The organism is Amycolatopsis sp. SB7-3 (assembly GCF_041021335.1).
Taxonomy (GTDB): domain Bacteria; phylum Actinomycetota; class Actinomycetes; order Mycobacteriales; family Pseudonocardiaceae; genus Amycolatopsis; species Amycolatopsis japonica.
In genome coordinates this window covers 1-52,896 of the sequence record NZ_JBFPJQ010000003.1, presented here as the reverse complement: position 1 = coordinate 52,896, position 52,896 = coordinate 1, and the positions used below count along the sequence as shown (strand labels likewise).

Genomic DNA, 52,896 nt, shown 5'->3' with positions numbered 1-52,896 from the left:
ACCAAGGCACCCTGGGCGGATCCGCCCGAAACCGCCGACCTGGGCGAACTGCGTTCGGCGGCGTCCGGCTGCCGCGGCTGCGACCTGTACCGCGACGCCACCCAGACCGTTTTCGGCGAAGGCCCCCGCGCGGCGGAGATCATGGTGGTCGGCGAACAACCCGGTGACCAGGAGGATCGGCAGGGTGCCCCGTTCGTGGGGCCCGCTGGGCGGTTGCTCGACCGGGCGCTCGACGAAGCGGGTTTCGACCGCCGGAAGATCTACGTCACCAACGCGGTCAAGCACTTCAAGTTCAAACGCGACGAACGCGGCAAGCGGCGGATCCACAAGACGCCGTCGAAGACCGAGATCGTCGCCTGCCGTCCGTGGCTGCACGCCGAACTGGCGGCGGTCCGCCCGGATCTGCTGATCTTCCTCGGCGCGACGGCGGCGAAGGCGCTGCTGGGCGACGACTTCCGCATCACGCGCAGCCGCGGCGAGCGGATCGACCTCGCCGAATTCGCCACCACCGCGGTCGCCACGGTGCATCCGTCCGCAGTCCTGCGCGCGCCGGATCGCGACGAGGCCTATCAGGCCTTCGTCGCGGATCTCGTGGCGGCGCGCGGCGCCCGCTGAATCAAGCGACTTCGGAGCTGCTGCCGCGGTCGTGCAGGCCGAGCATGTCCAGCAGGGTCGCGCAGTCTTCGGGGCTCTTGGCCCGCGAAGCCACGGCCAGGGCCGCCCTACGGCGGATGGCCTCCTGCTCCGGTGTGTCCTGGCCTTCCGGCAGCAGGTCCGGCACCGGATGAAGCCCGAGTTCGTTGTGCATCGGTTTCCCCCTTGGCTGAAGGATGACGTGACTGCTTGGTACCCGCGTTCGCGGGTTTGAACACAGGTGTCCCCGTTCGGGTGCGCAGAGACACAGAGCGACTGCTCCGTCCGTGTGAATCAGCTCCGCAGCGCCGGGAGCAGCGTCTCCTCGGCGAACCGCAGGAAGCCTTCCTGCTGGTCGCCACCGATCTGGATCAACGCCACATCGGTGAATCCGGCGGCCTCGAATTCGCCCACCCGCTTCACGATCGCGTCCACGTCGGGACCGCACGGGATCGCCGCGGCGACGTCGTCCGGCGTGACGAATTGCGTGGCACCGGCGAATCCCGCGGGCCCCGGCAGTTCGGCGTTGACCTTCCACCCACCGCCGAACCAGCGGAACTGCTCGTGCGCCCGCTGGATCGCGGCGTCGCGATCCTCGCCCCAGGACACCGGCAGCTGCGCGATCTTCCTGGTGGGCGGGCCGAGTTTGGTGGCGTCCCACTCGCGGCTCAGTGATTCGTCCGGTTCCACCGCGATCATCGCGTCGGCGATCGGCGCGAACCGGGTCACCGACTGCGACCCGGACACCGCGACCGCGATCGGCACGCGCTGCTCCGGCAGGTCCCAGAGTTTCGCCGAGTCCACCCGGAAGTGGTCACCCTTGTAGTTGAAGTAGCCGCCGTCGAAGAGCCCGCCGATGATCTGGACCGCTTCGGCCAGCATCTCGTGGCGGACGTTCGCCGGCGGCCAGCCGCGGCCGACGACGTGCTCGTTGAGGTTCTCCCCCGCGCCGAGCCCGAGGGTGAACCGGCCGTCCGACAACGCCTGGACGGTCGCCGCCTTCTGCGCCACCACCGCCGGGTGATAGCGCATGGTCGGGCACGTCACGAAGGTCATCAGTTCGACCCGTTCGGTGCTCTGGGTGACCGCTCCCAGCACGCTCCACGCGTACGGCGAATGCCCCTGCTCGTCGAGCCACGGCGAATAGTGGTCGCTCATCACCTCGAAGTCGAACCCCGCCTTCTCGCCTCCGGCGGCGTATCCCACCAGGTCCTTCGGTCCGGCCTGTTCGGTCATGAGTGTGTAGCCGATGCGCATCGAAACCTCCTTCGCGTCGACCTCCGCGTACCCGCCCGTCCCCTGGATCAACCGGACGTTTATCCGGCGAATCGAACGGGGTACCTGATCCGCAGAAGGAGAGGAGCCGCGATGCCGCAGCAGGCTTGGAGCGACAAACGAGAACGTCAGTACGAGCACATCAAGGAATCGGCGAAGGACCGGGGCGCGAGCACCGACCGGGCCGAGGAGATCGCCGCGCGGACGGTCAACAAGAACCGCGCGCAGGCGGGCGAGGCACGCGAGGCCAGCCGGACGTCCCTGGAGGACATGTCACCGCAGCGGCGTGGTGGTAAGCGGTCCGGCAACCGGCTGGGCCCGAACGGACCGACGAAGGACCAGCTCTACAACGAGGCGAAGCAGCGCAACGTCGAGGGTAGGTCGAAGATGTCCAAAAAGGAGCTTCAACGAGCTCTGGGTCGTTGAGCACGCGTCACGCGGCGGATCCCCGTCGCGGTCATACCACGGCCATGGACGGATGGATTCAGTAATGGACGCATACGGGCGGGGCGGCCTGACCCCGCAGACCAGGGCCCAGTCGGACGGTCTGTCCGACCGGGTCGAACTCCGTCTCCCCGCCGAGGCGGAGCAGATCCCTCTCGTCCGCACGCTCACCCACGGTGTGGTGGCGCGCGCGGACTTCGGCTTGGACGCCATTTCAGACGCGAAGATGGCCGTCGACGAAGCCTGTTCCCAACTTGTCCAGCCCGCGGAACTGGGAGCCGTTCTTTGTTGTGTCTTCCACGAGATACCGGAGGGGATCGCCGTCTCGATCTCGACGCGGACGAGCAAGCCCTATCTGCCGAGCGAGACGACCTTCGGCTGGCACGTCTTGACGACCTTGACCGGGTCGGTGACCGCCCGATGCGAACCGATCCCCGGCGAACTGGGGGGCACGACGACGATCGAGCTCGTCCTGGCCCCGGGAACGAGCGACGGGTGAGTGGCGAGCGCAAGACACTCACCCGGCAGGCGGACGACTACGCCCACTGCGAGCCCCTCTTCGAGGAGTTGTCGTCGCTGCCGGAGGACTCTCCGCGCCGCCAAGAGCTGCGTGCCCGGCTCGTCACCGAGCTCCTGCCGCTCGCCGAACACATCGCCACCAGGTTCTCCGGCCGGGGCGAACCCCGCGAGGACCTGGTGCAGGTGGCGCGGATCGGTCTGATCAACGCGGTCGACCGGTTCGACCCCGGCCGTGGGCACGACTTCCTCTCGTTCGCCGTGCCCACGGTGATGGGCGAGGTCCGGCGTCACTTCCGGGACACCGGCTGGTCGGTCCGGGTACCGCGGCGGCTCAAGGAACTCCACGTCTCGCTCAGCCAGGGCACGGCGGCGCTGTCGCAGCGGCTCGGCCGCGCGCCGACGCCGACCGAACTCGCCGAATACCTGGGGCTCGAAGTCAACGACGTCCGCGAAGGGCTGCTGGCCGGCCAGGCGTACCAGACGTTGTCGGTCGACAAACCGGTCCACGACAACGCCACCGAGGCCCTCTCGCTCGCCGACACGATCGGCGAGGAGGACCACGACATGGCGTTGGTGGAGACCCACGAGGCGCTGCAACCGCTGCTGCGGGAACTCCCGAAGCGCGAACGCGCGATCCTCGTCATGCGGTTCTTCGGTGGCTACACCCAGACGCAGATCGCGGAACGCATCGGCATCTCGCAGATGCACGTTTCGCGGCTCCTGTCGCAGACGCTGGAACAGTTGCGCGGGAAGCTCTCGGAGTAGCACCGAACGGCGAACACGTGTGATTGGAGACCGAACTCGCGTGATTGGGGGCGGAACTCTCTGTTCCGCCCCCAATCACGTGTGATCCGGCTCTGATCACGCGTGTTCCGGCTCCAAGCACACGTGAAGGCCCCCTTCACTGCGTCCAGTGCAGTGAACCGGCAAAGTCGCATAAGTGCTGGTCAAGCGGCGACCAAGGGAAGCTCGTCACCCTGATCCCCCACACATCGCTCGACCGTCCACAGGGGACACCGCCAAGGTGACCATGCCCGGTTTGGGCGTTTTCAGGGGTGGTCGTGAGTGTTTTGGTCGTTCTAACGGCAATCGCCACTCACGACCCACTCAAAAACCGTGCAAATAAGAATCAAAAGGACATTTATCCGCCTGATGGCGTCCTTGTGGACGGAAACCGGGTGAACCTCCTGTCATCCGCCGTACGCCGAGAGTGGTACCGGCCAGCGCGTATGCGACTTTGAAGGCCCCCTTCACTGCGTCCAGCGCAGTGAAGGGGGCCTTCACGGTGAAAGACCTACGCGGGTTTCAGCGGGTCATGCCCCACCGACATCAGCTTGTGCCGCCAGTGCGCCTGGCCCGCGACCGGTTCCAGGTCGTCGCGCCGCTCGTCCGCCACCCGGCGGACGACCGAGCGCATCACCCGTTCGTCCTCGGCGGTGAGGTCGGTCCGGCGCTTGCCGAGGATGCCCAGCACATGCCGCCCGGTCGGCGTCCCCGCCTGGTCCGGCAGTGCTTCGTCCTCGTCGTCGGCCGACCGCGTGCGCAGCCAGTCGGCCAGTTCCCGCGAGGTCATGTTGACCACGCGATGGAATTCTTCCCACAGTTCGTCATCGATCTCGTGCACGGCGAAACCTCCTGCCAGCACTGGACTTCTACGGCGTCGTGTACGGCGCCTGGTGTTCGATCGACGGGCTCGCCGCCGGGTAACGGCCGTCCTGCCCGGGCACCGGCGTCACGGTCGTGCCCTGCTGTTCGGGATCGACACGCTGCCGGGGACGGTTGATGACCGCTTCGGCCTCCTGCTCACCACGGATCCGCGAGAGCACGCTGAGCGTGATCGCGTGGGCGATGGCCAGTACCAGCAGCAGGACACCGAGCCTGCCCACCACACCGGGCAGGTCGCTGCCCCCGATGTCGATGGTCGACAACAGCGCCAAGACGCCCAACGTCGCGAGGTGGAACAACACCGTCACAAGCCAGGTCATCGACGCGCCCGCGGCGGGATCCCCGTGGGAACCCCGCAGGTAGCGCTTACCGCTCTGGTAGATGATCAGACCGTCGAGCATGACCAGCGCCACCCCGATGACGAGGAAGGCCACGTATGCGTTGGTAGTCATGCCGGAACGCTCCCTTCGTAATGGACCTCACCCCTGAGATACCCGGGACCTCCCCCTGGAAAACGCCGTCTTCCAGGGGGAGGTCCCGGGTGATGGTCAGCTGCCGGGGCGGTCCACCTCACCGCGCCACGCGCCGGATTCGCGGCCGCGGCTCTCGATGAATTCCTTGAACCGCTTCATGTCGCCCTTGATCCGGCGGTCGAGCACGCCGAGTTTGTCGGCGACGTTCTCGGCGAAGCCTTCCGGGTCGATCTCCATCTGCGCCGTGACACGGGTCTTGTTGTCGTCCAGGCGATGGAAGGTGATGACGCCCGCGTGGTCGGGACCGGAGTCCGAGGTCCACGCGACACGTTCGTCGGGATGTTGCTCGGTGATCGTCGCGTCGAATTCCCGGCTCACCCCACCGAATTTGGTCACCCAGTGGGTATGGGTCGCGTCGATCTGACGGATCTCTTCGACACCTTCCATGAACTGCGGGAAGCTCTCGAACTGAGTCCACTGGTTGTACGCGGTCTTCACCGGGACTTCGACGTCCACCATTTCGGTGATCGTGCTCATGCATCCTCCTGTCCGTTGGGTGCTTTTCGAGCCGGCACTCCCCGGCTACCCGGCGCTCAGTGGAGCGAAACACGCTGTGATTGACCCGCCGGGCGGCCGGGTACCCGGCGGGCAGAACGCTCCGAGGAGGTGCCCCATGATCGAAGAGACCCACCGGAAGCCGCCCGAGGAAAGGTCGGTCGGCGAACTGGTTTCCGATCTCGGTGACGAGGTCAAACACCTGGTCCGCGACGAGATGCGGCTCGCCGTGTTCGAGTTGCAGGGCAAGGGCAAGAAGATGGGCGTGGGCGCCGGATTGTTCGGCGCGGCGGGCATTTTCGCGCTCTTCGGCCTGGCGACGCTGATCACCGCCGTGGTGCTGGCCCTCGCCCTGGTCATGCCCGCGTGGCTGGCGGCCGTGGTGACGGGCGCAGCGCTCCTTCTGATCGGTGGTCTCTCCGCGCTCGTCGGCAAGAAGGAGGTCACGAGCGCGAGCCCGCCGGTTCCGGAAGAAGCCATCGAGGGTGTCCGCGACGATGTCGACACCGTCAAGCAAGGAGTCCGCTCATGAGCGATTTCCCCAAGAACGCCGAAGAAGCCCGCGCCGATCGTGACGTGACGCGCGAAGAACTCACCGAGACCCTCGACGCGCTGGGCAAGAAGTTGGACGTCAAGGCGAGGGTGAACGACAACCTCGACGCGAAGGTCGATCAAGCCAGCGCGAAGATCTCCGACAAGGTTTCCGAGCCCGCGGCCGACAAGTTCCGCCAGGGCACCGAAATCGTCCGTGCCAATCCCCTGCCGATCTTCGCCGGCGTGCTCGCGTTGCTCGTCACGATCCGGCTGATCCTGCGAAAGAGGTCTTCGTCGTGAACAAGGTTCTCTACAAACCGCTGAACATGGTCGTGAGCGCCGCGGGCGGTGTCCTCGCCGGGATCGCGTTCAAGCAGATCTGGAAACGCGTGAGCGGCGAGGAGGACGCGCCGAACGCCACCGACCGGGATTTCACCTGGACCCAGGTGATCGTCGCGGCCGCCGCGCAGGGCGCGATCTTCGGTGCGGTGAAGGCCGCCACGGAACGGGCGGGCGCGGTCGGCTACCGCAAGGCGACCGGCGACTGGCCCACGGAGGACTGACGATGCGCGTCGTGATCATCGGAGGCGGCTTCGCCGGGTACAACGCGGCGAAGACCCTGCTCAAATCGGTCGGCGACGACACCGAGATCGTGGTGCTGAACCCGACCGACTACTTCCTCTATCTCCCCCTGCTCCCCGAAGTCGCCGCCGGGATCCTGGAACCGCGGCGGATCTCGGTGTCCATTCCGGGCACGCTGCGCGGGGTGCGCCTCGTGCTCGGCACGGCGACCTCCGTCGACTTCGACGGCCGCACCGTGGCCTACACCGATCCTGAAGACCGCGAACACCACCTCGGCTACGACCGCCTGGTGCTCGCCGCGGGCAGTGTCAACAAACTGCTGCCGATCCCCGGCGTGCCGGAATACGCCCACGGTTTCCGTGGCCTGCCCGAAGCCCTGTACCTGCGGGATCACGTCACCCGGCAGATAGAGCTCGCCGCTTCCGCGAAGGATCCGGCCGAACGCGACGCGCGCTGCACGTTCGTCGTGGTCGGCGCCGGGTACACCGGGACCGAGGTCGCCGCGCAGGGGCCGGCGTTCACCGCCGCGCTCGCCGCCCGGCACCCCGAACTGAAGGATCAGAAGATCCGGTGGCTGCTGCTGGATCTGGCCGACCGGGTCCTGCCGGAACTCGACCGGCGGCTCGGCACCACCGCGGACGAGGTGTTGCGCGCACGCGGTGTCGAGGTGCTGATGAAGACTTCGATCGAGGACGCAGGGCAGGACGGGGTCACCCTGACCTCCGGTGAATCCGTGCCGACCCACACCCTGGTGTGGTGCGTCGGCGTCCGGCCGGATCCGCTCATCGAGGATCTGGGGCTGAAGACCGCCAAGGGCAGGCTGGTGGTGACGGCGCAGCTGAACGTTCCCGGGCGGCGCGACGTCTACGCGTGCGGGGACGCGGCTGCCGTACCGGATCTGACCAGGCCCGGCGAGTACACGCCGATGACGGCCCAGCACGCCGAACGACAGGGCAAGCTCGCCGGCAAGAACGTGGCGGCGTCACTCGGACACGGGTCGCACGGCACGTACCGGCACCACGACCTCGGCTTCGTCGTCGACCTCGGCGCCCACCAGGCGGCCGCGAATCCCTTGCACATCCCGCTTTCCGGGTTCGCCGCGAAGGCGGTCACCCGCGGCTACCACCTGCTGGCCATGCCGGGCAACCGGCTGCGGACCGCCACCGACTGGGCCCTGGACGCGGTGACGAAACGGCAGACCGTCCAATTAGGACTCGTACGCTCGGGTTCGGTGCCGCTCGACACGGATTCCCCCGAACTGCCCCGCACGAACTGCTAGAGGAGACGCCCCATGACCGCCGAATCCGATCCCGTCCGCGCCGAAGGCCCCTCCGTGGTCACCGAAGGCGGCAACGAAGCGGCCAAGCTGCTGGTCCTCGACCCCGCGGGCGAGGGGAAGCACGGTGAACTCCCGGCCACGTGGCGGCCGCTCGCGGCCCAGCGTCAGGTCATCTGGTGCAGGCTGCCCGTCGACGGCGCGCTCAGCCAGGCCGAAGACGTCCTCGGCGACGCGGAACCCGGCGGCCCGCCGATCGACGTGGTGGCCGCCGGCGATTCGGCCGCGGAGGCGCTGCGGCTGGCCGAACGCCATCCCGGCGCCGCGTCCCATGTCCTGCTGGTCGACCCGGTACCGGACGAGTCCTCCGAACTGGCCGAACGGGTGCGCTCCGGCGGGACCGCGGTGGACGTGCTCCCGCACAGCACCGGCGAGCCGTACAACCGGATCCCGCCGCCGCTGCCGCTCGGGCATCCCGACGTCGTCGCGGGGGTCACCAAGATCCTCGAGGACGTTTAGCCGCCGGGGCGGGGCGGTATCCGGCGCCCATGAGCGAAACCGTTGCGGACCATGTTCTGACCAGGCTGCGCGAATGGGACGTGGAGCAGGTCTTCGCCTATCCCGGCGACGGCATCAACGGGCTGGTGACCGCGTTCGGCGCGGCGGAGAACAAGCCCCGGTTCGTGCAGACGCGCCACGAGGAGATGGCGGCGTTCGCGGCCGTCGGATACGCGAAGCTGAGCGGACGGCCCGGTGTCTGCATGGCGACGTCCGGCCCGGGGGCGATCCACCTGCTCAACGGTCTCTACGACGCCAAACTCGACCACGTGCCGGTGGTGGCGATCGTCGGGCAGACCGCGCGCAGCGCGATGGGCGGCAGCTACCAGCAGGAGGTGGACCTGCAGGCGCTGTTCAAGGACGTCGCGAGCGAATACCTCGTCGAGGTGAACGTCCCCGAACAGCTGCCGAACGCCCTCGACCGCGCCCTCCGCACGGCCATCGCCCAACGCGCGCCCACGGCGCTGATCATCCCGGCGGATCTGCAGGAGGAGACCTATCAGCCGCCGCAGCACGAGTTCAAGCACGTGCCGTCCTCCCCGCCCGATCACCCGCGGGCCAGCGTCATCCCGCCGTCGGACGAGGTCGCCCGCGCGGCTGAGGTGCTGAACGCGGGCGAGAAGGTCGCGATCCTGGTCGGGCAGGGCGCGCGCAACGCCGTCACCGAGGTGCGCGAGGTGGCCGAGCTGACCGGTGCCGGAGTGGCGAAAGCGTTGCTGGGCAAGGATGTCCTGACCGACGACCTGCCGTACGTGACCGGCTCCATCGGGCTGCTCGGCACGCGGCCGACGTACGAGATGATGCGGGACTGCGACACGCTCCTGATCGTCGGCTCGAACATGCCGTACGCGCAGTTCCTGCCGGAATTCGGCCAGGCGCGGGCGGTCCAGATCGACATCGATCCCCGGTTCCTCGGGCTGCGCTATCCGACCGAGGTCAATCTCCTCGGCGACGCGAAAGGGACCTTGCAGCAACTGATCCCGTTGCTGGAAGGGAAATCCGAGCGCGGCTGGCGCGAGCGGATCGAGAAGAACGTCGGCGAATGGCAGGAGACGCTGACCCGGCAGGCGATGCTGGAGGCGGAACCGGTCAACCCGATGCGGATCGTGCACGAGCTGTCCGAGCGGATCCCTGAGGACGCCATCGTCACCGCCGACTCCGGTTCGGCCACCAACTGGTACGCCAGGAACCTCCGGATGCGCGGCCGCATGCGGGGCACGCTTTCCGGCACCCTCGCGACGATGGGTTCCGGCGTCCCCTACGCGATCGGCGCGAAGTTCGCCCATCCCGACCGGCCGGTGATCGCGCTGGTCGGCGACGGCGCGATGCAGATGAACGGGATGGCGGAACTGCTGACCATCGCCCGGTACCGCGAACTGTGGACGGATCCGCGGTGCGTCATCTGCGTGTTCCACAACGGTGATCTGAACCAGGTCACCTGGGAACTGCGCGCCATGGGCGGCGCGCCGAAGTTCGAGCCGTCGCAGACCCTGCCGGAAGTGTCCTATTCGGACTTCGCGCTGGAGATCGGCCTGGGCGGGATCGCCGTCGACGATCCCGCCCGGCTCGGCGAGGCGTGGGACGTCGCGCTGTCGACCGACGTGCCGACCGTGCTCGACGTCCGCTGCGATCCCGAGGTGCCGCCCATTCCGCCGCACGCCACCTTCGAGCAGGTGAAGTCGATGACCGAAGCCGTCCTCAAGGGCGAACCCGACGCCTGGCACCTGCTGACTCAGGGCATCAAGACGAAGATGCAGGAACTGCTGCCCTCGCGCCGCTGAGGTTCACGCGCTGGCGCCGCCGTCGAGGACGATGTCGTGCCCCACGACGTACGCGGACTCGTCGGAAGCCAGCCAGAGGACCGCCGCGGCGATCTCCTCGACCGCGCCGATCCGGCCGAGCGGGATGACCGCGCCGAGCCGGGCGGCGCGGTCGGCCTCGGACTCACCGGGCCGGAACGACATGTCGGTGTCGGTGGCGCCGGGGCTGACCGCGTTGATCCGGATGCCCTCGGCGATGTGGTCGCGGGCGGCGGTCCGGGTCAGCACGTCCACGGCGGCCTTCGACGCGGCGTACGCGGCCATGCCCGGCAGGCGGTGGTGCGAGCCGACGTTGGACGACATGTTGACGATGGCTCCCCCGCCGCCCTTCCGCATCTGGGCGATCTCGTGCTTCATGGACAGCCAAGTGCCCGTGAGGTTCGTCCGCAGGACGGCGTCGAAGCCGTCTTCGTCGAGATCCGCCGTCGGTGCCGGGCTGCCGAGGACGCCGGCGTTGTTGAACGCGATGTCGAGTTTGCCGTGCCTCCGCACGGTCTCGGCGACGAGACGCTCGACTTCGGAGCCGACACTCACGTCCGCGGTCACCGCGTCGGCCGTTCCGCCGTCCGCCTCGATCTCCTTCACGGTCTGACGCAGCTTCTCGCCGTCTCGCCCGGAAACGACCACCTGAGCGCCTTCGCGCGCGAAGGCCGCCGCCGTGGCGCGCCCGATCCCGGATCCTCCACCGGTGACCAGGACGACCTTGCCGTTGAATCGCTTCCCCACAGTGAATACCACTTTCTGGTCCGATCGTTCCATTATCAGTGTTTGCGAGCGGCTTCGAGAACCGCGATGGCCTGCCTCGCCGCCGCCTTGACCCGCGCCGCGGGATCCGGCCCCTTGCTCAGCACCCTCATGCCCTGCAGGACGGTGAGCAGGAAGCCGGCCAGCTCTTCCGGGTCGGCGGCGGCGTCGAGTTCGCCCTGCGCCTTCGCGCGGCTCAACGCCATCCGCACCGCCAGTTCGAGCGCGTCCCAGCTGCGCTCGACCACCCGCACGACCTCGGGATCCTTCGGCATCATCTCCATGGCGGCGTTGACCACGAAGCAACCTTTGCGGCCCGATTCGCCCAGGATTTCGGCGAGATAGCGGTCGATGAGCCGTCGCACTCCCGCGACCGCCGGCCACGGACCGGCGAAATCCTCGACGAACCGCTCGTTGCCCCGGGCGATGTAGCGATTCAAGGCCGTCAGGTACAGCTCGTGCTTGGTGCCGAAGGTCGCGTACAGGCTCGCCTTGCCGATGCCGAGCTCGGCGACCAGGTCACTGACCGAGGTGGCCTCGTAGCCCTGCCGCCAGAACAGCTCCAGTGCGGCTTCGCAGGCCGCGTCGACGTCGAATTCCTTCACCCGGGACATGACAGGAGCTTAACCTCATCTGGACCGATCGGTCAAATAAGCGAGTCGCCACGAGTCGTCCGCCTGGACACGCGTGTCGTCCGCCTGATCACGCGTGTCGTCCCTGCGGTCACGCGAAACCGCCCGGAGACGCAGCGAAAGCCCCTCAACTACCGGCGTCGTAAGCCGACCGAGCCTCTTCCACCTTCGGCAGGTTCTCCGTCGACCAGTCCGCGAGGGTCGCGAACAGCGGCGCCAGGCTCCGCCCGAGGTCGCTGATCTCGTACTCGACCCGGGGCGGCACCTCGGCGTGATAGGTCCGGGTGATCAGACCGTCGCGTTCCAGTTGCCGCAGCCGTTGCGTCAGCACTTTCGGCGTGATCGTGCCGATGCGCCGCTCGAGTTCGACGAACCGCTGCCTGCCGAACTCGTTGAGCGCCCACAGGATCGGCGTGGTCCAGCGGCTGAAGACGAGGTCGACCACCGGGGCGATCGGGCAGGCCTGGTCGGGCGTGGTCGAGGCGTCGGCGCGCATGAGGCCAAGGTACGCGGGTTGCCGAGTTGTCATGATCCGGACACCCCATGACCCCACCTGTGCGCGTAACGTTCTGTTATGGACTTGACCACCGAAAGGCTCGTCGTCCGCGAGTGGTCCGAGGACGACGCCGAAGCCGCGCTGGCGATCTACGGCACCACCGACGTGACCCGTTGGCTCACCCCGGCGATGGACCGGGTGACCGACGCGGCGGCCATGCGTTCGGTTCTGCAGGCCTGGCAGCAGGCGCAGCCGAATCTCGTGCCGCCGCGCGGAAGATGGGCGGTGCAGCGCGAGGAAGACGGCATGGTCGTCGGCGGGCTCGGCATCCATCTGCTGCCGCCGTACGAAGAGGACCTGGAGATCAGCTGGCAGCTGCATCCGGACGCCTGGGGCGAGGGTTACGCCTCCGAGGCCGCGCGTGCGCTGATCGGCTGGGCGTTCACCCAGGACACGGACGAACTCTTCGCCGTCGCCCGCCCGAACAACACGCGCGCCATCGCGACCGCGAAACGGCTCGGCATGGTCTGGGTCGGGGAAACCGACAAGTACTACGGGCTTCGCCTGCAGGTGTACCGGATCCGCCACACCGACACGGTCTAGGCACTGTCCACACGGGACACTTCACCCGAGACGGCGTGCCCCGCGCCGCGGCCGTCCGCGATGGCGACGATCCTGCCCCGCTCGACCCGGATCGCGGCCTCGGTCTCGTCGCTGACCGCGAGCACCCCCGCCGCGGCCGCCAGTGTCCCGGTCGCGTCGCACACCACGCGCACGCCCGGCCACGCCGATTCCGGGAAGGCCTGCCGCAGGCCGCCGCACAGTTCCGCGACGATCAGCCGGGTCAGCGGCACCAGCTCGTCGGGATCACTCGTCACGGCGACGACGGTGACCTCGCCGCCCGAGGCGCGGACGGCTTCTTCCGCGGCGGCCAGCCGATGAGTACCCAGCACGACGACGACGCCGTCGCCGGGCACGAAGGATTCGGCGCGGACGAGGTCGACGGCCCCGGGCGGTGACCACGGCCGGTCCGCGGCCTGCGCCGTGGGCGCGATCACCGGCGGCGCCCACCAGTCGTTGAAGGCCAGCCCCGCCAGCCGTTCGCACGCGCTCACGACGTCGAAGGGCTCGACGAGCCCCGGCGCGGTGGCCGCCAGCTGGCCGGCGCCGTGCAGCGTGGTCAGCACGGTCTCCGCGAGCCGGACCCGGCGCGGGATCGGCGATCCCGCCGTCCGCTCCGGCGGGTCGAGCCGCTCCAGCGCGAGCCCGAGCAGCAGCCCGTTGAGCTTCACCAGCTGGGCGAACGGGCGCCGGACATGCTCGTCCGCGAGCACCTCGGGCATCAGGTCGCGGGCGAGGCCGGCCTGATCGTCGTCCAGGGGAAGCACCGCCACCCGAGCCCTGGCCAGCGCGCCCAGCGCACCTTCGAGCGTCTCGCCGGGCACGGAGTGCGGCGCTCCGGCGGATCGTTCGGCCAGCTCGGCGAGGACGGCGAAGTACAGCGCGCGTTTCCCCGGGAAGTTCGAGTAGACCGCCCCTCGGGTGAGTTCCGCCCGTTCGGCGATGACGTCGATCTTGGCGTCGCGGAAGCCCTGCTCCGCGAACTCGTCGCGCGCGGCGGCCAGCACCTTCGCGCGATTGCGCTCCTGCGTCTCCGCCCTGCTCAGCCGGACCATCGGCCTCCCGTCAGCCAGCACGATTGCTCTCGGACCCGGATCAAGATACCTTGACCATTCAGATGATGAGAACATCTGAGTTGAACATCCGAACTGGGAGAGCCGTCTTGTCCGAAGTTCCCGAAATCCTCCTCACCGACCCCGAGGTCCTGCGCGACCCGTTCACCGCCTACGCCCCCGTCCGCGAGCGCTCCCCGATCGCCAAACTCTCCGCGCCGGGGTTCTCGATGTGGGCGGTCCTGCGCCACGAAGAGGCGCGGAAGATGCTGAGCGACCCGCGTTTCGCCCTGAGCGCGAACAGCTATCAGCGCATGGACATCCCCGACCACTGCCGCCCGTACATGCGGACGATGCAGGAGGTCGAGGGCCCGGAACACCTCCGGCTCCGACGACTGGTCGCCCCCGCGTTCACCCCACGCAAGGCCGCCGCACTACGCGAGGGGATCGAGCGGCTGGTGGACACCCTCCTCGACGAACTCGCCGGAGAGGACCGGATCGACCTGGTCACCGCGTTCGCGCGCCCGCTGCCGGTGGACGTGATCTGCGCACTGGTCGGCATTCCCGAGGCCGACCGTCCGCGTTGGCGCGAATACGGCGCCCTCGTGTCGGCCGGCGACGGGGCAGGGCTCGCGAAAGCGGTCCCCGGGATCGTCGAGGGCGCACTCGCCGCCATCGCGAAGCGGAAGCTCGAACCGGCCGAGGACGTCCTCTCGCAACTGCTCAGGATCCAGGCCGAAGACGGCGACAGGCTGAGCGAAACCGAACTGGTCGCACTGGTCTGGCAACTCGTACTGGGCGGCCAGGTGCCCGGCAATCTCATCGCCAACGCGGTCGAAACCCTGCTTTCCCACCCGGAACAGCTGGCCGAACTCCGTGACGATCCGGCGCTCATGCCCGGCGCGGTCGAGGAGGTGATGCGCTGGCAGAGCCCGCAGTTGCTGACCCTCCCCCGGTTCGCCACCACGGACGTCCGGATCGGCGACGTCCTCATCCCCGAAGGAGAACCTGTTACCGTCGCGATCGCCGCGGCCAACCGGGACCCGAGGGCGTTCCCCGACCCGGACGTCTTCGACATCCGGCGCGCGGCGGGACCGGCGTGGCATCTCGCCTTCGCCCACGGGCCGCACTTCTGCCTCGGCGCTTCGCTGGCCAGGGTTCAGGTCGAGGTCGCACTCACCGCGCTGCTGCGCAGGTTCCCCGATCTCGCACTCGCCGACGGGCTCCTGCGCATCCCGGACCCGGGCACCTGGCGACTGAACGCCCTGCCGGTCACACTGCATGCCACAGTTGCAAACTGAAACACGTTCTAATAATGTGACCGCCTGTGAGACACGGGATCGTGCTGTTCACCAGTGACCGGGGCATCAGTCCGGCGGAGGCCGCGCGGGCGGCCGAAGCCGCCGGCTTCGACGCCTTCCACGTGCCCGAACACACGCATATCCCGGTCAAACGGGAGGCTCCGCATCCGCGTACCGGCGACTCGTCACTCCCCGACGACCGCTACCTGCGCACGCTGGACCCGTGGGTCGCCCTGGCCACGGCGGCCTCGGTGACCACGCGGATCCGGCTCGCCACGGCGGTGGCCCTCCCGGTCGAGAGCGATCCGATCACGCTGGCGAAGACCATCGCCAGCCTCGACCACCTCTCGGCCGGGCGGGTCACGCTCGGCGTCGGCTTCGGCTGGAACGTCGACGAACTGGCCGATCACGGCGTCCCCGGCGGCAAACGCCGGACGGTGCTGCGCGAGTACCTGGAAGCGATGCGCGCGCTCTGGACGCAGGACGAAGCCTCGTACGCGGGCGAGTTCGTCTCGTTCGGCGCCAGCTGGGCGTGGCCGAAACCGGCCCAAGCGCATATCCCCGTGATCGTCGGCGCCGGCGCGACGGAGAAGACGTTCCGCTGGATCGCGAAGTCCGCCGACGGGTGGCTCACCACGCCCGGCGACACGGACATCGAGGACAAAGCGCGGCGGCTGCGCGAAATCTGGCACGAAGAGGGCCGCGCCGGGGAGCCGGAGATCTCCGCGCTCGGTGTCCGCCCGGATCCGGACAAGCTGGCCGAACTGGAAGCGGCCGGGGTCACCGAGACGATCTTCGGTCTCCCGGACCGCTCCCCCGAGGAGGTCGAGGCCTGGCTTCAGCGCCTCGCCGGGAAACTCAACCTGCCCGCTGGGAATCGATGAGGTAGCGGCCGTCCTTCTGGACCAGGGTGAAGGTCTCCCGCCCCGTCGTGGTCCCGCCCGACGCCTTCACGTAAGTGAGCGTCGCCGTCACCGTGGTGCCGGATTCGGTCACGTTCGACACGGTCACCGAGCTGTACTGCCGCCAGTAGTTCGAGTACCGCTCGAAGCTCTGGTTCCTCGTCTGCTTGAAGTTGTCGCTGAGCGTCGCGAACCCCGCCTGGAGATTCCCCGGGATGAGGGAGTAGTAAGCCGCGAGCGCCTGCCCCGGCGTCTGTGCGGGCGGCGGCGCGGCCGAGGAGGACGAGGACGGGGGCGGCGTCGAAGGCGGCACTGAGGACGGCGAAGGCGGCGGCGCGACCGGCTCCGAAGTGGTCGGGGCCGCGGACTGCGACTGGGAAACCGGCGGCGGGGCCTGGCCCGTCGAGGCGTCGTCATCGCGGTTGAGCACCACGACCACGGCCGCGGCGGCGGCCGCCGCGAGCACGAGGAACACCGCGAGCACGCCGATCAGCATTCCCTTGCGCGCCTTCGGCGGCGGCTCCTCGGCGACGAGCGTCGTCGGCTCCCCCGCCGCGAGCGCGCGCAACTCCCGCTCGGTCTCGGACATCGTCGGCCTGCTGTCCGGCCGGACGTCGAGCAGCCGGTTCAGCAGCGGTGTCAGGATCCCGGACCTGGTCGGCGGGGTGATCTCACCGCTCGACGCGCGGTACAGCAAGGCGATCGGGTTCTCGGCCGTGCCGTACGGCGTGCCGCCTTCGAGCGCGGTGTACAGCGTCGCGCCGAGCGAGAAGACGTCGGAAGCGGACGTGGCGTCCTCGCCGCGCGCCACCTCGGGCGCCAGGAACGCGGGCGTCCCGGAGATCTCGCCGGTCGCGGTGAGCTGGACGTCACCCATCGCCCGCGAGATCCCGAAGTCGGTGATCTTGACGGTGTCGTCGTCACCCAGCAGGACGTTGCCGGGCTTGATGTCGCGGTGGACGATGCCCGCCCGGTGCGCGGCCGCCAGCGCCGAGCAGAGCTGGATGCCGAGACGGATGACGTCGTCGACCTCCATCGGCCCCTCGCGCAGCTTCTCCGCGAGGCTGGTGGAGGGCAGGTACTCCATGATGATCCACGGACGGTCCTGCTCGTCGATCACGCCGAAGACGGTGATGGCGTGCGGATGCACCAGCCGGGCGGCGATCCTGGCCTCGCGCAGCGCGCGGTTCTTGGCCTCGTCGGCCTTCTGCTCCCCCGCGCCGTGCGGCAGAAGGAGTTCCTTGACCGCGACCGTGCGCTCCAGGTTCTCGTCGCGCGCCCGCCACACGGTGCCCATGGAGCCACCGCCGACGGGCTCGATGAGATCGAACCGATCGGCGAGGCGGCGGATCTCCTCCATTATCGACGTCCCCCTGGAGCTGTGGTGTTCGCGCGAACCTTGCCAGCATGCCAGGAACGCGCCGGGACGCCGGACCCGGCAGGGTGGTTCGCGGCGCGGTGTCGGTCACGTCGGCGAATGGGCCGTTCAGCGGAACCCCGCCCCATCGGCTGCCCGGAAGTTCGTATCCCGGCAGGCCCGAGGCGCACTTTACTTCTCCGGTGTGGCCTGTTCACGGGAAAGGGCGGCGATGCGGGAGACCATTGGCGGACGCGGCGTGCTCGAAGGCGCGTTCACGTTGCTCGAAGCACTCGACGAGCACGGCGGGCAGGCCGGGCTGACCCAGCTCGTGCGGACCACCGGGCTCCCGAAGACCACCGTGCACCGGCTCCTGGAGCAGCTGGCCGACTTGGGCGCGGTCGAACGGGCGGGCCGCGGCTACCGGATCGGTTCGCGGGTGTTCCGGCTCGGGCGGCGCTGGCAGCCCGAACTCCGGGACCTGGCCAAGGAATGGCTGCCGGTGCTTTCGGCGCGGATGCGCGCGAGCCTGGTGCTCGTGGTACCGAGGGAAGGACGCGCGCTCGTCGCGGCCGGGGCGGTCCTCCCCGCCGACGACGTCCCCGTGTGGCCGGGCAGCCCGCTGCCGCCCGGGACCGCCGCCGGGCGGCTCCTCGCCGCCCACCACCCGGCACTCGCCGAACCGGACACCGACGCGCTGGAGATCCGCGCGAACGGGTTCGCGGCGGAGTCGGAGACGATCGCCGAGGGACTCGGCTGCGCCGCCGTCGCCGTCCGGACCCCGGACGGGCGGGTCGGCGCGGCACTCGCCGCGGTCCTGCCCGTCCGCCGCGACCCGGTTTCCGCGGTCACCGCGCTGGCGAGCAGCGCCCGTTCCTTCGGCGCCGCGCTCGCCGAAAGCTCCGGGCGAAACCGCGCCGGATGATCGGCGAAGCCCGAACAATCCCCGACCAACGCGGCGAGCGGGCGACCACCTGAATACGGGCGGAATATTTCCGACGAAATCCCGGAAATCGCCTCACCGTGTGTCCGCGACCGGTGCCGCCCCGTGCAGAAATCGAAGAAATCCGCCCGTCACAAGCCGTTTCCGTGACCGATCGCCTACCGGACGAGGCGTTCGCACGGCGATTAAATCACCATCCGCCGCTTTTTCCGGGCACTTCCGAAACGGAGCGGCGCACGTACTGTTCAGGAATTCTTTCGACCAAGGAGGGAATTCCTTGACAAGACATTCCTTGAAAAGACGTGGCGCGGCCGTGGCGGCGTTCCTCGTCATGGTGTCCGTGGCGTCCGCCACCACGGCCGTCCCGGCGTGGGCCGCGGAACGGTCCGGCCGTCCCGTCGTGGCCGGGATCGACCTGGAGCGGGCGACGATCCCCGACCTGCAGCGGGCGATGCGCTCCGGACGGCTGTCCTCGGTCGAGCTGACCGCCTTCTACCTGCAGCGGATCCGCAAACTGAACCCGACGCTGCACGCGGTGCTCTCCACGAATCCGGACGCGCTGCGGCTCGCCGCGGAGAGTGACGTGCGACGGCACCGGCACCGGTCGAAGGGCCCCATGGACGGCATCCCGGTGCTGCTCAAGGACAACATCGACACCGCGGACCGGCAGCCGACCACCGCGGGCTCGACGGCGCTGCTGGAGTCGCGCCCCTACCGTGACGCCGGCGTGGTCGAGAACCTGCGCGAGGCCGGGGCGGTCATCCTCGGCAAGGCCAATCTTTCGGAGTGGTCGAGTTACCGCTCCACCAGTTCGTCGAACGGCTGGAGCCCGCTCGCCGGCCAGACCGCGAACCCCTACGTCCTCGACCGCAACCCGTGCGGTTCGTCGTCCGGCCCGGGGGTCGCCGTCGCGGCGCACCTCGCGACCGTCGCCGTCGGAACCGAAACGGACGGTTCGATCAGCTGCCCGTCCGGCGCCAACGGCATCGTGGGGGTCAAGCCGAGCCTCGGGCTCGTCAGCCGCAGCGGAATCGTGCCGGTGTCGAAGCAGCAGGACACCGCGGGCCCGATGGCGCGCAACGTGGTGGACGCCGCGATCCTGCTCGCGGCCCTCAACGGCGCCGACCGCCGCGACCCGATCACCGTCGGCGCCGCCAGGCAGTCCCTCGACGACTACACGAAGTTCCTGCGCCCCAACGCTTTGCGCGGGAAGCGGATCGGCGTCTGGCGCGAGGTCTACACCCCGGACGAGACGACGAAGGCGGCGTTCGAGCAGGCGCTGACCAGGCTGCGGAAGCTCGGCGCGACCACGGTCGAGATCACCATCCCGTACCTGGACGTCATCGCGGCCAACGAGTTCCCCGCGATCAGGACCGAGTTCAAACACGACATCAACGCCTACCTCGCCTCCACCGGCGGCAAGCATCCCGCCGATCTGGCGGGGCTGATCCAGTACAACCTGGACCACGCGGCGGTCGAAATGCCGTACTGGACCCACAATCTCTGGGACCGCTCGCAGGCGACCACCGGCGATCTGAACGATCCGGCGTACCGCGCGATGCGGGAAGCCGCGACGAGCGCCGCCCGGCGGGGCCTCGACGAGACACTGCGTGGCGCGAAACTCGACGCGATCGTCGCGCCGACGAACAACGCCGCGTGGAAGACGCAACTCGGCGTCGGCGACGGCGCGCTGCTGATCGACTCGTCCGGCCCGGCGGCCGTTTCGGGCTACGCCAACATGACCGTTCCGATGGCGTACGCCGGGCCGTTGCCACTGGGCCTGTCGATCATGGGCGGGCGGTTCAGCGAACCGTCACTGCTGGCCATCGCGTACGCCTTCGAACAGGACACGAAGGTCCGGCGGTTGCCGACGTACATCCCGTCGATCGGCTGAGTGCGGGTTCGCGAGTGATCCGGGTCGTCGGAACGGCCCGGATCACTCACGATGTCGTCTAATGGACCAGGAGCCCGAGACTGCGCTCGGCCTCCGCCACGGCGGAATCGCGCTCGACGTGACCGTCGATCACGAGCGTGGCGAGCCCGTGGAGCAGGCACCAGAGCGTGACGGCGAAACCGCCCGGATCGTTCCGCTCCCCCACCCGATCGGCCAGCAGCGCACAGGTCGTCCGGTGCGCCTCGGCCAGTTCCGGATACGCGGCGCGGTCACCGATCCCGGCGCCCGCCATCAAGCGGTACAACGCGGGATTCTCCAGGGCGAAGCCGAGGTACGAGTGCCCGAGCGCGGTCACCGTCCCCGCCCCACTCCCCTGCAAACACGCCTGTAACTCGGTATGCCCTTCCAGCGCGACCGCCACCAGCAGCGCGTCCTTGTCGCGGAAATGCCGATACGGCGCCGCGGTGGACGCACCCACTTGCGCGACCGCGGCGCGCAGACTCACCCCCTCCGGACCTCGTTCGACGAGGAGCTCCCGCGCGGCGAGGACAAGCGCACGACGGAGATCCCCGTGGTGATAGGCACGTTTGTTGATCATGGCGGACCCCCCAGCCCTTGATGCCACGTGAACGCCTCACCTTAACGGGTGCGCGCGCCACAACCGGCGGGAACGCGAAGGATGCCTTCACGGACTGGGCACCCAGGCGCGGCGTGAGCGAAGGCGTGACTCACGTGATCAGGGACGTGACTCGCGTGACTGGAGACCGCACTCGCGTGTTGAGGGGTAAGTCAAAGGTGGCGCGTGGTGCCGCCCGAGGTATCGGTGTCCACAGTGGTCACTTTCCAGGCAGCATGCGCCCGCTTTATGCCTTTAAGTCCGGTTTCGCGTGGGGTCGTGAGCGGCAAAGAGGGTTAGAACGACCATTGCCACTCACGACCCTAGGGCGATACTGCGCAAAGTACTCAAATCGGACGCCCTGATCTCGAACAATGTCCTTTTTGGACAGCATGAGGGCGCACGGCGCTGGGTCTCGGCGACGAGCTCGCTCGACCACCTGCACCGACGCCCACCCGCGCTAACTCCGACACGTTGTCAGACTTACCCACGCCCGCTACCTTTGACACCATGTCAAAGTTCAGGTCGGATCTCGTCACCGGCGTCGCCCTCCTGTCGACGGGACTGCTCGCCGGGGCGTTCGGCTACGGCGCGGTCAACGTCGCCGCCACGTTCGACGTCGTCCCGCTCGACGTGCGGCTGACCTTCCACACGGCGCTGATGCAGCGGAACGGCGTCGTCATGCAGACCGCGATGGCGCTCGCGGCGATCAGCTCCCTCGCGCTCGCCCTGCTGAGCCGAGGGCGGCCGCGGTGGCTGGCCGGTGTGGCCGCGGCCCTGGTCGCGACGTCGTTCCTGGTCACCCGCTTCGGCAACGTCCCGATCAACGGCCGGATCAAGGTCTGGGCGGTCACCACGGCACCCGCCGACCACGCGGCGATCCTCGACCGCTGGGAGACCTACAACGTCATCCGCACCGTCGCGGCCCTCGCCGCTTTCGCACTCGTCATCGTCGTCTCACGGCTCAAGCTCCCGGACCGCGTGCGTCAGCTCGCAGCCTGATCGGCGAGGTCGTTCGCCGCGACGTACCCGAAGGTCATCGCCGGCCCGATCGTCGACCCCGCGCCCGCGTAACTGTTGCCCATCACCGCCGCGCTCGCGTTCCCGGCGGCGTACAGCCCGGGGATGACCGAACCGTCCGCCCGCAGCACCCGCGCCCGCGCGTCGGTGCGCATGCCGCCCTTGGTGCCGAGGTCGCCGGGCACGATCTTGAACGCGTAGAAGGGCGGTTCCCAGAGCGGGGCGAGGCACGAGTTCGGCAAGACGTACGGATCGGTGTAGTAGTGGTCGTAAGCGCTGTCACCCCGACGAAAGTCACTGTCCACACCGGACAGTGCCTGCCCGTTGAACCGGTTGACGGTGGCGCGCAGCGCCTGCGACGGCACACCGATCGCGGTGCCGAGCGACTCCACGGTCCACGCCTTCTTGACCGCGCCCGCCGAGTACCACTCGTCGGGAAGCGGCAGCAGCGGCGCGACGTCGCGGAAGAGATACCGGTTGCGGTAGTGCTGATCGACGATCAGCCACGCGGGAATGGTGGGCGACGTCGGGTTCCGGTCGTACATCGTGTGCACGACGTCGCTGTACGGCGCCGCTTCGTTGACGAACCGCTTGCCCGCCGCGTCCACCATCAGCCCGCCGGGCAGGGTCCGTTCGGCGAGACAGAAGTACGGTTCGCCGGGTAGCGGGATCGCCGGCCCCCACCAGGCGTCGTCCATCAGGTCCAGTGCCGCCCCGGCGCGCTTTCCGGCCAGGATCCCGTCGCCGGTGTTCGACCGCGCGCCGACAGTCCATTGTGTACCGATCGGCTGGCGCTGATACTCGGCCCGCATGGCGGCGTTGTGCTCGAACCCGCCGGAGCCGACGATGACACCTCGCCGCGCCTTCACCACGCCCGCCGCGACGGTCACGCCGGTGACCTTCCCGTTCTCGAGGACGAGATCGGTCAGCGGCGTGTTCAGCCAGACCGGGACACCGGCGCGCTGCAACCCGGCCCGCAGTCCCGCGGCCAGCGATTGCCCCATGGTGAGCGGTTTCTGCCCGGCGAGCGCGGCGGCCGTGCCGCGGGCGAGGCAGGCGGCCGCCACCGCGGCGCCCTTCGGGTTGACCGCGGCCAGCGCGAGCCATTTGTAGTCCGCGCTGAAGACGACCATCCCCGCGGGTGTGGCGAGATAGGGCGGGTTCAGGTTGGCCAGTTCGGCACCGAGGATGTTCCCGTCCAGCTGATCGGGTTCGATCGAGCGGCCGTCCGGCATCCCGCCGGGCAGTTCCGGGTAGTAGTCGCTGTAGCCCTCCATCCACCGGAACCGGAGCGGACTGTTGGCCATCACGAAGGACAGCATCGCCGGGCCGTTGGCGAGGAACGCTTCCTGCCGCGAGGCGGGGATCGACGGACCGACCACGGCGGACAGATACCGTGCGGCCTGCTCCGGGGTGTCGCGGACGCCGGCCTGTGCCAGTACCGGGTTGCACGGGATCCAGATCCCCGCTCCCGACCGGGCGGCCGAACCGCCGAATTTCGCCGCCTTCTCCAGCACCACGCAGCTGAGTCCCCGCTTGGCCGCCGTCAGCGCGGCGGTCATCCCCGCAGCGCCCGCGCCGACCACGACGACGTCGTACTCGCCGACCACCGCCGAGCCCGCCGATGCCGTCCCCGCCAACGGCAATCCCGAAGCGAGCGCGAGCCCGGTGCCACGCAGGACCTGACGGCGGGACAGGCGGAGATCGGGACCCATGAATCCTCCTCGCGTGGGGGATCGAGCGAGGTCATGTTCTCCAGCCGGCGGCAAAAGTGAAACAAGTTCTACCCGCTTGGAGCAGGCGGCGACCACCGCGCTCGGCCGGTCACCTCAACCGGCGCGGGCATTCAGCCCAGCGCCCGGACCAGGTCCAGCGCGCGCCCCAGGGTGGCGAGCCGGTCGGCGACCGTCTCGCCCGCCGGATACAGCCGGACCGTGTCGACGCCGGCGTCCCGCCAGACCCGCAGGCGTCGCGCCACCATCGGTTCGGTGCCGATCAGCGTCGTGCCGAGCACCATCTCGTCGGTCACCAGCGCGGCCGCGCCTTCCCGGTCACCCGCCTGCCAGCGCTCCCGCACCGCCGCGGCGGCCTCGGCCCACCCTTGCCTGCTGTAGGCGTTGTTGTAGAAGTTCGTCTTCGCCGAGCCCATGCCGCCGAGACTGAACGCGAGTTCGGCCTTGCGGCTCGCGACCATTCCGCGCAGCTCGTCCTCGTCCCTGGCGAACGCGACTTCGGCGCCTTGGCAGACTTCGATGTCCGCCCGCGTTCGGCCCGCTTTGGCGAGACCGGCGTCGAGATGCGAGAAGTAGGCCTGTGCCCCTTCCGGCACGAAACTGGTCCCCAGCCAGCCGTCCGCGATCTCCCCGGTCAGCTCCAGCAGCTTCGGCGAAAGCGTGGCCAGGTGGATCGGGATGTCCGGGTTCGGCGCCGTCGACAGCCGCATCGGCCTGCTCTCGCCCGGCAGCGGGATCTCGAACTCCTTGCCGGAGAACGCGATCTTCTCCCCGGCGAACGCCTGGCGGATGATCGCGACCGTTTCCCGCATCCGGGTCAGCGGCCGGGCGAACGGAACGCCGTGGAGCCCCTCGATCACCTGCGGCCCCGAAGCGCCGAGCCCGAGCACGAACCGGCCCGCGGAAAGCTCCGACAGCGTCAGCGCGGCCTGCGCGATCGCCACCGGGGTCCGGGTGCCGAGCTGGATGATGCCCGAGCCGAGCCGGATCCGCTCCGTCCGCGCCGCGAGGTAGCCGAGCACGGACGGCGCGTCCGATCCCCACGCCTCGGCGACCCAGCAGTCGTCGAGGCCGAGCATTTCCGCCTCCAGCACGAAATCCAGCGTCTCCCGCGGACCACGGGAAGCCTCGACCGTGGTCGCCGTCCGCATCACGCGCCGCCCGCCTCGGCCCGCTCCTTGATCGCGGCGAGGGTCCCGGTCATCGCCTTCTCGAACTCGCGCAGCCGGACGAAGACGATCTTCTCCTCTTTGTCCGGCATCTGGTCGATGGCCAGGGAGAGACCCGACCGGCCCGGCCCCAGCTGCATCCACTGCCGGAGTTTCGTCCCGCCGTTCTCGGGTTCCAGCGTGAAGCGCCACAGCGCCGTGGGGGTCTCGGCGTCGTGCACGGCCCAGGTGAACACGCGCGGCTCGTCGCATTCGACGACGTGCGACGTGGTCTCCCATTCCCCGAGCGCGTCGTGCTTGCTGCGGCCGACGAACCGCCTGCCGACCGCGGCCGCGCCTTCCGCGCCGTCACACCATTCGGCGGCCTGGAGCTCTTGGCTCATCTCCGGCATCAGGCGTACGTCGGAGACGATCGACCAGACCCGTTCCGGGACGGCGTCGACCCACGCTTCGACCTCGACCGTCGGCTTGTCGGCGTACTTGGCGCCCGTCCACTCCATCGTGGCCCGCCTCCCATGCTCGTGACCTCGATAGTTGCGTAGATGGACTTACGTTGTCAAACCTCCTGCGCGGCGAAGCGGCGCACCACGTCGGGTCGATCCGCGAGCTTCGGCGGGTACCCGGGTCCGATCCGGGCCCGGGTGTTCTCCCCGGTCAACGGCCCGGCGCAGTGCGCGCAGACGACCTCCGCGTGCGTGTCCTGCCCGCAGGTCTCGTGATGCAGGACGACGGGCGGCCCGGCCTCCCCGGAGAGCCAGCGGTCGCCCCAGCGCGACATCGCGGCGAGCACACCGTAGAAATCCGTGCCCTTCTCGGTCAGGACGTAGTCGTAACGGACCGGGTCGGCCTGGTAGGCGCGCTTTTCCAGCAATCCCTCCCCGACCAGGCGGCGCAGCCGGTCGGCCAGGGTGTTCCGCGCGATGCCGAGCTCCTGCTGGAACTCGTCGAACCTGCGGATCCCGTAGAACGCCTCGCGCAGGACCAGCGGCGTCCACCAGTCACCGAGCAGGTCCATGGTGCGCGCGATCGAACACGGCCATTGCGCGAACGAAGTCCGTTTCATACCCGCGAGCCTACGCCCGGTGAAATTGATCCGGTCATTCCTCCACCTATTCCCCGGCGCTCAGGCACTGGCTCGAAATGTTGCGATCCGGTCAAGAATATCTCGCGCATTAATATCGCCGACTCGCTTCCGCACGCTTTCCGACAGGGGCTTCAAACGATCTCGCGTCCGCGCGGAACGGATCCCGTCCGCGATCTCCATCGCGGCGAGACCGACCTCCGCGGCCCGGTCCATGTCACCCTCCAGCGCGTGGTCGACGGCGAGCCAGATCATCGTCAGCGACCGGCTGCGCATCATGTCCGGACCGTAGCCGTCGATGGCCTCGGTGAGCGCGGGAATCGCCTCCCGGCAATGACGGACGTCGACGAGCCTGGCGAGTTCGGTGCGCACCGTGCCGATCATCGCGGCCAGGTCGTTGGCCGTGAAGAAGGCCGACCACGAGGGCACGGCGTCGCCGACGGAGTCCGCGAATTGTTCCGGGGCAAGGGAAAGCTTGTCCAGCGCCTGGCGGACGTCACCGAGCAGCGCGTAGGCCCACGCCTCGTTCGCCGACAGGATCGCCTGCGACAGCGGCCGTCCCCCGCGGCGCGCCGCGACCTGCCCCTGCCGGAATTGCTCGAGCGCCTCCGCCGGCGTGCGGTGATGCAGATACATCCGGCCGAGCCGGTAACGGATGTTGGCGAGGAGATCGTCGGCGCCTGCCTCCGTCGCGAGTTCGAGCGCACGGCGGAAGTGCCACTCGGCGCGCACGGGGCGGCCGGAGTCGAATTCCGTCCAGCCCCTGAGGTTGTGCAGATCGGCGACCACGCCCGCCAGCCGCCTGGCCAGCGGCTCGGACATCATCCCGCGCCGCAGCGCGGCGCCGTATGGCTCCAGCACGCGCAGCAGTTCCCGGCAGGATCCGCCGCCTTCCCGGTAGTCGCGTGCCCGAAGTGCTCCGATGACACCTTCGAGCCGGTCGATGTCGGCCTGCCCGACCCGCATCGGGAGCCGCTCAATCACGGCGACGCTCCCGCACACGGGGCACCACCGGCGCGGTCGCCACACCCGGCGAAGGCGGCGCGGACGTCGGGATCACCCGGCAGCGCGGCCCGTGAACCGTGTTCCGCTGCCCGGCGTCCTGCCTGGGAATGGCGACGGTGATGCGTACGCCCATTACCGCTCCTTTCCCTATCCTCAACGACCGTGCTCGCCGGGGTCCAGGACGGAGCCACGTCGATCTCCTGGAATACGCGAACGACGCACAATGATGTTAACCACGGGGAATAGCGATTCACTCCGCCGAATGGTTGGCTATTCTCATTCACCGGAATATGCACGTGCGAAGTCTCTTTCTTTTGCACGGCTGATCGCCTTTCCGGCCGCTCACCGCACGTGCCCGCCGGGAACCGTCCGTGAGCACGTGAGACGCAGCTCTCAGCCGAACGTGTGAACCTTGTCAACTCGGGTCACGAAAAGGCTTCACATTGCGTTATCAATAGCTGAAGATCAACAGCAACCGAACGTAAGGGGCTGAAGCGTTGGACAAGGAAAGCGACCTCATCCGGGGGACGATCGTCTTCGGCCTGCGCACTTTCGGTGCGGACCCGCTCCCCGTCCAGGCCGATCTCGAATACGACCCCGAAGACCCCTACGCCGTCGTGGTGGCCTACCACTCGGGTGGCGGGACGGTCCGCTGGATGTTCGGCCGTGATCTCCTCGCGGACGGACTGCTCACTCCATCGGGTGAGGGCGACGTGATCATCAGCCCGGCCGACGACACCTCGATCGTGATTTTCGCGCTCAGCGCGCCCGACGGCTGCGCGGTGCTCGAAGCGCCGGCGCAGGAGCTGGCCGAATTCCTCGACCGCACCTACGACGTCGTCCCCGCAGGATCCGAACCGGAATGGTTCGACTTCGACCAGGAGATCGGCAAGCTCGTCACCGAGTCCTGACGGCCGGTGGCGGCACCGCTCGCACGGTGCCGCCCGCCAGACATCGGGTCAGGCGAGTTCGCGCAACCCCGGGACGACCTGCTCGGAGAACGACCGCAGGAACCGCTCCTGGTCGTGGCCGGGACCGTGGAAGACGAGGTGGTTGAAGCCCGCCTCGACGTACGGCTTGATCTGCTCGACGGCGTCGGCCGGGTCGGAGGTCACGATCCAGCGCCGGGCGACCTGCTCGATCGGCAACGCGTCCGCGGCCTTCTCCATTTCGGCCGGGTCCTCGATACCCGCCTTCTGCTCCGGCGTCAGCGAGAGCGGCGCCCAGAACCGGGTGTTCTCCAGCGCCTGCGCCGGATCCGGGTCGTAGGACAGCTTGATCTCGATCATCTTGTCGATGTCGCCGGTGCTGCGGCCCACCTGCTCCGCGCCTTCCGCGACCGCGGGCAGCAGCTTCTCGGTGTAGAGCTCCATCCCCTTGCCGCTGGTGCAGATGAAACCGTCACCCTGCTTGCCGACGTACTTCGCCATCACCGGGCCGCCGGCCGCGATGTAGATCGGTACCCCGCCCTCGGGCCGGTCGTACACGGTGGCGTCGGTGGTCTGGAAGTACTCGCCCTCGAACGTGACGCGCTCCTCGGACCACAGTTTGCGCATCAGGTCGATCGCCTCACGCAGCCGCGCGAATCGCTCCTTGAACGCGGGCCACTCGATACGGGCGACCGCGACCTCGTTGAGGGCCTCACCGCTGCCGACGCCGAGCAGCACACGGCCCGGGTACAGGCTGCCGAGCGTGCCGAACGCCTGCGCGACGACGGCCGGGTTGTAGCGGAAGGTCGCGGTCAGCACGCTGGTGCCGAGGACCACCCGTTCGGTGCGCTCGCCGACCGCCGCCATCCACGCGAAGGAGAACGGCGCGTGCCCGCCCTGATGCCGCCAGGGCTGGAAATGGTCGCTGACCATCACGCTGTCCAGCCCCACCTGCTCGGCGAGCACGGAGTACTCGACGAGGTCGCGCGGGCCGAACTGCTCGGCCGACGCCTTGTAACCGATCTTCAGTGCCATCCGGGGTCACCACCTGGACTCTTGGGTTGTTCCGCTCTTCACCTTGGCACAGAGTCGATCAGCCGCGCCCATGCCTCGGCTGGGTGAAGAGTGTCGGGAACACCACTGTGACACCGGGAATGCGTGGACAGACCCCGTACCCGCCCTCACCCTCCGGGACCGGCACGTGGTGATGAACTGTGCCGTTTGCGCCGTCACCTGTGCGCCGTGCTGGGCGGAGTTGTGATCGGGGGTCGCGGCGTTGGTCCGGTTGATCCGCTGGATCAGCGATTCCAGTTCGTCCAGCGCGGTTTCGGCTTCGACGAGCAGGGCGGAAGTATCGCCAAGATCGACGACCGCCGCACCCCGTTTTCAGCCTGCCAAGGAATGTCGCCGATAGGACGAGTCGGGCTCGGTGTATTCGAGGCCGTTCTCGTCGAGCGCGTTGAACACGGTGAACCGGCCGCGCGGGAAGACGAAGCCGACCGCGACCATGCCGTTCGCCATGTCCCGCGTCGCGCAGTCGAGCAGCTCGACGTCTTGGAGCACCTGACCCTCCAAAGCGGACAGTTCCGGGAAGACGTCCCGCCGCCACCGCAGCGGGCTGGGCTCGGCCGGATCGCCCCAGTCCCATGAGGACTTCCCGACCGGGTCGATCGTGTTCCAGGTCAGGGAAAGTTCGTCGAACTTCCAGTGCGTGATCTCCAGCCGTTCGTCGCCGAAGTCGACCACGACGGGCGCGTCGGAGAGCCACTCGGCGTACTCGACGAACCAGGTGAGGTGGACCTGCCGCAGTCGCTTGCCCACCAGCGCACGCAAACGATCCCCGTGTGCCCTCCGGATCGACTGGAGTCCGGAGAGCCACACGGGTTCGTAACCCTCGATGTCGAAGAACGCCACCGAGTGAGTATGCCGTCAGTCGTAGGAGAGGGCTTCCACCAGTTCACCACTGTCCGGGTTGGGCAGGGCCTTGGCCACGTCCGCCTGCGCCACGATGCCGACGAGCTTGTGCCCGTCGATCACCGGCAGGCGCCGGACCTTGTGGTTCGCCATGGTGCGCATGATCTCCTCGGCGTCGTCGTCGGCGCCGATCGTCACCGCCTCGCCCTGCGCCAGTTCCGAAGCGTGCAGCGCCCGCGGGTCCTTGCCTTCGGCCAGGACCTTCACCACGATGTCGCGGTCGGTCAGCATGCCCTTGAGCTTGCCGTCCTCGCCGCAGATCGGTACCGCGCCCACCGATTCGGCGGCCATCTTCTTGGCCGCGTCGAGGACGGTTTCGGAGGCGGACACACAGGTCGCGTTCGCGGTCATGATGTCTCGTGCCGTGGTCATCCCATCGCTCCTTCCTTCAGGATCATCCAGCGGATACCCGGGATCCCCGGGCCGACACCTCAAGCCGCCGACGGCTCCAGAAGGATCTTGACGGCGCCGTCCTGCTTCTTCTGGAAGATCTCGTAGGCGTGGGGCGCGTCCTTCAGCGGCATCTTGTGCGTCGCGAAGCCCTCGACGCCGAGCGGATCGGCGGAATCGGTGATCAGCGGCATGATGTCGTCGATCCAGCGCCGGACGTTGGCCTGTCCCATCCGCAGGGTGATCTGCTTGTCGAACAGGTCCATCATCGGCAGCGGGTCGACCATGCCGCCGTAGACGCCGCTCAGCGAGATCGTCCCGCCGCGGCGGACGCAGTCGATGGCCGCGTACAGCACGCTGAGCCGGTCGATCGCGGCCTTCTCGGTGATCTTCGCGCCGATCGGGTCGGGCAACAGGGCGACCAGGTTCTGCGCCATTCGCCCGATCGGGGCACCATGCGCCTCCATCCCGACCGCGTCGATCACCGAGTCCGCTCCCCTGCCGCCGGTCGTCTCGCGGATGAGGTCGCCGAGGTCCTTGTGTTCACGCGTGTCGTAGGTGACGACGCCGGCCGCGGCGGCCTTCGCGAGCCGTTCCGGCACCAGGTCGATGCCGATCACCTTCCCCGCACCCCGGTGTTTCGCGATCCGGCAGCAGAACTGCCCGATCGGGCCCAGCCCGAAGACCACGACCGTGCCGCCCTCGGGGATGTTCGCGTAGTCGACGGCCTGCCAAGCCGTGGGCACGACGTCGGAGAGGTACACGAAACGCTCGTCCGGCGGGCCGTCCGGCACCTTGATCGGGCCGTACTGGGCCTGCGGGACCCGCAGATATTCGGCCTGGCCGCCCGGGACCTGCCCGTAGAGCTTGGTGTAGCCGAGCAGCGCCGCGCCCTTGCCCCGATCGGTGACCTGCGTGGTCTCGCATTGCGACTGCAGGCCGCGGTCGCACATGAAGCAGTGGCCGCAGGAGATGTTGAACGGGACGACGACACGATCGCCGGGTTTCAGGTTCGTCACCCCGGAACCGACCTCTTCGACGACGCCCATGGGTTCGTGCCCGAGGATGTCGCCCTCGTCGATGAAAGCGCCGAGGACCTCGTAAAGGTGCAGGTCGGACCCGCAGATACCGGTCGAGGTGATCCGCACGACGGCGTCGGTCGGTTCGAGCAATTTCGGATCCGGGACGGTGTCGACCCGGACATCACGTTTGCCGTGCCAGGTGACGGCCTTCATGGTGCTCCCTTCGGCGAGTGGCTGTGCTCCCCGCCGGGTGCCCGCCCGCGCATCCGGCAAACCTCGCCGTTCCGTGCCACCGTTGATCCATGCGAACCCGGATGCTCGCCGTCGCCGTCGACTGCCGTGAGGCCGAAGCACTGGCCGCGTTCTGGAAGGAAGCACTCGGCTACCCCGAGACCGAGCGGTGGACCGACGGTCATGGCGTGACCTATGTCGAATTGAAGAGCCCCGACGTGCCGAGCCTGCTCTTCCAGCCGGTCCCCGAGGGGAAGTCGGGGAAGAACCGGCTGCACCTCGACCTCGCGCCCACCGAACTCGAGCAGCGTGAAGAGGTCGCCCGGCTCGTGTCACTCGGCGCCAGGATCATCGAAGACCCCGAGTCGGACGACTGGGTCGTCATGGCCGACCCGGAAGACAACGAATTCTGCGTGCTGCCGCGGCGCTGAACCTCTTAGCCGCTTAGGGATTCCGGGTGCGGTTCGGTTCCTTGGTCCGGTCCGTGAAGGCCTCCTTGAGGGACTCTGGGTCCCTCAAGGAGGCCTTCACGGACTTGCGAGGCGCTACGCGAGCCCCATGAACACCAGCAGTCACAGCGACCGCGCGTGAAGGCCCCCTTTCCTCGGCTCAGCCGTGGGAAGGAGTCCTTCACACCTTCCCAAGTACATGAAGGCCCCCTTCATTGCGTCTAGCGCAAGGAAGGGGGCCTTCACGTACTTGCGGTGCCTCAGGCGGCTTCAGGCTCGGTCGTCCGGACCGGCCTTTCCGAGTGCAGCCCCAGCATCTCCAGCAGCATCCGGCAGTCCGTCGCGTCGCGGGCGTTCGCGACCACCGCTTCGGTCGCCTTGCGCAACACCGCAGCCCGCACGGCCGTCGCCCCACCGTCGACCAATTCCTCCACCGGACGCAATTCCTCGAACGGGTTCCCCATGACCCACCTCCGTCGTCCCTTTCGTTGATACCGGATTCCGGCCGGGAAAGCCCCCGTTTTCTTGCGGTCCGGCGGCGCCCCGGCCGGTTTCTCCCTAGACTGGCGCCATTCGGACGAGCGGACGGAGCGGGAACTGACCACCGAGTTGCGCGGGGAGATCGTGACCCTGACCCCGGTCACCGAGGCCCACGTCCCGGACCTGCGGCGCATCCGCGGCACGGCCGAGGTCGGGGCGCGCTGGGGTTCGGTCGACGACTCCCCCACCTGGCCGTTCGACGACCCCACGACGGCCTGTTTCACGGTCCTGGAAGGGAGCGTCGTCCGAGGCTTCGTCCAGTACGGCGAAGAGGAAGACCCGATGTACCGGCACGCGTCGGTCGATCTCTTCCTGGATCCGGCGGCGCACGGGCGGGGCCTGGGAACGGACACCGTCCGCACGATGGCGCGGTATCTCCTGCACGATCGCGGGCACCATCGGCTGGTGATCGATCCCGCCGTGGACAACGACGCCGCGATCCGCTGTTACAAGGCCGTCGGCTTCCGCGAGGTCGGCGTGATGCGCGGCTACGAACGCGACACCGACGGCGAGGGCTGGCACGACGGGTTGCTGATGGACTTGCTCGCCGAAGACCTCACGTAGCGCGTCAGCGCGACTCCGAGCAACACCACGGCCATCCCGGCGAGCACCCGTGGGCCGAGGTCCTCGCCGAGCACGATCGCGCCCAGCGCGACCGAGACCACCGGCAGCAGGTAGCCGACGGTCGCCGCGGAGGTCGCGCCTTCGTCGGCGATGAGCCGGTAGTTGAGGTAGAAGGTGACGCCGGTGCCGAAGATCCCGAGTACGACGACGGCGAGCACCGCGGTCACGTTCAGCGGCCCGGCCGGTGCGGCGTCGAAGGGCAGCGCGAGCGCGCTGAGCCCGGTCGCGGTCAGCAACTGTGCGGCGGAGATCGCGATCGGACCGCCTTCGCCGACGAGTTTCCTTCCCATGTAAGCGAAAGCGACCGCGTAGCTGAGGCCGGCACCGAGCAGGGCCAGCGTTCCCCAGCCCAGCAGACCGCTCTTCTGCCAGGGCGCGAAGATCAGCAGGATGCCGGCGAAACCGAGGATCAGCCCGCCCACGCGGACCACCGTCAGCCGTCGTTCGGTGCCGATCCCGATACCGATCAGCAACGACCACAGCGGGGTCGTCGCGTTCATCACCCCCGCGACGCCGGAATCGACGGTCAGCTCACCGATGCTGAACAACGCGAACGGCAAGGCGTTGCAGAAGAAGGCGGCGACGAGGAGCCTGCCCCAGATCCGGCGGCCGCGCGGGAAGCGTTGCCCGGCCCAGCGGCTCAGCACGAGGAGGACGGCCGCGCCGAGGGCACAGCGGATGACGGTCACCTGAACGGGCGGCAGCCCGGTCAGCGCGAGCTTGATCCACAGGAATCCCGATCCCCACAACAGGGCGAGAACGCCCATCCAGACCAGGGTTCCCGGTGCGCCGATGCTCACTTCGTTCCTTTCGCCGGGCCGCTCGATACCTCTCCCAAGCTGCCTCGGGCGACTCGTCAGGACAAGTGAAAAGATCTACACCGACGTTAAGCGGTCCTACATGTTCCGAAAGGTCCCGGTCGTGGCCGCCGGAAGCGACGGCCACGACCGGTTTCCGAGGAGATCAGCACTCGCCCGGTGTTCGCAAGGCGGAACAGGGCCTGCTCACATTTCGCGGTCGCGCATGATCCACCTCCCTTTCGCCCGGCGCACCGGTGGGGAACGGGCGCGTTCTCGCACAGTTTGGGGGCAGACTTCGCACCCGCGCACACCCGGTGGCCGTGTTGTGACCCAGGCAATGGGAAGGTTGTGGCACGATCTGCCGCGGAGCGGGGAGAAAGGTGCTTCTGGTGACCGAGGATTCCGGTTCGGCCAGATCCGGGGAGACCGGGAAAGCACGCGCGGAACCGAGGCCGGTTTCGACGGCCGCGTCGACGTTCGGGCGCGCCTTGCGGCAACGCCGTCAGGCCCGCGGGCTGGCGTTGCGCGAGCTTCAGAAACTCGCCTATGTCGACAAAAGTCTGATCAGCCGGGTCGAACGCGGGCTCACCCCGCCGAGCGCGGAATTCGCCGAAGCCTGCGATCGCGCGCTGGGCGCGGGCGGGACCCTGATCGTGCTCGCCGAGGCCGCCCGCGCGGAACCGTATGTGCATCTTCCCCCGCCGCCTGATCATTTCGTCGGCCGCGAAGACCATTTGGCGCTGCTGGACGAAAAAGTGTTCACCGAAACGGCGAAAGTGGTCTTCGTCGCCGGTCCGCCCGGGGTCGGGAAGACCGCGCTCGTGCTGAATTGGGCGAACCGGCGCCAAGAAGAGTTCGATTGCGTGCTCTGGTCGGATCTGCGCGGCTACGCGGCGGGATCGCCCGCACAACCCGCCGACATCCTCGACGACCTCCTGCGCTGCGTGGGCGTCCGTCCCGACCGGGTCCCCGCCGAAGAGCACATGCGGCTCGCGCTCCTGCGCGGCCTGTTGCGCGGCCAGCGCACCCTCGTCGTTCTGGACAACGCCCTCGACTCGCCCCAGGTGCGGCCGGTGCTGCCCGGCACCCCGGACACCACCGTGCTGATCACCAGCAGGCGACGGCTGTCCGGGCTGGTCGTCGGCAACGGCGCGGTCCAGGTTTCCTTGGAGCCACTGCGAGAACTCGAAGCGACGCGGCTCATGGCCGACCTCATCGGCGACGAACGCGCGGCGGGTGATCCCGAAGGCGTCGGCAGGCTCGTCCGGCTGTGCGCGGCGCTGCCGCTCGCGGTGAACATCGCCGCCGAACGGGTCGCCACCCATCCCCATCAGAGCGTCGGCGACCTCGCGCGCGAACTCGTCGCCGAGGGACGGCGGCTGGAACTGCTCGCGGTCGACGACGACACCGTCGGGGTCCGGGCCGCCTTCAGCTGGTCGTATCGCGCGCTGGAGGCCGACACCGCCCGGATGTTCCGGCTGCTCGGCCTCCATCCCGGCCCGCGCTTCACCGCGGAGGCGGCGGCCGCGCTCGCCGGGCTGCCTGGGCACGACGCGCGACGCCTGCTCGACCGGCTCGTGCAGGCACATCTCGTCCAGCAGGTCGGCGCGCAGTACTACCGGTTCCACGACCTGATCCGCGTGTACGCCGCCGAAGAGGCCAACGCCGAGCGATGGCGGGACGAGCGGCAGGCGGCGGTCTCCCGGCTGACCCACTGGTATCTGTACGCGGCCAACGCCGCGAGCTGGACACTGACCCCGGCCCGCGACCACCACATCGATCTGGGTCCCGCGCCCGACGGGGTCGAACCGCTCCGGTTCGCCACGTTCGACGAGGCCTACATCTGGTGCGCGTCGGAGATGCCGAGTATCACCGGCGTCGCCCGGCTGGCACTGGACCACGGGCTGTACGAGGTCGGCTGGCGGCTGCCGGTGGAGTTGTTCGATTACCACCTGCTCGGCAGGCCGTGGCAGACCTGGATCTCCAGTCACGAGGTGGCGATCGCGTCCGCGAAGGCGGGCGGTGACCTCGGAGGGCTGGCCTGGTCGGCGATCAATCTCGCCGAGGCGCACCGGCGGCGCGGCGACCTCGGCCGCGCGCGCGATCTGTTCGGCCAGGCCGTCGAGATCTCCGAGGAGATCGGCGAGAACCCGAGCCTCGGCTGGGCACTGGTCGGGCTCGGCAACATCGCGCACGAACGCGAGGACTACGCCGAAGCCGTCCGGCTCGCCGAGCAGAGCGTGGAGGTGAACGCGCGGATCGGGTACCAGCTCGGCGAAGCGACCGCGCGCGTCCATCTCGGCCGCGCCTACCGCGACCTCGGCGAACGGGACCTGGCCCTCGATCACGGTCTGCGTGCCTTCGACACCTACGCGAAGGACGCCGACCAGCACGGGATGGGCTTCGCGCTGGTGCCGCTCGCCAGGACCTGCCGCCGGTTCGGCGATCTGGACCAGGCTCTCGGCTACTGCGAGCAGGCGCTGACCGCCTACCGCAACTGCGGCGACGTCTGGGGGCAGGCCGACGCGCTCGACGAACGCGGCTGCGCGCTGGCCGCCCAGGGGCACACCGACGAGGCCATGGCCGTCTGGCGTGACGCGCTCCAGCTCGTCATGGACCTCGACGACCGGAAGGCGAACGTGCTGCGGGGCCGCCTCGAAGGTGCCGTCTAGAGCTTCACCGGCAGGTTGTGCAGGCCGCGCGTGATCGCGCTCGGCCACCACACGAGCCGGTCCTCCGGCACGGTCAGCGTCATCGACGGCGCGCGGTCGAACAACGTCTCCAGTGCCGCGGACGCCTGCATCCGCGCGAGCGCGGCGCCGATGCAGATATGCGGTCCGACACCGAAGGCCACGTGCCGCACCGGCCGCTCGCCGGGGCGGAAGGCCAGCGGTTCGGGGTGCACCTCCGGATCGCGATTGGCCGCCAGCAACGACAACAGGATCGGATCGCCCGCCTCCATCCGCTGCCCGGCGAGTTCCATCGGTTCGGTGACGAACCGCCAGCTCGTGTTCTGCAGCGGGGTGTCGCGGCGCAGCACCTCTTCGATGACGAGCGTCAGATGTGAACCGTCGGCGCGGGCGCGGGCCGCCTCCTCCGGATGCGTGATGAGGGTCAGCGCGGTGGACGCGATGAGACTGATCGTCGTCTCGTGCCCGGCGATCAGCGACAGGAACGCCGTCGCGGCGACCTCGTCGCCGGTCAGCTTCCCGGCCGCCTCCTGGGTGAGCAGATCGCTGATCAGGTCCGCCCCCGGTTCGGCGCGTTTGCGGGCGACGACGTCGGCGAGCAGCGCGTCCAGATCGTCGGTCGCCTCGAGCATCGACGCCATGTCCGTGACGTCGCCCGCGGCGACCACCAGCGCGGGCGGGCGGACCTCGTTGAGCAGGCTCTCCGGGATGCCGATCAGCTCGCAGATCGACCGGATTCCCAGCGGGTACGCGAAATCCTCGACGAGGTCGCCTTCGCCGCGGTCCAGGATCGGGTCGAGCAGTTCGTTCGCGAGCTGATGCGTGCGGTCGCGCATATGCTGCAGCCGCCGCGGGCCGAACGCGCCGGCACAGGCCTTGCGCAACCGCGCGTGTTCCTCGCCTTCGACGTTGTTCATATGCCCGATGAGCGTCGGCCGGTGGTCGGCGGGCAGCCCGAGGTTGGCCTTGCGCCAGTGCTCCGCGGCGACGGACGGGCATTTGGACAGCCGGGGGTCTGCCATCGCGGAGACGACGTCCGCGTGCCGGGTCAGCAACCAGGTCCAGGTGTCGCCGGGGAGCGGGAGCCGGAACGCCGGCGCGTTGCTCCGAAGCCATTCGTAGGCGGGCGAGGGATCCCTGTCGAAGTCCGGACCGAACATCACGGGGACCGCGGCGGCATCGTATGCGGCGTCAGGCATACGAGCCACCATGCCAGCCGCCGGCCGAATCGCGTCCGGCGAACGCGGGTATCGGGCTGTCTCACGCGATCGTCAACGCGGTCCCCCTGTCACCCCCTTGTGGTGACCCAGCAAGATCGAAGCGGGTGCGGTGCGTAACGGGTTGGAGGTGACCCTCGTCAGCGAGTTCGGCAAGCACGACCGTGACGCGGTCTCGGCGCGGCCGCGCGGTTCGCTCCGGGGTTTCGCCGACACCGTCGGCCTCGCCTCCGCCCGCGTCTGGCGGCTGCGTGGCCGCGCCTGGAACACCCTGCGGCATCCGGCGGGGTGGGAGCTGTGGCGCCTGCCGCCCGCGGCGGTCTTCTGGATGCTCGGCACCGAGATCGCGGTCGCGTTCTGGGCCTTGAAATCGCAAGTCGGTGCTTCCCTCACGACGACGGATGTCGTCCGCTTCGGCGTGATCGCGGGCTGCACGATCTGGTACCTCGTCCAGACACAGCATCCGGAGGAGCAGCGCCGGGCCGACGACCGGCGCGGCGAGCACATCGACCAGACCGCCGTCTGGCTGGGCGGCGCGGCCGTCCTGCTGCCGCCCACGTTGTCGCTCACGCTGCTGCTGATGGTGCGCGTGCAGCGCTACTCCATCGCGCACAAGGCGATGACGACCTTCCTCTTCACCACCGCCGCGCACGCCGCCTCCATCCTCGGCGTGCACACGATCACCCGGCTGACGTCACTGCACGGCTGGCTCGAATCGGGCACGCTCCCCCAGCGGCCCGGCGACATCGCGGTCGCCGCCGTCGCGCTGCTGGGCGCCGCGCTCTGGTATTTCGCGTCGCAGACGCTGCTGATCAGCATCGCGCGCGGTCTGGCGTGGGGCGGCTGGCGGCGGCAGAAGCTGATCGGCAGCTGGGCCGACAACGCGGACTTCGTCTACGCGCTGCAGCTCGCCGCGTGCACGACGATCCTCGGCGCGGTCAACATCGCGCTGGTGCCGCTGGTGATGATCGGGGTCGCGCTGCGCTCGACCCGGCTCTCGCAGGCGCTGGCGGACACGATCGCGCGCAGCCAGCGCGACCGGAAGACCGGGCTGCTGACCGAAGACTCCTTCCACGCGCCCGCCGCGCTCCGGCTGCTCGAAGACCAGACCGGGCGGCGGCCGACGGCGTTCCTGATGCTGGATCTCGACCACTTCAAGCAGTGGAACGACAAGTACGGGCATTCCGGCGGCGACATCGTGCTCGGCTGTGTCAGTGCCGTGCTGCGGCAGAACACCCGCTCCACGGACGTCGTCGGGCGGTGGGGCGGCGAGGAGTTCTCGGTACTGCTGCCGGACACCACCCGTGAGGAGGCGATGCGGATCGCCGAACGGATCCGGGTGGCCGTCGCGAAGACCGCGATCACCGGCCTGACCGAACTCGCCAGCGGGCACGCCACCAACGAACCCCGCGCGGTGGGGCCGATCCACGGCTGCACCGTCTCGATCGGCGTCGGGCTGTCGCCGGAGCACTCGACGGACTACGGCGAGCTCTTCCGCGCCGCGGACGCGGCCATGTACCAAGCGAAACGGAGCGGGCGGAACCGCGTGGTCGTGGCACCCTCCGCGGTTCCGCCTTCGCCCCGGGCCCCGACGTCACCCCTGAGCCGGGCCGGCGACGCGCGCCGCGATTGACGCGTTTAGTCCTCTGAATGCGTTCGCCGAGCGTCAGCGGCGGGTCACGAGGCGGGTCTCGAGCAGATCGTCGACCACCCGGGTCTCCACGCCGGTCCGCCGTTCGAACGCGGACCCGCTCAGCGGCCACAGCGCGACCAGCACGACCCCCACCGCGGACAGGGCGGCCAGCACCAGCGCGGCGACGAACTGGGCGGCGCCGTCGGTGGCCGTGCTCAGCACCGCGAAGCCGATCAGGACGATGCCGGTCGGCAGCACGGCGGCCAGCGCCACCAGGAAGGCGGGCGTGCGGCGCAGGTCGCGGCGCCGGGTGGTCAGCCAGGCGGCGAGCAGGCAGGCGAACGACGCCCCGAGCAGGCAGGCACCCGCCGTGTCGCTGAGCCGGTGCCAGCCCAGCGCGATGGTCGACGACGCGACCCAGGCGACGGCGATGCCGCCGATCCCGATGATCGCCGGACGGAACCGTTGGGGCAGAACGAAGGCGAGCGCCATCAGGATGGCCATGGCGGCACTGACGTGACCGCTGGGGAAGCTGTTGTGCCCCGGTCCGCGGCCGCCGTCGGGCAGTTCGGGCCGGACGAGGACGTAGAGCTTGAGCAGTTGCGCGGCGACGAGCGGGAGCACGAGGACGCTCAGCGCGGGGACGAGGAGACCGGGTTTGCGCCGGAGCAGCGCCAGGACGACGAGCCCGATCCCAGCGGCGCCGATCACCAGCACCATGTCCTGGTCGCGCAGCGGTCCCGCCCAGTCCATTGTGGACCACTGACCGGACTGCGCGCTCCGGACGACGCCGTTCTCCGCGAGCTGCCCGGCCGACGTGTGCACGAACAGCACGTAGGTCACGACGAACGCGACGGCCAGTCCCAGTCCGGTGGCGAGCTGGAACACGGCCCTGGACAGGGTCCGCCTGGTCTCGGCGTGCCGTCCCGGCAGCGGACGGCGGGCGGGGGTCGGCTTCGCTTCGTGGATGAGTAGGGCCATGGGTCCCACTGTCCCCACGCCGTTTCGCCGTGAGGTCCGGACAATGTCATGGTTCTGCTACAAGATCGAGCCGAGTCGCACACGCGCGGAGACATCCGAATAATGGCGGCGTGGCAAGTGTCCTTGTGATCGAAGACGACGCGTCCGTGCGGGAGGGGCTGGAACTCGCGCTGCGACGGCAGGCGCACACCGTGTACACCGCCGAGAGCGGAGAGCTCGGGCTGGAGAAACTGCGGGTGTTCCAGCCCGACATCGTCGTACTGGACCTGATGCTCCCCGGCATCGACGGCTTCGAGACCTGTCGCCGCATCCGCTCGGCGGGCGAGGTGCCGATCATCATGCTCACCGCCCGCAGCGACGACTTCGACATCGTGGCCGGGCTGGAGGCGGGCGCCGACGACTACGTCACCAAACCGATCGAGCCCCGCGTGCTCGACGCCCGGATCCGGGCGGTGCTGCGGCGCGCGGTGAGCGAGAAGCCCGCGAGCGACGGCGCCGCCACCGGGGAACGGCACGGCGGCCTGGTCATCGACCGGGCCGGGCTGGTGGTCACGAAGAACGGCGAGCCGGTCTCGCTGACGCCGACCGAGCTGAAGCTGCTGCTGGAGCTGTCGCGTACGCCCGGCCAGGTCTACAGCCGCCAGCAGATCCTCTCCGCCGTCTGGGATCACGACTACCTCGGCGACTCCCGGCTGGTCGACGCCTGTGTCCAGCGGCTGCGCGCGAAGATCGAAGACGTCCCCGCGAAACCCGAACACGTCCAGACCGTCCGCGGCTTCGGGTACCGGTTCGGCCGTTCATGAGGTGGCTCTCCGGGCTGCGGCCGCGGCTCATCCTGGCGTTCGCGGCGATGACGATCATCGGGGCGGCGGCCGCGGCGGGGGCCAGTTACGTCTCGGCCCGGAACGCGATCCTCGAGGCGGTGCAGGACGCGGCGATGAACCAGCTGAAGGACCGGGTCGCCGCCTACGGCCGCCCGCTGTCCACGCCGCCGACCCAGGAGCAGCTCAACGATTTCGCCGGCAGCCTGCGGTTGAACGCCGTCGCGGTCTACAGCGACCTGCGATCGGCCAACGGCCCGGATCTCGCCACGTTCTCCCCCGAGTTGCGCCAGACCGTCGCGAACGACTTCCGCATCCAGTTCCAGCGCGTCGACCGCGGAAGCATTCCGGAACTGCTGGTCGGCCTGCCGGTACTGGCCAGGCAGCCCGACGGGGCGATGAGGAACAGCGGCGTCGAGGTGTACTCGCTCACCTCGCTCGTGCAGCAGCAACAGGCCATCGACGAACTCGCGAAATCCGCCTGGCAGACGGCCGCACTGGTCCTCCCGCTGGCCGCGGCGCTCGCCCTGCTCGCGGCGAGGCAGGTGCTCCGGCCGGTCCGGGCGCTCAACACCGCCGCCGCCCAGCTCGGCGAAGGCAGGCTCGACGTCCGGCTGCCCGCCAAGGGTTCCGACGAGCTGGCCGAACTGGTCACGACCTTCAACAACACCGCCGCCGAACTGGAGCGCACGGTCGGTGAGCTGAGAGCCATGGAGGCCGACGCCCGCCGGTTCGTGGCCGACGTCTCGCACGAACTCCGCACCCCGCTGGCGGCGATGAACGCGGTCACCGACGTGCTCGACGAGGACGCGGAGGCGCTACCGCCGGACACCGCCGTCGCGGCGCGGCTGGTCTCCGGCGAGACCCGGAGGCTGACGCGGCTGGTGCAGGACCTGGTCGAGATCTCCCGGTTCGACGCCGGCCGCGCCGAACTCGTGCTCGACGAATGGGATCTCGCGACGGCGATCCGGGACAGCCTCGACGCCCGAGGCTGGCGCGACGGCGAAGACCTGGTCACCGACCTGCCGGAGGGCGTTCTCGCCCGCGTGGACCGGCGGCGGCTCGACCTGATCGTGGCCAACCTCGTCGGCAACGCCTTCCGGCACGGCGCGGCCCCGGTCCAGGTCCGGCTGCGCGCCGACGGCGACGGCGTCACCCTGGCGGTCGAGGACCGCGGGCCCGGGATCGATCCGCAGGTCCTGCCGCATGTGTTCGACCGGTTCACCAAGGCCGACACCGCCCGCGCCCGGTCCGAGGGCAGCGGGCTGGGCCTGGCGATCGCGCTGGAGAACGCCCGCCTGCACGGCGGCGACATCACCGCGGCCGACACCGGGCACGGTGCCCGGTTCGTGCTGCGCCTGCCGCACCTGCCCGAAGGAGGGGCGCGATGAGGAAGCCTCGCGTACTGCTCGCCTTCGCGGCCGCGACCCTCGTGGCCGCCTGCGGTGTCCAGCCGACCGGTGTCGTCCCGGCCGGGCCGGGGCCGTCGATCCGCGCCACCACGGGGACGAACGTCCTCGGCGGACTGACGCTGTACTTCGTCTCCGACGGCCGGGTCATCCCGGTGACCCGGCCCACCGAAGGGTTCATCTCCCCCGAGGGCGCGGTCACGCTGCTGCTGCAGGGGCCGACGGAACGGGAAGCCGCGCAGGGACTCACCACGTTCGTCCCGCCGGAGCTGGGCAAGCTCCGGGTCTACCCGGGCGACCCGTCGAGTCTCGCGCTGCCGTACTCGATGCGCAAATTGTCCGATCAGGCCATCAATCAGCTGGTCTGCACCGTGATCGCGGCCTCCGCGGCCACCGGCCGGGCGCCACAGTCCAAGGGCGTGAACGTGATCTCGCCGAACGAGGACGTGTACTTCCAATCCTGCCAGCCGAACTGAATTCGTCACTCACCGTGCTCACATAAAAGCACTTCTCGTATCTGTACGGGCGTGAGCCTCTTTTGGTTCAACGATCAAGGTAACTGTGGGCGAACACACTCGGGCGTGACATTGCCGTGTCCTTTTCGTAATGTTGCCCGGAGCTCGCGGCCCCCGACGCGAGTTCCCGTCCCCGAAGTGGTGAGTGATCAGAGAAATGGCCGGCAGACATCGCAAGATCAAGGCTCCGCAGTGGAAGCTCCCCGCAGGTATCGCGGCAGCGGTCGCCACGGCGCTCCCGGCGTCGATGTGGCTGACCTCCGCGGGTTCCCCTGACGTCGAAGCGGCCAGCGCCGCGCTCGCGCTGAAGGCTCCCCCGGTCTCCAGCGTGACTCCCCCGCCGTCGACCAGCAGCACCCCGCCCTCCAGCACAAGTACCCCGCCCCCGTCGACCTCCTCGGCTCCCCCGAAGCCGACGACGTCGACCAAGGCCCCCGCCCCGGTCAAGAAGACCGTGCCCGCCGCGACGGCGTGCTCGACCAGCCTCGCCGGCACCAAGCCGCACGTGGCCCAGGTCGGCAATCACGTGAAGGCGAAGTTCGGCGTGAAGAACGTCGGCGGTGTCGCCGGCCGGGCGAACGCCAGCGACCACCCCTCCGGCCTCGCGCTGGACTTCATGGTGGACACCGCCACCGGCAACGCGATCGCCGAGTACCTCCTGGCCAACCAGAAGGACTTCGGTATCACGTACGTCATCTGGCGCCAGCGCTACAACGACGGCAGCGGCTGGGACACCATGGAGGACCGCGGCGGCGCGACCGCCAACCACATGGACCACGTCCACGTCTCCTTCGCCAAGAGCGCGAAGGTGAACGTCAGCTGCTGACGACGTCTCTCAACGATTCCGAGCGGACCGCTCGCCGGGCTGGATCACGGGTCGGCCCACGACCTCTTCCACGCCTTTGACGGCGAGCCGGTCCGCTCGCTCGTTCTCCGGATGCCCCGCGTGGCCTTTGACCCAATGCCACTCGACCTCGTGCCGTGACGCGGCTTCGTCGAGACGGCGCCACAGATCGGCGTTCTTGACCGGTGTCTTCGCCGACGTCATCCAGCCGTTGTTCTTCCAGTTGCGCACCCAGCTGGTGATGCCGTTCCGGACGTAGGTGCTGTCGGTGTAGATGTCCACCGTGACCCGGCGCTTCAGGCTTTCCAGCGCCTCGATCGGCGCGGTCAGCTCCATCCGGTTGTTCGTGGTCGGCCCGGCATCCCCGCCGTAGATCTCCTTCTCGACGGTGCCGTACCGCAGTACCGCGCCCCAGCCGCCGGGACCGGGATTCCCGCTGCACGCGCCATCGGTGTAGATCTCGACTTCCGCCACCGGAACACCCTAGCGACGGGGCTCAGTCCGGCAGGAGCGGCACCCACGGCTCCTCGACCTGCCCCAGATGCACCGCGCGCGTGATGGACTTCGCACCGAACCGGTCCCGGACGGTGTCGAGCGTCGAGTCGAGCGCGTCCCTCGGCTTCGCCCCGAACGGCAGCGCCAACTGGATCGCGTCGTCCTTCGACAGATTCGTGAGCGCGAGCCCGATCAGCGTGAGACCGCGTTCGTCGATCAGCGGTCTCGCCGTCGCGAGCAGGCCCCGCGCGGCCGCGACGATCGCGCCGGTCTGCTCGGTCGCCTCCAAAAGGGTGTGCGAACGCGTCGCCTTGGTGAAATCGGCGAACCGCATCCGCAGCACCACGGTGCGGCACACCCGGTGCGCCGCCCGCAGACGACGGGCGAGGCGATCGGCGAGCGTCAGCAGCGTCGCGTCGAGCTCGGCGGGCGAACGCGGCCTGCTGCCGAGCGCGCGCTGCGCCCCGATCGACCGGCGGCGACGGCCCGTCTGCACGCGGCGCGGGTCGTCGTTGTGGGACAACGCGTGCAGATGGGCACCGACACCGCGGCCGAGCATCCGGACGAGTTCCTTCTCCCCGAACCCCTCCATCTGCCCGACCGTCGTCACCCCGCGCTCGCGCAGCTTCCGCGCCGTCACCTTGCCCACGCCCCACAGCCGCTCGACCGGAAGCGGATGCAGGAACTCCAGCTCCTTGTCGTGCGGCACGACGAGCAGGCCGTCGGGTTTCGCGACCCCGCTGGCCACCTTCGCGAGGAACTTCGTCCTCGCCACGCCGACCGTGATCGGCAGCCCGACCTGCTCCAGGACGTCCTTCCGCAGTTTCGCGGCGATCCGGCTCGGCGTGCCCGCGATCTTCAGCAGCCCGCCGACGTCGAGGAAGGCCTCGTCGATCGAAATGCCTTCCACGAGCGGCGTCGTGTTGCCGAAGACCTCGAAGACCGCCTTGCTGGCCGCCGAATACGCGCGCATCCGGGGCGGGACCACGATCGCGTCCGGACACAGCCGCCGCGCCTGGCCGCCGCCCATCGCCGTGCGCACGCCGTACGCCTTCGCCTCGTAGCTGGCCGCCAGCACGACCCCGCCGCCGACGATGACCGGCCGCCCGCGGAGCTTCGGGTCGTCACGCTGCTCGACCGACGCGTAGAACGAATCCAGGTCGGCGTGCAGGATGGGACCCTCGGTCGTCATAGAACATATGTTCGCATCAAACGGCCCAGTGGCCAAGCCACCTCACCCAGGGGAGCCGAGCGCTCCCGCCAGGGCCGAAGCGAGGAGGGCGACGGTGCGATCGTCGTCTTCGGCCAGGTCACGCAGCACGTCCAGCGCGAGGACGGGCGGCATCTCGACAAGTGCCTGGGTGAGGCGGATCCGCGCGGCGGGCTCCGCGGTCGCGAGCTCGTCGGTCAACGCGCTCATGATCCGGTCCGCGACGCCGTCGTCCCGTGCCAAGGCGCCGAGGACCTCGGCCGCCTCGACGTCGGTCGTGCCCTCGACCACCATGCGGACGAGTTCCGGCACGGCCGCGCTCTCCCCGCGCGACCCCAGCGCCAGCGCGGCGCGGGCGCGGACCGCCGGATCCGGGTCGCCGAGTACGTCCGTCAGCGCCGCGGTCGCCTCGTCACCGGGCATCCCGGCGATCGCGAGGACCGCGCGCCGCCGGACGTCGACGTCCGCCGAACGCAAGCCGGACGCCAGACTCGCCACGCCGTCACCGCCCGCCCTCGCGAGTGCCCACCGCAGGGCCCCGGCGACGTTCGGATCGGCTTCGGTGAGGACCGCGCCGGCCAGCAGTTCGGCGGGTACCTCGGCCGGGGCCAGTGCGGTCTGCTGCCGCCGGGCCGCGTGGGGCGAGTTGAGCCCGTGCAACAGCTCGACGATGCGCAGGACCCCTTCCCAGCCCGTGGGTGCCGAACCGTCGACCGCGCGGAGCCGGTCGAGCAGCTCCTGTTCCCGGTTCAGGCGCTCCTCGGTCCGCCGGATGAGATCGCGGACGAGATCGGACGGCTCGAAGGCCGGATCCTCCAAGGCGCGTCCGATCTCGCGCAGCGAGAGGCCGAGGGACCGCAGGCTCTCCACATGGAAGATCCGGCGGATGTCCTCGTCGGAGTACTCGCGGTAGCCGCCGAAGGTGCGGCCGGTCGGCCGCACCAGCCCGAGGGAGTCGTAATGCCGGAGCATCCGGCTGCTCACCCCCGAGCGGCGCGCCACCTCACCGATCAGCATCAGGCTCCCTCCGGTCCCAGCGCGACGATCCGTTTCGACTCGTCGAACCCGGCGTCCGGGTCGCGCAGGAGCCGCTCCGTGGCGTGGGCGTGCGCCCGCACCGCCAGGTCGGTACTCGCCGAGCCCGCCCGCAGGACGGGCTCGATCACGGGTCCGAGCGCGACGAGCGCCCTGCTGAGACTCAGCCGCACCGTCCGGTCGCCCCGGCCGAGCTGGTCGGCCAGGTCACGGGCCAGCCGGGCCCGCTCCCCGTCGGGGACGAGGACGACCGCGGCCCGCCACGCGCTCCGGGCGACCTCGTCGTCGGCGTCGTGCAGCAGCGACCGCGTGATCGCGGGCCACGCGGCGCGGTCCCCGATCTTGGACAGCGTGTGCAACGCCTGGCTCCGGGCCTGGGCGACCTCCGAGCCGAGCTCGGCCAGGAGCACCGGCACCGTGGTCTCCGCGGGCAGCCGCGTCAGCGCCCAGGTCAGCATGTCCCGGACGTAGAAATCCGGCTCGATCGCGCACCGCGCCACGAGCGGGCCGACGAATCCGACGTCCGGATGCGTCCCGGCCGCCAGCGCCGCCTGGAGCCGCGTCGACGAGCTCTCGGAACCGAGCGCGTCGAGCACGCGCAGGTCCGGTGAAGTCCTCTGTGTCGTGTTGATGGGGATCACCTCCTGCGCTCCAGTGAAGACCTTGTCACGATGTCAAGGTCAAGCCCGGCGCTCCACCGTGATCAGTCGAACGGGGGTCCGGAGTACGAGACCCGGTGCTTGAACACCTCGCCGTCCCGGATCTCGGCGGTGTACGTCGGCCTCGGCGACATCGCGCGCCAGGCGTTCAGCACCTCTTCCGACTCCCAGTACTCGAAGATGTTCACCCGGCCCGGTTCGAGCGTGTCCGCCGAGATCACCACGTCGAGGCAGCCGGGATGGGCCCTTGCCATCTCGACGATCACCTGGTGTCCCTCGACGTACCGGTCCCGCTCTTCCGGGTCGACGTACACCTTTCCCGCCACGATCACCGTCATTTCAGACTCCCTTCGTCCGGTCGGTTCATCCCACCGACGAACGCGGACGACGCGAACCGACACGGGCGCGGAAGAAATCCGTCACCGATCGTCCGCCGGCGAAACACCAGATCGCGATCACCGGGTCGCAGATCGCGCAGCCGAACGACGAATCGTCCAGGAACGGGATGATAGGGGCGCCCTTCAGGTGGTGCACGACGTCCCAAGCCGTGTGCAGCAGCCAGCCGATCCCGATGAACGTCCACGATTCGAGCGCGCGGTACGCCACATAGGCCATCAGTGCGGTGAAGACGAGTTCCCAGATGCCGAGCCCACCGCCGCTGGCGTAGGCCGCGCCCGCGCCCGCGATCATGACCGCGTTGAAGCGGCGGCGGTGCGGCTCGTGGATCAACGACATCAGGACGACATAGCCGAGGCCGACGAGAATCGGCGCGATGATCATCATGACTCGACGCTAGGACCGGACGGCGTCCGCTCCCAGTGGCGTGAACGACGCCTTCCAACGGGATCCCGCCATCGGGCGGTACCTTGCGGTTCATGCACACCGTCGCCGTCCTCGCGCTGGACAAGGTGATCCCGTTCGATCTCTCGACGCCGATCGAGGTCTTCACCAGGACCCGGCTCGCGGACGGAAGCCCGGGCTACCGCGTGGTCGTCTGCGCTGAACACCCGGAAGTCGACGCCGGGCACTTCACCCTGCGCGCGCCGCGAGGGCTGGACGCGCTGCGCGAAGCGGGCACCGTCATCGTCCCCGGCACCGCCGAGCCGGCCCGGCCGTTGCCGGAATCCGTCCACGCCGCGCTGAACTCGGCCGCCGCGAGGGGTACGCGGATCGCCTCGATCTGTTCCGGCACGTTCATCCTCGCCGCCGCGGGCCTGCTCGACGGCCTTCGCGCCACGACGCATTGGGTCGCCGCCGAGGCACTGGCCGCGGCGTACCCGGATGTCGACGTCGACCCGGACGTGCTCTATGTCGACAACGGGCAGATCCTGACCTCCGCGGGCGCCGCCGCGGGTCTGGATCTGTGCCTGCACCTGATCCGGCGGGACCACGGCTCCGCGATCGCGGCCGACGCCGCCCGCCTCTCGGTCATGGCGCTCGAACGCGAGGGCGGCCAGGCGCAGTTCATCGCGTTGCGGCATCCGCCCGCGCCCCGTGGCGCGACGCTGGAGCCGACTTTGTTGTGGATGCAGGAAAATCTCGCGCGCGAGCTCACACTGGCCGATATCGCCACGCGCGCCGGGATGAGCACGCGCACGCTGATCCGGCACTTCCGCGAGCAGACCGGGACGACGCCGTTGCAGTGGCTGCACCGGACCCGCGTCCGGCAGGCGCAACATCTGCTGGAGACCACCGAACACGCCGTCGAGCGGATCGGCGCCGAAGTCGGTTTCGGTTCGCCCACCTCGTTCCGCGACCGGTTCAAACGCACCACCGGCGTCAGTCCGGGCACCTATCGACGCGCTTTCCGTTAAGCGGCAAGGGTCAGAACGGTGTCCGAAGCCCGTGCCCGGGCCTGGTCGGCGAACCGCCTCCGCGCGATGACGACTCTCAGCCATCGTTCGGAACGCTCGGCGTCCAGCTCGGAGGTGGCTCGGGCGAGTACCTCGGCGGCGTGTGCGGCGGACTCGATCTCCGCGGCGGCGCCGAGGTAGTCGCCCGCCTCGATGAGCTTGTAGGCGTGGCGCATCTCGGTCTGCGCGGTCGAGTAGATGGCGTAGGCGGCGAGGTTGTTCGCCAGCGGGCCCAGTGAATGCGACATCGGATTCTCCGTTCCTTCTCTACAGACACGTCGAACGGGCCCGCCCCGGTTCGACATGGCGGAGTGATTTTTTTCCGAGGGTTGCGCAAAGTGGCCGCTTCACGACAGCCTGAAGCGCATGCCAGCCCGAGCGGCGTCGTTCCGCAGTGTCTTCGCGGTCGCCGGATTCCGCCGGATCTGGCTCGCGCATCTGCTCTCGGTCGCCGGCGACCAGCTGGCCAGGGTCGCGCTCACGGTGCTGGTGTTCGACCGGACTTCGTCGGCGGGCTGGGCCTCGGCGGCGTACGCGCTGACCTTCGTGCCCGACCTCCTCGGCGGCGCGCTGGGCGGGGTCGCGGACCGGTTCTCGCGACGCACCGTGATGGTGGTGACCGACGTCGGCCGCGCGGTCCTGATCGCGCTGATGGCGGTGCCCGGCCTCCCGCTGCCCGCCGCGGCCGCGCTGTTGTTCCTCGTCCAGCTCATGGCCGGGCCGTTCCACGCGGCCCGCCAGGCGATGCTGCCGGATCTGCTCGATCCGGACCGGCTGGTCGTCGGCCAGGCCGTCATCTCATCCACGTACCAGGCCGGACTCGTGGTGGGCTTCGGCGCGGGCGCCGCCGTCGTCACCGGCCTCGGTGTTCCCGGGGCACTGCTGATCGACGCGGGAACGTTCGCGCTTTCGGCGCTCATGCTTCGCTTCGGGCTCGAACGTTTCCCGCCCTCGGCACCCGCGCATCACGAACGCCCGTCGCTGCTCGAGGGCTGCCGTCTGGTGGCGCGCGACCGCAAGCTGCGCTGGCTCCTGCTCATCGCCTGCTGCTGTGGTTTCTACGTCGTGCCCGAGGGCCTAGCCGTGCCGGTCGCCGCCGAACTGGGCGGCGCGGGCGCGTTGCCGTGGCTGCTGGCCGCGAACCCGGTCGGCTCGGTGCTCGGCGGGCTCCTGCTGAGCCGGATCCCGCGCGAACGGCAGATCCGGGTGCTGGGCGCGCTGACGGTGGCGAGCAGCCTGGTGCTGATCCCGACCGGCTGGGCTCCGGGACTGGTCACGATCGTCGTGCTGTGGACGATCTCGGGGGTGTTCTCCGCGCACGACATGATCACGCAGACGCAGTACAGCCTCGCGGCGCCGCCCGCCCATCGCGGCCAGGTGATCGGGGTCGCGATCGCGGCGTTGCGGGCGGCTCAGGCGGCGGGGATCGCGGCAGCCGGGCTGCTGGCCCAGATCGTCGCGCCGACCACGGTGGTCACCGTCGCGGCGATCGCCGGCGTGGTGGTCGCCTTCGTCGCCGGGGTGGGCTGGTCACGGGCGGTGTCGTCCCGCCGCGGCCCTGGGGAATCCGAAGATCCCGTGGGTCCGGTCGGCGGGACGACACCCGTTGGCGAACACGGTTCCTGACACATCACGTCCAGTTGTTGTCCCGACGGGTCGTCCAGTTGTTGTCACGCACTACGTTCACCTCCCTTCGCGAAAGCCGCGCTCGTGGGCGAGATCACTCAGGTCCAGTTGTTGTCACGCCGAGTGGTCCAGTTGTTGTCCCGCATGCCGTTCACCTCCCTCGAAATAGCGATCTATCCGGCAAAACACTCACCAGTTGTTGTCCTGCATCGGTGCACCTCCCTCGTTTCGGTTGGGCTGTCCGGGGGAATTCGGGGCCACGACTCTCATCGTCCGGTCAACGACGGTCGTCGCAGTCCCGGTTCGATTACGGTGTAGATCACCGACGGAAGAGGGTGCGTGGACGGACGACTCGGCGGCGCGCGGCGGCGGCTCAAGGCCTGGCACCTGTGGAGCCTGCCGCGACCTGTGCGTTCCTACGTCCTGGTCGTGAATCTCATCGCAGTCCTCTCGACCGCCGCCACGGCCCGGCTGGTCCCGGTGACCGGTACCGATCTCGTCCGGTTCGGCGTCTTGACGCTGTGCGCGGCCATCGCGATCGAGGGCACCCGGCAGATCGAACGCCAACGGGAGTACGACAGAGCCCCGTCGGTCGCCTACGTCGACACCAAGGCGGTCTGGAGCGTCGCCGCCGTCATCGCGCTGCCTCCGGTGCTCGCCGCCGCGATGGTCGTGGTGACCTACACCATCGCATGGCTGCGGATCTGGCCACACCAACGGCCGGTCCTCCCCCATCGGTGGATCTTCTCCGCCGCGACGGTGCTCTGCGGCACGCAGGCCGCCGTCGTCGTCCTCAGCCTCGGCATGCGTCATTACCCAGGCGCGCCCGACTCCGGACTGCTCGCCGGTCTCGGCGATCTCGCCGTCATCATCGTGGCCGCGGCCCTGCGCTGGGCGATCAACACCGTGCTGGTGATGGTCGCGATCGCGCTCTCGTCGCCGCCGAAGTCGATCGGCGAACTGTTCTCCGGGTTCGGCGACCAGATCCTCGAAGCGGGCGCGCTCGGCCTCGGCCTCGTGACGGCCGTCGTCCTCGTCCAGGCCAATCCGCTGGTGCTGGTCGGCGTCGTCATCGCGCTGGTCGCGCTGCACCGCGGGCTGCTGCTGACGCAGTACCGGCGTGACGCGCACACCGACGCCACCACCGGTCTCGTCACGAAACGCCGCTGGCGTCAGCTGGCGGAAGAACAGTTGGGCCGCACTCGCGCCGGCCGCAAACTCGGCGTGCTGTTCCTCGATCTCGACAACTTCAAGACGATCAACGACACCTACGGCCACCCCAACGGCGACCTCGTCCTGCGCGCGGTCGGCGACGCCTTGCTCGCCGAGGTCCGCGAACAGGACATCTGCGGGCGGTGGGGCGGCGAGGAATTCGCGATCGTCATCCCGGACATCCACGGCGAGGAGACGCTGCGCCAGGTGGCCGAACGGATCCGGCACCAGGTGGCGGTGGTCTCGGTCGTCCTGCCCGATCGCGACACCGTGCTGACCGATCTGACGGTGTCGATCGGCGGGGCGCTGTATCCGGCGGCCAACATCACCAGCGTCGACGACCTCCTCGTCGCCACCGACACCGCGCTCTACCGCGCGAAACAGGGTGGCCGCAACAGGGTCGAACTGGCGCCGCCCGCGCAATAGGGTTCGTCGCGTCCGGGGTGGAGCTCTCCGGTGCTACTCCCGTCGGCCTGCGCCTTTTCCTCGATTTCCTTGCGTGACAGGACTTTTCAGCCTTGGGACGAGTTGCGACTCCATTACCGACCCGAAACTGTCGGTGGTCGGTTGTACGTTCTGCGTGTGGACACACTCAACGCCACTGTGGCGCTATTGAAGGAAATCACCTCGTCGGATTTGTTCAAGGAGGTCAATGCTTCGCTGGATTCGTTGGGGGATCAGGATGCCGTGGATGCGGCTGTCGCGGCGTCGGAAGGGATCGCTCGACTGGAGGCTGTTCGGTTCCGTGCTTTGGGGCGGTTGAGCCGTCATCGTGATGGCGCCTCCAGTGTGGTACAGGAGGTCGCGTTCGCTCTGTCCGTTGTGGACGGTCATGCC

General features: G+C 69.3%; 61 protein-coding genes and 1 pseudogene (1 of these 62 only partly in view). 29 read left to right on the top strand and 33 right to left on the bottom strand.

Annotated features, from left to right (window positions below):
• Nucleotides 1-615 carry the 3' portion of a UdgX family uracil-DNA binding protein gene (locus AB8M46_RS24925; protein ID WP_394361781.1) on the top strand. The gene continues 6 nt to the left of window position 1, outside the view, so 615 of the gene's 621 nt are visible here — the last part of the coding sequence; its start codon lies off the left edge, out of view; it ends in the stop codon at nt 613-615.
• Between the two features lies 1 nt (nt 616).
• Here AB8M46_RS24925 and AB8M46_RS24920 read toward each other — a convergent pair whose 3' ends face one another.
• Nucleotides 617-808: a hypothetical protein gene (locus AB8M46_RS24920; RefSeq protein ID WP_037344288.1), complete on the bottom strand. Its 192-nt coding sequence runs from the start codon at nt 806-808 to the stop codon at nt 617-619.
• 119 nt (nt 809-927) lie between these two features.
• Entirely contained in the window at nt 928-1,890 is a 963-nt protein-coding gene (locus tag AB8M46_RS24915) for a TIGR03557 family F420-dependent LLM class oxidoreductase (RefSeq protein WP_037344604.1), read from the bottom strand.
• A 111-nt stretch (nt 1,891-2,001) separates the two neighbouring features.
• Between AB8M46_RS24915 and AB8M46_RS24910 the strand changes: the two genes are divergently transcribed.
• The 3 genes from AB8M46_RS24910 to AB8M46_RS24900 all read left to right on the top strand — a co-directional run bounded on the left by AB8M46_RS24910 (nt 2,002) and on the right by AB8M46_RS24900 (nt 3,636).
• The gene (locus tag AB8M46_RS24910; protein WP_037344287.1) at nt 2,002-2,334 is read left to right on the top strand and encodes a hypothetical protein; all 333 of its coding nucleotides are present in this window, start codon (nt 2,002-2,004) and stop codon (nt 2,332-2,334) included.
• A 64-nt stretch (nt 2,335-2,398) separates the two neighbouring features.
• Nucleotides 2,399-2,851, top strand: a complete 453-nt coding sequence (locus tag AB8M46_RS24905) for an anti-sigma factor (protein WP_394361780.1) — start codon at nt 2,399-2,401, stop codon at nt 2,849-2,851.
• Entirely contained in the window at nt 2,848-3,636 is a 789-nt protein-coding gene (locus tag AB8M46_RS24900; RefSeq protein WP_037344286.1) for a SigB/SigF/SigG family RNA polymerase sigma factor, read from the top strand. The genes AB8M46_RS24905 and AB8M46_RS24900 overlap by 4 nt, the downstream gene beginning before the upstream one ends.
• A 529-nt stretch (nt 3,637-4,165) precedes the next feature.
• Here AB8M46_RS24900 and AB8M46_RS24895 read toward each other — a convergent pair.
• From AB8M46_RS24895 to AB8M46_RS24885, 3 genes are all read right to left on the bottom strand, one after another.
• Nucleotides 4,166-4,495, bottom strand: a complete 330-nt coding sequence (locus tag AB8M46_RS24895) for a DUF3140 domain-containing protein (protein ID WP_037344285.1) — start codon at nt 4,493-4,495, stop codon at nt 4,166-4,168.
• A 28-nt stretch (nt 4,496-4,523) separates the two neighbouring features.
• Nucleotides 4,524-4,988: a hypothetical protein gene (locus tag AB8M46_RS24890; protein WP_394361779.1), complete on the bottom strand. Its 465-nt coding sequence runs from the start codon at nt 4,986-4,988 to the stop codon at nt 4,524-4,526.
• Nucleotides 4,989-5,084: 96 nt separating this feature from the next.
• A complete protein-coding gene (locus AB8M46_RS24885) occupies nt 5,085-5,546 on the bottom strand; it encodes an SRPBCC family protein (RefSeq protein WP_394361778.1) in 462 nt (153 codons plus the stop codon).
• A 136-nt stretch (nt 5,547-5,682) separates the two neighbouring features.
• Between AB8M46_RS24885 and AB8M46_RS24880 the strand changes: the two genes are divergently transcribed.
• The 6 genes from AB8M46_RS24880 to AB8M46_RS24855 are packed head-to-tail and all read left to right on the top strand — an operon-like array spanning nt 5,683 to nt 10,295.
• Entirely contained in the window at nt 5,683-6,096 is a 414-nt protein-coding gene (locus AB8M46_RS24880; protein ID WP_378423459.1) for a phage holin family protein, read from the top strand.
• Complete coding sequence (locus AB8M46_RS24875) at nt 6,093-6,398, top strand: DUF3618 domain-containing protein (RefSeq protein ID WP_037344281.1); 306 nt, start codon at nt 6,093-6,095, stop codon at nt 6,396-6,398. Before AB8M46_RS24880 ends, AB8M46_RS24875 begins: the two co-directional genes overlap by 4 nt.
• Nucleotides 6,395-6,661: a DUF4235 domain-containing protein gene (locus tag AB8M46_RS24870; RefSeq protein ID WP_007030245.1), complete on the top strand. Its 267-nt coding sequence runs from the start codon at nt 6,395-6,397 to the stop codon at nt 6,659-6,661. The genes AB8M46_RS24875 and AB8M46_RS24870 overlap by 4 nt, the downstream gene beginning before the upstream one ends.
• 2 nt (nt 6,662-6,663) lie before the next feature.
• Nucleotides 6,664-7,959, top strand: coding sequence for an NAD(P)/FAD-dependent oxidoreductase (locus AB8M46_RS24865; protein ID WP_394361777.1), 1,296 nt, complete (start codon nt 6,664-6,666; stop codon nt 7,957-7,959).
• A gap of 12 nt (nt 7,960-7,971) precedes the next feature.
• Nucleotides 7,972-8,475 (top strand): hypothetical protein, encoded by a 504-nt coding sequence (locus AB8M46_RS24860; protein WP_037344279.1) that lies wholly within the window; start codon nt 7,972-7,974, stop codon nt 8,473-8,475.
• 29 nt (nt 8,476-8,504) lie between these two features.
• Complete coding sequence (locus AB8M46_RS24855) at nt 8,505-10,295, top strand: thiamine pyrophosphate-requiring protein (RefSeq protein ID WP_394361776.1); 1,791 nt, start codon at nt 8,505-8,507, stop codon at nt 10,293-10,295.
• Between the two features lie 3 nt (nt 10,296-10,298).
• Here the strand turns inward: AB8M46_RS24855 and AB8M46_RS24850 are convergent, their stop codons facing one another.
• The 3 genes from AB8M46_RS24850 to AB8M46_RS24840 all read right to left on the bottom strand — a co-directional run bounded on the left by AB8M46_RS24850 (nt 10,299) and on the right by AB8M46_RS24840 (nt 12,206).
• Nucleotides 10,299-11,060 carry a glucose 1-dehydrogenase gene (locus AB8M46_RS24850; RefSeq protein ID WP_394361775.1) on the bottom strand — a complete coding sequence of 254 codons (762 nt, stop codon included), beginning with the start codon at nt 11,058-11,060 and terminating at the stop codon, nt 10,299-10,301.
• 35 nt (nt 11,061-11,095) lie between these two features.
• A complete protein-coding gene (locus AB8M46_RS24845; protein WP_378423467.1) occupies nt 11,096-11,692 on the bottom strand; it encodes a TetR/AcrR family transcriptional regulator in 597 nt (198 codons plus the stop codon).
• A gap of 145 nt (nt 11,693-11,837) precedes the next feature.
• Nucleotides 11,838-12,206, bottom strand: coding sequence for a helix-turn-helix domain-containing protein (locus AB8M46_RS24840; protein ID WP_037344271.1), 369 nt, complete (start codon nt 12,204-12,206; stop codon nt 11,838-11,840).
• Between the two features lie 78 nt (nt 12,207-12,284).
• Here AB8M46_RS24840 and AB8M46_RS24835 point away from each other — a divergent pair, with 78 nt between their 5' ends.
• Nucleotides 12,285-12,809, top strand: coding sequence for a GNAT family N-acetyltransferase (locus AB8M46_RS24835; RefSeq protein ID WP_394361774.1), 525 nt, complete (start codon nt 12,285-12,287; stop codon nt 12,807-12,809).
• On the opposite strand, the gene AB8M46_RS24830 is transcribed toward AB8M46_RS24835, so the two are convergent.
• Nucleotides 12,806-13,882 carry a TetR/AcrR family transcriptional regulator gene (locus tag AB8M46_RS24830; protein WP_394362145.1) on the bottom strand — a complete coding sequence of 359 codons (1,077 nt, stop codon included), beginning with the start codon at nt 13,880-13,882 and terminating at the stop codon, nt 12,806-12,808. The genes AB8M46_RS24835 and AB8M46_RS24830 overlap by 4 nt on opposite strands.
• 107 nt (nt 13,883-13,989) lie before the next feature.
• Between AB8M46_RS24830 and AB8M46_RS24825 the strand changes: the two genes are divergently transcribed.
• Both AB8M46_RS24825 and AB8M46_RS24820 read left to right on the top strand, forming a co-directional pair.
• Nucleotides 13,990-15,180 carry a cytochrome P450 gene (locus tag AB8M46_RS24825; protein WP_394361773.1) on the top strand — a complete coding sequence of 397 codons (1,191 nt, stop codon included), beginning with the start codon at nt 13,990-13,992 and terminating at the stop codon, nt 15,178-15,180.
• Between the two features lie 26 nt (nt 15,181-15,206).
• The gene (locus AB8M46_RS24820; protein WP_394361772.1) at nt 15,207-16,064 is read left to right on the top strand and encodes an LLM class F420-dependent oxidoreductase; all 858 of its coding nucleotides are present in this window, start codon (nt 15,207-15,209) and stop codon (nt 16,062-16,064) included.
• Here AB8M46_RS24820 and AB8M46_RS24815 read toward each other — a convergent pair.
• Nucleotides 16,039-17,442 carry a serine/threonine-protein kinase gene (locus AB8M46_RS24815; RefSeq protein WP_394361771.1) on the bottom strand — a complete coding sequence of 468 codons (1,404 nt, stop codon included), beginning with the start codon at nt 17,440-17,442 and terminating at the stop codon, nt 16,039-16,041. The genes AB8M46_RS24820 and AB8M46_RS24815 overlap by 26 nt on opposite strands.
• A 229-nt stretch (nt 17,443-17,671) precedes the next feature.
• Here AB8M46_RS24815 and AB8M46_RS24810 point away from each other — a divergent pair, with 229 nt between their 5' ends.
• Entirely contained in the window at nt 17,672-18,364 is a 693-nt protein-coding gene (locus AB8M46_RS24810; RefSeq protein WP_037344262.1) for an IclR family transcriptional regulator, read from the top strand.
• A gap of 349 nt (nt 18,365-18,713) precedes the next feature.
• Nucleotides 18,714-20,276 carry an amidase gene (locus AB8M46_RS24805; protein ID WP_394362144.1) on the top strand — a complete coding sequence of 521 codons (1,563 nt, stop codon included), beginning with the start codon at nt 18,714-18,716 and terminating at the stop codon, nt 20,274-20,276.
• A gap of 58 nt (nt 20,277-20,334) precedes the next feature.
• Here AB8M46_RS24805 and AB8M46_RS24800 read toward each other — a convergent pair whose 3' ends face one another.
• A complete protein-coding gene (locus AB8M46_RS24800) occupies nt 20,335-20,874 on the bottom strand; it encodes a TetR/AcrR family transcriptional regulator (protein WP_394361770.1) in 540 nt (179 codons plus the stop codon).
• Nucleotides 20,875-21,402: 528 nt separating this feature from the next.
• Between AB8M46_RS24800 and AB8M46_RS24795 the strand changes: the two genes are divergently transcribed.
• On the top strand, nt 21,403-21,894 hold the full coding sequence (locus AB8M46_RS24795; protein WP_394361769.1) for an anthrone oxygenase family protein: 492 nt from the start codon (nt 21,403-21,405) through the stop codon (nt 21,892-21,894).
• Here the strand turns inward: AB8M46_RS24795 and kstD are convergent.
• The 6 genes from kstD to AB8M46_RS24765 all read right to left on the bottom strand — a co-directional run bounded on the left by kstD (nt 21,879) and on the right by AB8M46_RS24765 (nt 27,033).
• The gene (gene kstD, locus AB8M46_RS24790; RefSeq protein ID WP_394361768.1) at nt 21,879-23,627 is read right to left on the bottom strand and encodes a 3-oxosteroid 1-dehydrogenase; all 1,749 of its coding nucleotides are present in this window, start codon (nt 23,625-23,627) and stop codon (nt 21,879-21,881) included. The two genes, AB8M46_RS24795 and kstD, sit on opposite strands and share 16 nt — an antisense overlap.
• Nucleotides 23,628-23,758: 131 nt before the next feature.
• Nucleotides 23,759-24,796, bottom strand: coding sequence for an LLM class flavin-dependent oxidoreductase (locus AB8M46_RS24785; RefSeq protein ID WP_394361767.1), 1,038 nt, complete (start codon nt 24,794-24,796; stop codon nt 23,759-23,761).
• Entirely contained in the window at nt 24,796-25,314 is a 519-nt protein-coding gene (locus tag AB8M46_RS24780; protein ID WP_378423486.1) for an SRPBCC family protein, read from the bottom strand. Before AB8M46_RS24780 ends, AB8M46_RS24785 begins: the two co-directional genes overlap by 1 nt.
• 56 nt (nt 25,315-25,370) lie before the next feature.
• Nucleotides 25,371-25,877, bottom strand: a complete 507-nt coding sequence (locus tag AB8M46_RS24775; RefSeq protein WP_394361766.1) for a winged helix-turn-helix transcriptional regulator — start codon at nt 25,875-25,877, stop codon at nt 25,371-25,373.
• Between the two features lie 60 nt (nt 25,878-25,937).
• On the bottom strand, nt 25,938-26,861 hold the full coding sequence (locus tag AB8M46_RS24770) for a hypothetical protein (protein WP_378423498.1): 924 nt from the start codon (nt 26,859-26,861) through the stop codon (nt 25,938-25,940).
• A 10-nt stretch (nt 26,862-26,871) separates the two neighbouring features.
• Nucleotides 26,872-27,033, bottom strand: a complete 162-nt coding sequence (locus tag AB8M46_RS24765) for a hypothetical protein (RefSeq protein ID WP_394361765.1) — start codon at nt 27,031-27,033, stop codon at nt 26,872-26,874.
• Nucleotides 27,034-27,397: 364 nt separating this feature from the next.
• On the opposite strand from AB8M46_RS24765, the gene AB8M46_RS24760 reads away from it, so the two are divergent.
• Nucleotides 27,398-27,811, top strand: a complete 414-nt coding sequence (locus tag AB8M46_RS24760; protein ID WP_038515280.1) for an SsgA family sporulation/cell division regulator — start codon at nt 27,398-27,400, stop codon at nt 27,809-27,811.
• Between the two features lie 48 nt (nt 27,812-27,859).
• On the opposite strand, the gene fgd is transcribed toward AB8M46_RS24760, so the two are convergent.
• The 5 genes from fgd to AB8M46_RS24735 are packed head-to-tail and all read right to left on the bottom strand — an operon-like array spanning nt 27,860 to nt 31,428.
• Nucleotides 27,860-28,864 (bottom strand): glucose-6-phosphate dehydrogenase (coenzyme-F420), encoded by a 1,005-nt coding sequence (gene fgd / locus AB8M46_RS24755; RefSeq protein ID WP_037344247.1) that lies wholly within the window; start codon nt 28,862-28,864, stop codon nt 27,860-27,862.
• 6 nt (nt 28,865-28,870) lie between these two features.
• Nucleotides 28,871-29,173 carry a hypothetical protein gene (locus AB8M46_RS24750; protein ID WP_394362143.1) on the bottom strand — a complete coding sequence of 101 codons (303 nt, stop codon included), beginning with the start codon at nt 29,171-29,173 and terminating at the stop codon, nt 28,871-28,873.
• Nucleotides 29,174-29,215: 42 nt separating this feature from the next.
• Nucleotides 29,216-29,743, bottom strand: coding sequence for a hypothetical protein (locus AB8M46_RS24745; RefSeq protein ID WP_394361764.1), 528 nt, complete (start codon nt 29,741-29,743; stop codon nt 29,216-29,218).
• A gap of 15 nt (nt 29,744-29,758) precedes the next feature.
• The gene (locus AB8M46_RS24740; RefSeq protein WP_016333456.1) at nt 29,759-30,175 is read right to left on the bottom strand and encodes a CBS domain-containing protein; all 417 of its coding nucleotides are present in this window, start codon (nt 30,173-30,175) and stop codon (nt 29,759-29,761) included.
• A 59-nt stretch (nt 30,176-30,234) separates the two neighbouring features.
• Nucleotides 30,235-31,428, bottom strand: a complete 1,194-nt coding sequence (locus AB8M46_RS24735) for a zinc-dependent alcohol dehydrogenase (protein ID WP_378423494.1) — start codon at nt 31,426-31,428, stop codon at nt 30,235-30,237.
• Nucleotides 31,429-31,517: 89 nt separating this feature from the next.
• Between AB8M46_RS24735 and AB8M46_RS24730 the strand changes: the two genes are divergently transcribed.
• Entirely contained in the window at nt 31,518-31,877 is a 360-nt protein-coding gene (locus AB8M46_RS24730) for a VOC family protein (protein WP_037344243.1), read from the top strand.
• 278 nt (nt 31,878-32,155) lie between these two features.
• Here AB8M46_RS24730 and AB8M46_RS24725 read toward each other — a convergent pair whose 3' ends face one another.
• Nucleotides 32,156-32,359 (bottom strand): hypothetical protein, encoded by a 204-nt coding sequence (locus tag AB8M46_RS24725; RefSeq protein WP_037344241.1) that lies wholly within the window; start codon nt 32,357-32,359, stop codon nt 32,156-32,158.
• Between the two features lie 133 nt (nt 32,360-32,492).
• Between AB8M46_RS24725 and AB8M46_RS24720 the strand changes: the two genes are divergently transcribed.
• Complete coding sequence (locus tag AB8M46_RS24720; RefSeq protein ID WP_369797439.1) at nt 32,493-32,999, top strand: GNAT family N-acetyltransferase; 507 nt, start codon at nt 32,493-32,495, stop codon at nt 32,997-32,999.
• Here the strand turns inward: AB8M46_RS24720 and AB8M46_RS24715 are convergent.
• Complete coding sequence (locus AB8M46_RS24715) at nt 32,924-33,859, bottom strand: DMT family transporter (protein WP_394361763.1); 936 nt, start codon at nt 33,857-33,859, stop codon at nt 32,924-32,926. The genes AB8M46_RS24720 and AB8M46_RS24715 overlap by 76 nt on opposite strands.
• 389 nt (nt 33,860-34,248) lie before the next feature.
• On the opposite strand from AB8M46_RS24715, the gene AB8M46_RS24710 reads away from it, so the two are divergent.
• Nucleotides 34,249-36,531 carry a tetratricopeptide repeat protein gene (locus AB8M46_RS24710; protein ID WP_394361762.1) on the top strand — a complete coding sequence of 761 codons (2,283 nt, stop codon included), beginning with the start codon at nt 34,249-34,251 and terminating at the stop codon, nt 36,529-36,531.
• On the opposite strand, the gene AB8M46_RS24705 is transcribed toward AB8M46_RS24710, so the two are convergent.
• The gene (locus AB8M46_RS24705) at nt 36,528-37,748 is read right to left on the bottom strand and encodes a cytochrome P450 (RefSeq protein WP_394361761.1); all 1,221 of its coding nucleotides are present in this window, start codon (nt 37,746-37,748) and stop codon (nt 36,528-36,530) included. The two genes, AB8M46_RS24710 and AB8M46_RS24705, sit on opposite strands and share 4 nt — an antisense overlap.
• Nucleotides 37,749-37,878: 130 nt before the next feature.
• On the opposite strand from AB8M46_RS24705, the gene AB8M46_RS24700 reads away from it, so the two are divergent.
• Nucleotides 37,879-39,399, top strand: a complete 1,521-nt coding sequence (locus AB8M46_RS24700) for a GGDEF domain-containing protein (RefSeq protein ID WP_378423280.1) — start codon at nt 37,879-37,881, stop codon at nt 39,397-39,399.
• A gap of 33 nt (nt 39,400-39,432) precedes the next feature.
• Here the strand turns inward: AB8M46_RS24700 and AB8M46_RS24695 are convergent, their stop codons facing one another.
• On the bottom strand, nt 39,433-40,380 hold the full coding sequence (locus AB8M46_RS24695) for a phosphatase PAP2 family protein (RefSeq protein WP_378423282.1): 948 nt from the start codon (nt 40,378-40,380) through the stop codon (nt 39,433-39,435).
• 110 nt (nt 40,381-40,490) lie between these two features.
• Here AB8M46_RS24695 and AB8M46_RS24690 point away from each other — a divergent pair, with 110 nt between their 5' ends.
• The 4 genes from AB8M46_RS24690 to AB8M46_RS24675 all read left to right on the top strand — a co-directional run bounded on the left by AB8M46_RS24690 (nt 40,491) and on the right by AB8M46_RS24675 (nt 43,951).
• Complete coding sequence (locus AB8M46_RS24690; RefSeq protein WP_125738203.1) at nt 40,491-41,183, top strand: response regulator transcription factor; 693 nt, start codon at nt 40,491-40,493, stop codon at nt 41,181-41,183.
• Nucleotides 41,180-42,592 carry an ATP-binding protein gene (locus AB8M46_RS24685; protein WP_378423286.1) on the top strand — a complete coding sequence of 471 codons (1,413 nt, stop codon included), beginning with the start codon at nt 41,180-41,182 and terminating at the stop codon, nt 42,590-42,592. Before AB8M46_RS24690 ends, AB8M46_RS24685 begins: the two co-directional genes overlap by 4 nt.
• On the top strand, nt 42,589-43,086 hold the full coding sequence (locus tag AB8M46_RS24680; RefSeq protein WP_394361760.1) for a hypothetical protein: 498 nt from the start codon (nt 42,589-42,591) through the stop codon (nt 43,084-43,086). Before AB8M46_RS24685 ends, AB8M46_RS24680 begins: the two co-directional genes overlap by 4 nt.
• A 196-nt stretch (nt 43,087-43,282) precedes the next feature.
• Nucleotides 43,283-43,951, top strand: coding sequence for a hypothetical protein (locus AB8M46_RS24675; protein WP_038515292.1), 669 nt, complete (start codon nt 43,283-43,285; stop codon nt 43,949-43,951).
• 9 nt (nt 43,952-43,960) lie between these two features.
• Here the strand turns inward: AB8M46_RS24675 and rnhA are convergent, their stop codons facing one another.
• The 6 genes from rnhA to AB8M46_RS24645 all read right to left on the bottom strand — a co-directional run bounded on the left by rnhA (nt 43,961) and on the right by AB8M46_RS24645 (nt 48,151).
• Nucleotides 43,961-44,443: a ribonuclease HI gene (rnhA, locus tag AB8M46_RS24670; protein ID WP_378423290.1), complete on the bottom strand. Its 483-nt coding sequence runs from the start codon at nt 44,441-44,443 to the stop codon at nt 43,961-43,963.
• Between the two features lie 22 nt (nt 44,444-44,465).
• Nucleotides 44,466-45,656, bottom strand: coding sequence for a DNA polymerase IV (gene dinB / locus AB8M46_RS24665; protein ID WP_125738199.1), 1,191 nt, complete (start codon nt 45,654-45,656; stop codon nt 44,466-44,468).
• Nucleotides 45,657-45,698: 42 nt separating this feature from the next.
• Complete coding sequence (locus AB8M46_RS24660) at nt 45,699-46,691, bottom strand: HEAT repeat domain-containing protein (RefSeq protein WP_394361759.1); 993 nt, start codon at nt 46,689-46,691, stop codon at nt 45,699-45,701.
• A complete protein-coding gene (locus AB8M46_RS24655; protein WP_394361758.1) occupies nt 46,691-47,350 on the bottom strand; it encodes a HEAT repeat domain-containing protein in 660 nt (219 codons plus the stop codon). The genes AB8M46_RS24660 and AB8M46_RS24655 overlap by 1 nt, the downstream gene beginning before the upstream one ends.
• A gap of 62 nt (nt 47,351-47,412) precedes the next feature.
• Nucleotides 47,413-47,706, bottom strand: a complete 294-nt coding sequence (locus AB8M46_RS24650) for a putative quinol monooxygenase (protein WP_394361757.1) — start codon at nt 47,704-47,706, stop codon at nt 47,413-47,415.
• Between the two features lie 25 nt (nt 47,707-47,731).
• Entirely contained in the window at nt 47,732-48,151 is a 420-nt protein-coding gene (locus AB8M46_RS24645) for a DUF6010 family protein (RefSeq protein WP_394361756.1), read from the bottom strand.
• A 92-nt stretch (nt 48,152-48,243) separates the two neighbouring features.
• On the opposite strand from AB8M46_RS24645, the gene AB8M46_RS24640 reads away from it, so the two are divergent.
• Nucleotides 48,244-49,182 (top strand): GlxA family transcriptional regulator, encoded by a 939-nt coding sequence (locus AB8M46_RS24640; RefSeq protein ID WP_037344212.1) that lies wholly within the window; start codon nt 48,244-48,246, stop codon nt 49,180-49,182.
• On the opposite strand, the gene AB8M46_RS24635 is transcribed toward AB8M46_RS24640, so the two are convergent.
• Complete coding sequence (locus tag AB8M46_RS24635) at nt 49,179-49,469, bottom strand: hypothetical protein (RefSeq protein ID WP_394361755.1); 291 nt, start codon at nt 49,467-49,469, stop codon at nt 49,179-49,181. The genes AB8M46_RS24640 and AB8M46_RS24635 overlap by 4 nt on opposite strands.
• A 118-nt stretch (nt 49,470-49,587) precedes the next feature.
• On the opposite strand from AB8M46_RS24635, the gene AB8M46_RS24630 reads away from it, so the two are divergent.
• From AB8M46_RS24630 to AB8M46_RS24620, 3 genes and pseudogenes are all read left to right on the top strand, one after another.
• Nucleotides 49,588-50,847: an MFS transporter gene (locus AB8M46_RS24630; protein WP_394361754.1), complete on the top strand. Its 1,260-nt coding sequence runs from the start codon at nt 49,588-49,590 to the stop codon at nt 50,845-50,847.
• Between the two features lie 339 nt (nt 50,848-51,186).
• A complete protein-coding gene (locus tag AB8M46_RS24625; protein WP_394361753.1) occupies nt 51,187-52,485 on the top strand; it encodes a diguanylate cyclase in 1,299 nt (432 codons plus the stop codon).
• Nucleotides 52,486-52,641: 156 nt separating this feature from the next.
• Nucleotides 52,642-52,896: pseudogene (locus tag AB8M46_RS24620) on the top strand (HNH endonuclease); the annotation flags it as partial.

What these genes read in the sequence shown, in the direction of transcription:
- AB8M46_RS24705 (WP_394361761.1), bottom strand. Translation starts at nt 37,748, where the DNA reads ATGCCTGACGCCGCATACGATGCCGCCGCGGTCCCCGTGATGTTCGGT.
- AB8M46_RS24725 (WP_037344241.1), bottom strand. Translation starts at nt 32,359, where the DNA reads ATGGGGAACCCGTTCGAGGAATTGCGTCCGGTGGAGGAATTGGTCGAC.
- AB8M46_RS24875 (WP_037344281.1), top strand. Translation starts at nt 6,093, where the DNA reads ATGAGCGATTTCCCCAAGAACGCCGAAGAAGCCCGCGCCGATCGTGAC.
- AB8M46_RS24880 (WP_378423459.1), top strand. Translation starts at nt 5,683, where the DNA reads ATGATCGAAGAGACCCACCGGAAGCCGCCCGAGGAAAGGTCGGTCGGC.
- AB8M46_RS24775 (WP_394361766.1), bottom strand. Translation starts at nt 25,877, where the DNA reads ATGAAACGGACTTCGTTCGCGCAATGGCCGTGTTCGATCGCGCGCACC.
- dinB (WP_125738199.1), bottom strand. Translation starts at nt 45,656, where the DNA reads ATGACGACCGAGGGTCCCATCCTGCACGCCGACCTGGATTCGTTCTAC.
- AB8M46_RS24635 (WP_394361755.1), bottom strand. Translation starts at nt 49,469, where the DNA reads ATGTCGCATTCACTGGGCCCGCTGGCGAACAACCTCGCCGCCTACGCC.
- AB8M46_RS24855 (WP_394361776.1), top strand. Translation starts at nt 8,505, where the DNA reads ATGAGCGAAACCGTTGCGGACCATGTTCTGACCAGGCTGCGCGAATGG.
- AB8M46_RS24785 (WP_394361767.1), bottom strand. Translation starts at nt 24,796, where the DNA reads ATGCGGACGGCGACCACGGTCGAGGCTTCCCGTGGTCCGCGGGAGACG.
- AB8M46_RS24805 (WP_394362144.1), top strand. Translation starts at nt 18,714, where the DNA reads ATGGTGTCCGTGGCGTCCGCCACCACGGCCGTCCCGGCGTGGGCCGCG.
- AB8M46_RS24695 (WP_378423282.1), bottom strand. Translation starts at nt 40,380, where the DNA reads ATGGCCCTACTCATCCACGAAGCGAAGCCGACCCCCGCCCGCCGTCCG.
- AB8M46_RS24920 (WP_037344288.1), bottom strand. Translation starts at nt 808, where the DNA reads ATGCACAACGAACTCGGGCTTCATCCGGTGCCGGACCTGCTGCCGGAA.
- AB8M46_RS24795 (WP_394361769.1), top strand. Translation starts at nt 21,403, where the DNA reads ATGTCAAAGTTCAGGTCGGATCTCGTCACCGGCGTCGCCCTCCTGTCG.
- AB8M46_RS24770 (WP_378423498.1), bottom strand. Translation starts at nt 26,861, where the DNA reads ATGCGGGTCGGGCAGGCCGACATCGACCGGCTCGAAGGTGTCATCGGA.
- AB8M46_RS24845 (WP_378423467.1), bottom strand. Translation starts at nt 11,692, where the DNA reads ATGTCCCGGGTGAAGGAATTCGACGTCGACGCGGCCTGCGAAGCCGCA.
- AB8M46_RS24810 (WP_037344262.1), top strand. Translation starts at nt 17,672, where the DNA reads ATGCGGGAGACCATTGGCGGACGCGGCGTGCTCGAAGGCGCGTTCACG.
- AB8M46_RS24630 (WP_394361754.1), top strand. Translation starts at nt 49,588, where the DNA reads ATGCCAGCCCGAGCGGCGTCGTTCCGCAGTGTCTTCGCGGTCGCCGGA.
- AB8M46_RS24640 (WP_037344212.1), top strand. Translation starts at nt 48,244, where the DNA reads ATGCACACCGTCGCCGTCCTCGCGCTGGACAAGGTGATCCCGTTCGAT.
- AB8M46_RS24735 (WP_378423494.1), bottom strand. Translation starts at nt 31,428, where the DNA reads ATGAAGGCCGTCACCTGGCACGGCAAACGTGATGTCCGGGTCGACACC.
- AB8M46_RS24730 (WP_037344243.1), top strand. Translation starts at nt 31,518, where the DNA reads ATGCGAACCCGGATGCTCGCCGTCGCCGTCGACTGCCGTGAGGCCGAA.
- fgd (WP_037344247.1), bottom strand. Translation starts at nt 28,864, where the DNA reads ATGGCACTGAAGATCGGTTACAAGGCGTCGGCCGAGCAGTTCGGCCCG.
- AB8M46_RS24865 (WP_394361777.1), top strand. Translation starts at nt 6,664, where the DNA reads ATGCGCGTCGTGATCATCGGAGGCGGCTTCGCCGGGTACAACGCGGCG.
- AB8M46_RS24650 (WP_394361757.1), bottom strand. Translation starts at nt 47,706, where the DNA reads ATGACGGTGATCGTGGCGGGAAAGGTGTACGTCGACCCGGAAGAGCGG.
- AB8M46_RS24915 (WP_037344604.1), bottom strand. Translation starts at nt 1,890, where the DNA reads ATGCGCATCGGCTACACACTCATGACCGAACAGGCCGGACCGAAGGAC.
- AB8M46_RS24860 (WP_037344279.1), top strand. Translation starts at nt 7,972, where the DNA reads ATGACCGCCGAATCCGATCCCGTCCGCGCCGAAGGCCCCTCCGTGGTC.
- kstD (WP_394361768.1), bottom strand. Translation starts at nt 23,627, where the DNA reads ATGGGTCCCGATCTCCGCCTGTCCCGCCGTCAGGTCCTGCGTGGCACC.
- AB8M46_RS24800 (WP_394361770.1), bottom strand. Translation starts at nt 20,874, where the DNA reads ATGATCAACAAACGTGCCTATCACCACGGGGATCTCCGTCGTGCGCTT.
- AB8M46_RS24815 (WP_394361771.1), bottom strand. Translation starts at nt 17,442, where the DNA reads ATGGAGGAGATCCGCCGCCTCGCCGATCGGTTCGATCTCATCGAGCCC.
- AB8M46_RS24675 (WP_038515292.1), top strand. Translation starts at nt 43,283, where the DNA reads ATGGCCGGCAGACATCGCAAGATCAAGGCTCCGCAGTGGAAGCTCCCC.
- AB8M46_RS24835 (WP_394361774.1), top strand. Translation starts at nt 12,285, where the DNA reads ATGGACTTGACCACCGAAAGGCTCGTCGTCCGCGAGTGGTCCGAGGAC.
- AB8M46_RS24910 (WP_037344287.1), top strand. Translation starts at nt 2,002, where the DNA reads ATGCCGCAGCAGGCTTGGAGCGACAAACGAGAACGTCAGTACGAGCAC.
- AB8M46_RS24765 (WP_394361765.1), bottom strand. Translation starts at nt 27,033, where the DNA reads ATGGGCGTACGCATCACCGTCGCCATTCCCAGGCAGGACGCCGGGCAG.
- AB8M46_RS24890 (WP_394361779.1), bottom strand. Translation starts at nt 4,988, where the DNA reads ATGACTACCAACGCATACGTGGCCTTCCTCGTCATCGGGGTGGCGCTG.
- AB8M46_RS24685 (WP_378423286.1), top strand. Translation starts at nt 41,180, where the DNA reads ATGAGGTGGCTCTCCGGGCTGCGGCCGCGGCTCATCCTGGCGTTCGCG.
- AB8M46_RS24885 (WP_394361778.1), bottom strand. Translation starts at nt 5,546, where the DNA reads ATGAGCACGATCACCGAAATGGTGGACGTCGAAGTCCCGGTGAAGACC.
- AB8M46_RS24780 (WP_378423486.1), bottom strand. Translation starts at nt 25,314, where the DNA reads ATGGAGTGGACGGGCGCCAAGTACGCCGACAAGCCGACGGTCGAGGTC.
- AB8M46_RS24660 (WP_394361759.1), bottom strand. Translation starts at nt 46,691, where the DNA reads ATGCTGATCGGTGAGGTGGCGCGCCGCTCGGGGGTGAGCAGCCGGATG.
- AB8M46_RS24680 (WP_394361760.1), top strand. Translation starts at nt 42,589, where the DNA reads ATGAGGAAGCCTCGCGTACTGCTCGCCTTCGCGGCCGCGACCCTCGTG.
- AB8M46_RS24840 (WP_037344271.1), bottom strand. Translation starts at nt 12,206, where the DNA reads ATGCGCGCCGACGCCTCGACCACGCCCGACCAGGCCTGCCCGATCGCC.
- AB8M46_RS24645 (WP_394361756.1), bottom strand. Translation starts at nt 48,151, where the DNA reads ATGATGATCATCGCGCCGATTCTCGTCGGCCTCGGCTATGTCGTCCTG.
- AB8M46_RS24740 (WP_016333456.1), bottom strand. Translation starts at nt 30,175, where the DNA reads ATGACCACGGCACGAGACATCATGACCGCGAACGCGACCTGTGTGTCC.
- AB8M46_RS24905 (WP_394361780.1), top strand. Translation starts at nt 2,399, where the DNA reads ATGGACGCATACGGGCGGGGCGGCCTGACCCCGCAGACCAGGGCCCAG.
- AB8M46_RS24830 (WP_394362145.1), bottom strand. Translation starts at nt 13,882, where the DNA reads ATGGTCCGGCTGAGCAGGGCGGAGACGCAGGAGCGCAATCGCGCGAAG.